This is a genomic window from Saccharomonospora amisosensis (genome assembly GCF_011761185.1).
GTDB lineage: Bacteria > Actinomycetota > Actinomycetes > Mycobacteriales > Pseudonocardiaceae > Saccharomonospora_A > Saccharomonospora_A amisosensis.
On sequence record NZ_JAAOYM010000001.1, the window covers coordinates 3229415 to 3286266 of the forward strand.

Consider the following 56852-nt stretch of genomic DNA (forward strand, 5'->3'; position numbering starts at 1 on the left):
ACCGCGCCGGTGGCTCGCAGCGTGTCCACGGTGGCGGCCAGGCTGGCTCGCGACTCGGCTGTCAGCTTGGCCAGGTCCGGCTCGCCAGGCACGGCCACCGAAGGGTGCTCCCCCGCCGCCAGCCGCACCGACGCGGGCCAATCCCTGCCTTCGGGGTCGGAGGCATCAGGCCCGGTGAGGGCGGCGGCCACGCGCTGGGCGACGTCGATGTCCCTGGCGAGCACCGTCATCGCCGACATCAACGGCACCAGCCCGCGCGTCGGCATGAACGCCACGAGATCTCCACAGTACCGGGGCAGCGCCCCGGCGACCACGGCGTCGACGGTTTCCAGCGTCGGCACCCGGCCGGGCGGCTCGTTAGCGGTGGTACCGAGCACCACGGCACCCGCCCGCACCAAACGTTGACAGAACAGCGGGATGTCGGGCGCGGCAACGGCCACGCCCGCCAGTGGCGGCTCCTCGCCGGTACGCACTCGCTCGTCGACCGCCTTGGCCTCGATCAGGGTGTCTTCCCGGGAACGGACCGTTAGCCACGGTTCCGGCCTGCCCGCGCGAGCGAGGCCGTCGTAGGCCGCGACGACGCGCTGGTACGAACTGACCGGCGGGATCGGGACGGTGTCTTCGTCGATGGGAAACGGATTCACGCGCCTGTCCTTTCCGCCTGTGACAGTGCTCGTCGGGGTACCCCTCGACCCGGTTCAACCAACCGGGATAACCCGTGTACCTCGATTCAAGGCTAGAAACCGCGTGTACCCGAAACGGTATCCGTGAGGTTACTTACGAGTCTCGCACTGTTACAGCACCACGACTCAGTGCAGCGGGAGGCTCAGGAGGACAGATCGCGCAGCGCCAGTGCCAGACCGGCCAGGCGGTCGGTGGCGTCGGTGAGACCCTCCTTGGCCTGCGACACGCCGCCACTGCTCGCCGCGACCGCCCTGCCTGCCGCGGCCACGAGTGTGCCGTAGCCGTCAAGGCCGTCGTCGAGTTGTGCACGTAGCGTGCTCACGGCCGAGTCGAGTTCGGCCCGCTCGGCGGCGGGCGCGGATTCTCGGGCACGTTCGATGGACTGCACCCGCGCGGCCAACGCACGTAGCGCCTTGGCGGCTTCGTCGGCCGTGGCGCGGGCGTCCTGCACCGACAGCTCCGGTACGGCCGCGGCCACGCCGTGCGGCGGCGTTGTGAGCTGCTTGAGCAGTTCTGCGAGCGAGGCCTCGCTCTCGGCGAGCCGCTCCATCGGCTCCCGTGCGGCGGAACCGAGCGGGGGCAGTTTCTGTGGCTGCGGGCTCTGCGGCAACTCCGTGCGGTTGAGCCGCACCAGCCGGGTGCCCGAGCGGACGGCGAGGGCTCCGAACAACACCATGGCTATGATGCCGCCGAAGGCACCTTCCAGGCCGGTCTGGCCACCCACGATTCCGGCGTAGCCACCGGCCGCGTAGAGCACGCTCAGCAGCACGAGCACGACCCACAGGGTCAGCGCGCGCGAGGTGCGCCGCTTGCGGCGCTGCAGCCTTGCCGCGGGCTCGTTCCAGCGGGTCCACTTGTCTCGGATCTCCGAGACCACCGCCAGTTCGGAGGAAAAGGGGGGCTGGCCGCCGGGCCTGCTCGCCTGTTCACCCTGCTGCCCTTGCCAGGCTGGTGGGACGTACTTCTGCAGTTTGTCCTGTGCTCGCTGCCGGACCGGGTCGGGCAGGCGCCGTAGTTGCCGTTCGAGCTTCGCGTTCAACTCGCTGAAGTCACGCTTGTTCGACGCCATGGTTGCCCACCCGACTCAGTCCGCCAGTCGTCTCATGCCTCGTTCTTCTGCCGCTCCGCCTCAACCCTTGCCTGGATCTCCCGCTGCACGTCCGAGCCGGACGAGGCCGCTCCCGCATCCGAGGCGGCCTTGGCCTCGGCACCGTCGGTGACCTGCGCCACCGGCTCGCCCTTCATCGAGGCCCTGATCTGCTCCAGCCGGTTGTGTCCAGCCAACTGCGTGGTGGAGTGCTGCACCTCCAGCATCCTGCCCTGCACGGAGTTCTGGGCGAGTTCGGCGGAACCGAGCGCGGTGGTGTAGCGCTTCTCGATCTTGTCACGGATCTCGTCCAACGAGGGGGTGTTGCCGGGGGCCGCGAGTTCGGTCATCTGTGTAAGCGACGCCGACACCTGCTCCTGCATCTTCGCCTGCTCCAGCTGCGAAAGCAGCTTGGTGCGCTCGGCCAGCTTCTGCTGCAGCATGCTCGCGTTGCGCTCGACGGCCTGCTTGGCCTGCGCCGCGGCCTGCAGAGCCTGGTCGTGCAGGGTCTTGAGGTCCTCGATGCTCTGCTCCGCCGTGACGAGCTGGGCGGCGAAACCCTCCGCCGCGGTCTCGTACTCCTGCGCCTTCTGCTCGTCGCCCTTCTGGCGGGCCTCGTCCGCCAGCACCAGCGCCTGCCGGGTGGACGACTGTAGCTTCTCCACCTCGCCGAGCTGGCGGTTCAGCTTCATCTCCAGCTGGCGCTGGTTACCGATCACCGACGCCGCCTGCTGCGACAGCGCCTGGTGGTTGCGCTGCGCCTCCTCGATGGCCTGCTGGATCTGCACCTTCGGGTCGGCATACTCATCGACCTTCGACGAGAACGCCGCCATGAGGTACTTCCAGAACTTCACGAAAGGGTTGGCCATCTCCTCCGCCTGCCTTCTCACGTCCCACGGGTCCTTGACCGGGTGATCACGGCCTCCCGCTGTCCTGGCAACGCGTGACCCCCGTGTGTGGGTTCCATCGTGTCAGGTAGATGCGCGCCGTACCAGGCGACCCCGAGGGAATTCAGGGATGGCCCTGACCTGGGCCCGATCCTTCGGGTGGGTGTCAGGCCGCGAGCACCGCCTTCGGCTTGGGTGCCTTGATGGTGGTGCGCAAACTCGGGGACAGCCGCAGGTCGGCGAGGTCGTTGCCGGTGGTGCCGGCGACGATCCGGCCGCCCTCGAAGGTACCCGCGGACTGGTCGGTCGCGCGGCCCTCACCGCGCTCGGCCGCACGCTGGTCGGCGGAACCGTCCACCTCCACCGCGGCGGTGTCGACCTTGTCGAGCGCGGAGACGTCGGCGGCGACGTTGTGCAGCAGTTCGCCGAGGGGCAGGTCGAGCGCCTCACAGATCGAGGCGAGCAGCTCGCTGGACGCCTCCTTCTGACCCCGCTCAACCTCGGAGAGGTACCCGAGGCTGACCTTGGCGGCGCGCGAGATGTCGCGCAGCGTCCGGCGCTTGGTGGTGCGGGCATGACGGAGCCGATCACCGATCGCCTCTCGCAACAGCACGGTCATCACGCGCCTCCCTTCAGCTACTGCCCACGTTACCGACAGCGGGCGACAGAGCGCAGGTGTTACCCCGTGCGTCCGCCCAGGGCGAACGTCACGACGCCGTCAGTTGTTCCCGGAGCAGGTCGACCGCCCCTGCGACGGCGGCCGCCCGCACGGCCTCACGAGCACCCGATACCCGCAGCGTACGCCCGGTGCGCACGGTTTCCCCCTCCACTTCCCCCGCCACGGCGAGGTGTACGGTCCCCGGCTCGACGCCGTCCTGCGGGTCGGGCCCCGCGACGCCGGTGAGCCCGAGTCCCCAATCGGCGCCGCAACGGAGCCTGGCACCCTCGGCGAGTTGCGCCGCGACCTCCGGGTGCACCGCACCGTGCTCGGCGAGCAAATCCGCGTCCACCCCGGCGAGGGTGTGTTTGAGTTCGGTGGCGTACACGATCAGCCCACCGCGCACGGCGGCGCTCGCACCGGGTACCTCGGTCAGCGTCGCGCACACCAGTCCCGCCGTCAGCGACTCCGCCGTGGCCACCGTCCGCCTCAGCCGGATCAGCTCGGCCACCAGCTCCGAGACGGCCGGGGAAACCCGCACCGTCGTCATGGCTTCGCGGTGTCCCGTCCGGCCGCGCGCAGCCGTATCGCCCTTACCAGGTAGTCAAGTCCGGTGACCACCGTCAGCACGAGCGCGAAGCCCATCAGTGCCCAGCGGACGGGGGCGACCTCGGCGGGCAACGGCAGCAGGTAGACACCGATCGCCAACACCTGGGCCAGTGTCTTCGCCTTCCCGCCCCGGCTCGCTGGGATGACGCCGTGCCGGATCACCCAGAACCGCAACAGCGTCACACCGAGCTCACGAACCGCGATCACGATCGTCACCCACCACGGCAACTCGCCGAGCAGGCTGAGCCCCACCAGCGCCGCTCCGATCAACGCCTTGTCGGCGATGGGGTCGGCGATCTTGCCGAAGTCGGTGATCAGGCTGTACCGGCGGGCAACCCAGCCGTCCACCCGGTCGGTCAGCGCCGCCACCGCGAACACCGCCGTGGCCGCGTAGCGCCACGCCGAATCGGTGCCGCCCTCGAAGAACAGGGCGAACACGAACAGCGGCACCAGCACCAGCCGGGAGATGGTCAGCAGGTTCGCGGCGTTCAGCGTCGGTACGGCCCGCACGGCCGATGTGCCGCCCGACTCCGTGCCGTGCGCCTCCGCGTTCACGTGCCGACTTCCCCGCCGGGTTCGACGGCGCGCACGATGAGGTCCACACCCTCACTGTCGACGACCTCGCAGCGCACCAGCTCGCCCACCTTGCAGCTACCGGCTTCCAGCACCACGCACTCGCCATCCACCTCCGGGCCCTGATGGCCCGCCCTGCCCGTGACCTCGCCCGAGTCGGGGTCGGCGCTTTCCACCAGCACCTCGACCACGGTGCCGACCCGCTCCTCGGCCCGCTGTGCGGTGAGTTGCTCAACCAGCGCCGACACCCGCCCGACGCGCTCGGCGACGGTGCCCGCATCGAACTTGCCGTCGAAGCTCTCCGCCTCGGTACCGTCCTCGTCGGAGTAGCCGAACACGCCTACCGCGTCCAGCCTCGCGGCGGTGAGGAACCGCTCCAGCTCGGCCACGTCGCCCTCGGTCTCGCCAGGGAACCCGACGATCACGTTGGTGCGCACACCCGCCTGAGGCGCGTACTCCCGGATCTGTTCGAGCAGGGCGAGGAACGACTCGGTGGAACCGAAGCGGCGCATCCTGCGCAGCACCGGCTCGCTGGCGTGTTGGAAGGACAGGTCGAAGTAGCCGGCGACCCCCGGCGTGGTCGCGATCACCCGCACCAGATCCGGGCGGGTCTCGGCGGGCTGCAGGTAGGAAACGCGAACCCGGTCGATCCCCTCCACGGCGGCCAGCCTCGGCAGCAACCGCTCAAGCGCGCGAGTGCCACCGAGCTCGCGGCCGAGGTCCTTGCCGTAGGAAGTGGAGTTCTCGCTGACGAGGAACAGCTCCCGCACGCCCTGGCCAGCCAACCATCGCGCCTCGGCCACGATCTCGTCAGGGTGGCGTGACACGAACGACCCGCGGAAGGCGGGAATCGCGCAGAACGAACAACGCCGGTCGCACCCGGAGGCGATCTTCAGTGCGGCCACCGGTGACTCGTCCAGCCGGGTGCGCAGCACGCGCGGCCCCCACCCGGAATGGCCGGGCACGGCGACGTCACTGGCCGCCGCCTGCCGCTCGACCGGGCTGATCGGCAGCAGCGTGCGCCGGTCGGTCGGGGTGTGGGACGCCACCGGCCGCCCCGCCGCGACGTCGTCGAGCCGCTGCGCCAGCGACGGGTAGTGGTCGAACCCGAGTACCGCGTCCGCCTCAGGCAGGTTCTCGGCCAGCTCACGGCCGTAGCGCTCCGCCATGCACCCCACCGCGACCACCTTGGCGCCGGTGTCGGCCGCGGCGAGCAGCGTGTCGACCGAGTCCTTCTTCGCCGATTCCACGAAACCGCACGTGTTGACCACCACGACCGCGCTGTCCTCCGGGTCGTCGGTGATCTCCCAGCCGCCGTCGGCGAGGCGGCCCGCGAGTTCCTCGGAGTCGACCTCGTTGCGGGCGCAGCCCAGGGTCAGCAACGAGACCCGGCGGCGGTTCTGCTGCGAGGATTCGGCGGCGGACACCTGACCAGAGTAACGGCAGGCACGGTGCCCGCGAGCACGCCCCGCGCGCCGCCCGCTAGCGTCTTCACCGTGGAGTCCCCGCTCATCCGTCGTGCCCGTGTCACCGACGTCCGCAAGATCAAGGCACTCGTCGACTCCGACGCGGGCAAGGTGCTGCTCGAGAAGGAGCTGGTGACCCTCTACGAAGACGTGCAGGAGTTCTGGGTGGCCGAGCTGGCAGGCGAGCTGGTGGGCTGCGGCGCGCTGCACGTGCTGTGGGAGGACCTGGCTGAGATCAGGACGGTCGCGGTCGAGCGCTCGATGCGGGGGCGCGGCATCGGGCACGCGCTGGTACGGCGGCTGCTTCGGCTGGCGGGCGAGCTGGGGGTGGCACGGATCTTCGTGCTGACGTTCGAGACCGAGTTCTTCTCCAAGCACGGTTTCGTGGAGATCGAAGGCACGCCGGTGCCGAGCGAGGTGTACGAGGAGATGCGCCGCTCCGCCGACCCCGGCGTGGCCGAGTTCCTCGATCTCCCCTTCGTCAAGCCGAACACGCTCGGCAACACCCGCATGCTGCTGCGGTTGCCGACCGAGCTGTGACCGGGTTCCCCAGCTAGGCCAGGTCGCCGCCGTCGCCACCGTCGCCGGCTTCGGTATCCGGCTCCGGGTCGCCGCCCCGGATCAGCGCGAGCACCCCCGGCAGGTCCTCCGGCTTGACGAGCACGTCGCGAGCCTTCGAACCCTCGGAGGGGCCCACCACGCCCCGGGTTTCCAGTAGATCCATCAGCCTGCCCGCCTTGGCGAAGCCGACCCGTAGCTTGCGCTGCAACATCGACGTGGACCCGAACTGGGAACTGACCACCAGTTCCGCCGCCTGGAGCAGCACGTCGAGGTCGTCGCCGATGTCGGGGTCGATCTCCTTGTGCTCGCCCGCCTTCGCGGCGGTGACACCGTCGGTGTAGTCGGGCTCTGCCTGCTCCTTGGTGGCGTTGACCACCGCGGTGATCTCCTCATCGCTGACGAAGGCACCCTGGATGCGTGCGGGCTTGCTTGCTCCCATCGGCAGGTAGAGCCCGTCGCCCATGCCGATCAGCTTCTCGGCGCCCGGCTGGTCGAGGATCACCCGCGAGTCGGTGAGTGATGACGTGGCGAAGGCCAGCCGGGACGGTACGTTCGTCTTGATCAGCCCGGTGACGACGTCCACGGACGGCCGCTGGGTGGCCAGCACGAGGTGGATACCCGCGGCACGGGCCTTCTGCGTGATCCGCACGATCGCGTCCTCCACGTCGCGCGGCGCGGTCATCATGAGATCGGCGAGCTCGTCGACGATCGCCATGATGTAGGGGTAGGGCCGGTACTCCCGCTCGCTGCCGGGCGGCGCCTGGATGTCACCGGATCTCACCTTCTTGTTGAAGTCGTCGATGTGACGCACCCGGTTGGCCTGCATGTCCTGGTAGCGCTGCTCCATCTCCTCCACCAGCCACGCCAGCGCGGCCGCGGCCTTCTTCGGCTGCGTGATGATCGGCGTGATCAGGTGCGGGATGCCCTCGTAGGGGGTGAGCTCCACCATCTTCGGGTCGATCAGGATCATCCTGCACTCCGCTGGCGTCGCCCGTGCCAGCAGCGACACCAGCATGGAGTTGACGAAGCTGGACTTACCGGAGCCGGTGGAGCCCGCGACCAGCAGGTGCGGCATCTTGGTCAGGTTCGCGGTGACGAAATGGCCCTCGATGTCCTTGCCAAGCCCGATGACCATCGGGTGGTCGTCCTCCGCCGCCTTGGGCGAGCGCAGCACGTCGCCCAGGCGCACCATCTCCCGGTCGGTGTTGGGTACCTCGATACCGACCGCGGATTTGCCGGGGATCGGTGCGAGCAGCCGCACATTGTCGGTGGCCACGGCGTAGGCGATGTTCTTGGTGAGCGCGGTGATCTTCTCGACCTTCACTCCCGGCCCGAGTTCCACCTCGTAGCGCGTCACCGTCGGGCCACGCGTGAAGCCAGTCACCTGTGCGTCCACATTGAACTGTTCGAGAACCCCGGTGATCGCCTCGATCATGGCGTCGTTCGCCTTGCTGCGAGCCTTCGGCGCGTCGCCGAGCGCCAGCAGGTCCGCCGACGGCAGTTGGTAGTCGCCCTCGACGGTTCGAGTGACCGCCAACGCGGGCTCGGTCTTGCGCTGCTTGCGCGCGGCAGAACGCGCGGTGGTCGCCGGACCGGTCGGTGCGGGCAGCGGCAGCTCCGGCTGGGTCGCGGGCACTGCGGGCTCCGCCGCGCTTTCCGTTTCGCCTTCCGCGCCCACCGCGGCGGCGCTGGCCTGCCTGCGCCTCGCGGGTTTGCGAAGCCGCACCGCCGAGGGGTCGGTGGCGGTGACGTTCTCACCCGGCGCGGGCTCGTCGTGCTCCTGCTCGCCGGGTTCGGCTCCCCATTCCCGCAGCCGTTGCGGCACCTGACGCACCGGGGTTCCGGTGAAGACCAGTAGCCCGTAGCCAAGCAGCAGGACCAGCAGTGGCACCGCGATCCAGACGGTGACTCCCCTGGACAGCAGGTCGCCGGACAGCCAACCCAGCCAACCGCCCGCGAACATCTGATCGTCGTGTCGCTGCGGCCTTCCGTTGAACACGTGCAGCAAGCCGAGTATCGACAGCGTGACCAGCGAGGTGCCGATCACCCTGCGGGGCCGGGTCTGCGGTCGCGGTTCCGACCGCATCAACGCGACGGCGGCGACCACCAGTGCGAGCGGTAGCGCGGCGGCCGCGGCGCCGAACACGCTGCGAGTTCCGATCGCGACCCACCGGCCGACCGGTCCGGCCGCCTCCCACATCACCCCCACGGCGGTGACCAGGCCCAGCGCGATCAGCCCGAGCGCGACGCCGTCCCTGCGGTGTTCCGGTTCCAGGTCCCGCGTGCGGCCGACCGTGCGGGCCAGCCCGCCGACGCCCTTCGCGAGCAGTGTCCAGCCGCCTCGCACGGCCTTGGCGAACGTCCCAGGGGAGGAACGGCCGGGGCGGCGCGCAGCCGGCCGCCTGGCAGCGGGCCGCGAGGTAGGTCGGGAGCGGGCCGAGTTCCTGGTGGGGCTCCTCGTGGCGCTCTTTGTCGGGCTCTTGCCTCTACCGCCACGCGCCGCGCTTCCGCCCTTGGTCACCGAACCGCTCGCCATGCCTTCCACGGTAGTCGTTTCGGCACTTCAGTCACACGTGCCACTCGGGTCACACACCCTGTGAACAGCGCTCGCCCCCACATGACATGCTTCGCGCCATGGTCGCGCTGTATCCGGAGGAAGACGTGCCGACACGCCGCGAGGACAGCACTCCGCTGATCTGGCGCACGATGCTCGCGGTCGACGAGGGGCTGGTACACCTCGCGGGCAGGCTGCGGGTGACCGGCGGCGTCCGGCGTGAGTTGCGGGGCAGGCCACTGCTCATGGCGGCGAACCACATCGGCGTGTTCGACGCGTTCGTGCTGATGGCGGCGTGCAGGCGGATCGGTCTGGCGCCGCGGTTCATGCTCGCGGGCGGGCTGCTGGACGCGCCGGTGCTTGGCACGGCGCTGCGGGCGAGCGGCCACCTGCGTGTCGACCGGGGCTCGACCTCCGCCGTCGAGCAGTTCGCCACGGCGGTCCAGGCGTTGAGCGACACGCGCGCGCCGATCATCGTCTATCCGGAAGGCCGAATCAGCCACGACCCCGGGCTGTGGCCGGAACGCGGCAAGACCGGGGCCGCGCGCCTCGCACTCGCCACCGGGGTGCCCGTGGTGCCGATCAGTCAGTGGGGCGCCCACGAGGCGGTGTACTGGGGCACCGAGCGCGTCGAAGGACTCGCCGACATCGTGCCGCTCGCGCGGTCGGGCCTCACTTCTCCGTTGCGCAGGCCGACGTTTCGGGTGCACTTCGGCGAACCGGTGGACCTGTCGGCGTACCAGCCCGACCGGGCAGGCGACGCGGTGAGGGCACACGCGGAAATCATGCGGGCGATCACTCGGGGGCTTGTTCCGTTGCGGACCGAGGAACCCGACCGACCGAGGTTCCACGATCCGACGCGGCCCACGGACAGCACCAGCCCATGGCGGCCCTGACGGCCCAAAATCGGCGGCGGACTGTCACAGGGTCGCAATAGGGTCGCGGTGTGGTCGTCAGTACGTCTCCCACCGCTAAGCCCGCGCCCGTCAGCCGCGGCCGTGGGTTGGCGCTGATCCTGCTCGCCTCGCTGTCCTTCGGCAGTTCCGGCCCGCTCGGCAAGCCCGCGATGCTCGCGGGGCTCTCGCCGCAGCAGGTCGCCTCGGTGCGGATCGGGCTTTCCGCGGTTGTGCTCCTGGTCGGCGTCGCGCTGGTGCGGCCCGCGCTGCTGAAGGTGCGGCGCGAGCAGTGGCGGCTGCTGGTGGGGTATGGCCTGCTCGCGGTCGCGGGCGTGCAGTTGTTCTACTTCCTCGCCGCCACGCGCATCCCCGTCGGCATCGCGATCCTGCTGGAATTCACCTCGCCGGTGCTGGTCGCGCTGTGGGTGCGGATCGTGCGAAAGGTGCGCCTGCCGTGGCAGCTGTGGGCGGGGATCGCGTTGGCCCTGCTCGGCCTCGCGCTGGTGGCCCGGGTACACGAGGGGCTGCGCATCGACGCGGTGGGCCTGCTCGCGGGTCTTGGCGCGGCGTTGTGCTCGGCGGCCTACTTCCTGCTCGGCGAACACGGCGTCTCCAGCCAGCACCCGTTGAGCATGGTGACCTGGGGCATGGTCGTCGGCGCCGTCGCCGTGTCCGTCGTGGCGCCGCCGTGGGACCTGCCGGTGTCGGTGCTGCTTCGCACCGCCGACTTCGGTCCCTGGCAGCCGCCGGTGTGGCTGCTGCTCGCCGCGGTGGCGCTGGTCTCGACCGTGCTGGCATACCTCGCCGGGATCACGGCACTGCGCCACCTGCCCGTCTCCACGGCGAGCGTGCTGGCGCTGCTGGAGCCGCTGGTCGCCACCACGGCAGCGTGGCTGCTGCTCGGCGAGGAGCTGGCCTGGCCGCAGCTGGTCGGTGCGGTGGTGTTGCTCTGCGGGGCGCTCGTCGTCCAACTGTGGGCGCCGGGTAAGCGGACCGGTCCGGAGCTCGCGGGCGAGCCACTCCCCCGCGAGGGGTAGCTGGAATCAGGCTCGGGCGGGAGGACGGAACCCGACGGCCGCCTCAGACTTCCAAAGGGACACCACAGGCAGGCACCAGCGAGCGAACCAGGGGTATTGAACATGAGTCGACCGAGCCCGCAGGAACAGCGCAAGGCCCGCCGCGCACTGCTCACGCAGGCGGCGGTGGCGTTGCTGGCCCTGCTCGTGGCCGCGGCTACACGGGGATGACCGTGGGCACGATCATCGGCCGCCGCCGGTAGGTCTCGGCCACCCAGCGGCCCACCACCCGGCGGACCGACTGCGCGATGCGGTGGGTGTCGGTGATGCCCTCCGCCTCGGTACGCGACAGCTCCATCTCCACGAGCGACACCGCCTCGTCCAGCGCCTTGGGGTCGTCGGAGAATCCGCGCCCGGACACCGTGGGGGGGCTGACCGCACGGCCGCTGGTCGAGTCCACCGCGACGGTGATCGCGATGAACCCGCCCTCTCCGAGGACAAGCCGGTCGGAAAGCGTCGAGTCCCCGACGTCGCCGACCGAAAGCCCGTCGACGTAGACCATGCCGACCTCGACGCGCCCCGTGGTCGATGCCCTCCCGTCGACCAGGTCCACCACGACGCCGTCCTCGGCGAGCACCACCCGGTCCGCGGCAACACCGGTGCGCACGGCGAGTTCACCGTTGGCCCGCAGGTGCCGCCATTCGCCGTGCACGGGCATCACGTTGCTCGGCCGGACGGCGTTGTACAGGAAGAGCAACTCCCCCGCGGAGGCGTGGCCGGACACGTGCACCTTGGCGTTGCCCTGGTGCACCACATTCGCACCGAGCCGCATCAGCCCGTTGATGACGCCGAACACCGCGGTCTCGTTGCCGGGGATGAGCGAGCTCGCCAGCACCACGGTGTCGCCTGCCCTGATCGAGATCTGGCGGTGTTCCCCTCTGGCCATCCGGGACAGAGCCGACAGCGGCTCGCCCTGCGAGCCGGTGGAGACGAACAGCACCTTGCTTTCCGGCAGGTTCACCGCCTCGTCCAGATCGACGAGCAGCCCCTGCGGGATGTTCAGCAGGCCCAACTCGGCGGCGATCGTCATGTTGCGCACCATCGACCTGCCGACGAACGCAACCCGCCGACCGTGCCGCTCCGCGGCGTCGAGCACCTGCTGCACGCGGTGCACGTGGCTGGCGAAGCAGGCCACGATCACGCGCTGACGCACGGCGGCGATCACCTCGTCGAGCACGGGACCGATGTCGCGCTCAGGTGTGACGAAGCCCGGCACCTCGGCGTTGGTCGAGTCGATGCACAGCAGGTCCACACCCTCGTCGCCGAGCCGGGAGAAGCCCGCGAGGTCGGTGAGCCGGTTGTCCAGCGGCAACTGGTCCAGCTTGATGTCGCCGGTGTGCAGCACCAGCCCCGCGGGCGTACGGATGGCCACCGCCAGCGCGTCGGGAATGGAGTGGTTGACGGCGAAGAACTCCAGGTCGAATTCACCGACGGTGCGGCGCTCGCGTTCGGCCACCTCGAACAGGGTCGGCCGCTGCCTGTGCTCCTTGCACTTGGCGGCCAGCAACGCGAGCGTGAACCGCGAACCGTACACCGGCAGGTCGGGCCGCATCCGCAGCAGGAACGGCACGGCTCCGATGTGGTCCTCGTGCCCATGGGTCAGCACGATGGCCTCGATGTCGTCGAGCCGGTCCTCGATCGCGCGGAAGTCCGGCAGGATCAGGTCGACGCCGGGCTGGGAGTCCTCGGGGAACAGCACCCCGCAGTCCACGACGAGCAGCCGGCCCGCGTACTCGAAGACGGTCATGTTGCGGCCGACCTCGCCGATACCGCCGAGTGCGACGACGCGCAGCCCGCCTTCGGGCAGTGGGGGTGGAGCTTGGGTAGGTCCTGGTCCGGTCGGTAGTTCGGTCACCTATGAATGGTCCCAACACTCGTGTGTGTGGTGGGTGCCACGTATGCCGCAGCGGAGTCGGCCTGCGCGACGCGGGAGCCCGCCCAGTCACTGGTAGGCGACTCCTCCAGCGGCACCCCGGCCTGCGTCAGATCCGCCGCGATGGCCTCGATCTGTTCCTGCGCGGCGGGCACGATAGGCAGCCGGGGCTCGCCGACGTCGTAGCCGCGAAGCCGCAGCGCCGTCTTGGCGAACACCACGCCGCCGACACGGGAGAAGGCACGATAGACCGGCAGCATTCCTCGGTGGTTGGTGCGCGCGGTCGAGGTGTCACCGTCCTCGTAGGCCTCGATCATCGCGCGGATCCGGCCCGCCACGACGTGCCCGATGACGCTCACCACGCCTGCCGCGCCCACGGACAACCACGGCAGGTTCAGCGCGTCGTCGCCGGAGTAGTAGGCCAGGTGGGTGTTGGCGATGACCTCGCTGCCCGCGAGCAGGTCACCCTTGGCGTCCTTGACGGCCACGATGCGCGGGTGCTCCGCGAGCCTGCGCAGCGTGTCCACCTCGATGGGCACGATCGAGCGTGGCGGGATGTCGTACAGCATCACGGGCAGTTCCGTGGCGTCGGCGACGGTGGTGAAGTGCGCGTACAGGCCGGCCTGTGTCGGCCTCGAGTAGTACGGGGTCACCAGCAGCACGCCGTGAGCACCGGCCTTCTCCGCCTGGCGCACGAGTTCCACGCTGTGCGCGGTGTCGTAGGTACCCGCGCCCGCGACGACGGTGGCCCTGTCCCCTACGGCCTCGACGACGGCACTGACGAGCGCGGCCTTCTCTTCGTCGCTGGTGGTGGGGCTCTCCCCCGTCGTGCCGTTGATGACGAGCCCGTCGTTGCCCAGTTCCAGCAGGTGCACGGCGAGCTCCTGAGCCCGCTTGAGGTCAACCGCTCCTTCGGCGTCGAAGGGCGTGATCATGGCGGTGAGCACCCGGCCGAAGGGTCTGCCCGGCGCTGCGGTGGGCGGGGTGGACGGTGCGATCGACATGCTGCTGACGGTACCGCGTTCACCGCCGGGTTACCGCGTCGGCCGAGCCGAACGAGGTGATCGGTTCTCTTCGCGCGCCGAACCGGGAGAAATCCCTGCCTGGCGGGGGGTGGACCGAAACGTTTGCGGCTACTCGATTTCCCGCGTGGCCTCGCCGGTGAGTTGGCCGCCAGCCGCGTCGACGGCGAAGCAGTAGACGGTGCGGGCAGCGTCATCGGTGCCGCTCTCGGGCCGCTGCTCCCACTCCCGCTGGCTGGGCACCAGCACCTGATAGCGCAGCCGGGGCCGAAACTCGTCGCTGATCCGGTTGGAGTGGAAGCTCAGGCCGCAGGCACGCTCCCCGAACTCGGCAAGCGGCTCCACCCCGGGGTAGCTCGCCTGCCTGCTGTCCTCCTCGTCCGAGCCGCCGAGGCTCCAGTGGTAGTCGTACAGCTCGGCATCGTGTGCCTCTTCACAGTCCACCCAGTTGTTCTGCGAGATCGACCTGCCCTTGACGATGGGGGTGTTCACGCAGTGGTAGCTCTGGCCGTCGATGTAGGGGTCGGCGATGTCCCCGCCCTCGCCGTAGGTCAACGTCGACTGCAGCGCGTCGTCGACAGAGGGCGACCACACCGGCTTGCCGAGGAAGAAACCGGCCACCAGCATCGCCACCGCGGCGACCGCGCCGCCGATGACGAGCGCCTTCCGGTTGCCGCGTGGGGCAGGCCCGCCCGCACCGAACGCGGTGTGACCCGCGAGCATCGTGGGTGGCTGGCCTGCCTGGTGCGGCAAGGTGGGCTGACCGCCAGGCGGGGTTGACGGCAACGGCTGCTGCGTGACCGCCATACTGAGCAGCCCACGCGCCTGCTCGGCATTGATCCTGGCCTCGGGGTTGGCGATCAGGAGACCCATGATGGCCGAGGCGAGTGGCCCCTGTGCGTGGGTGAGGTAGGGAACCTCGTTCATGATCGCGTGCAGCGTCGCGGCTGTGGTCGATCGTTCGAAGGGCACGATGCCCTCCACGGCGAAGAACAGCGTCGCTCCCAGCGACCACAGGTCCGAGGCGGGCAAGGTCTCCCTGCCCGCGACCCGTTCCGGCGCCATGAACGCGGGTGAGCCGACGAGCATGCCGCTGGTCGTCAGCCGAGGGTCGTCGATGGCTTGTGCGATCCCGAAATCGGTGAGCTTCACGCGCCCGTTCGGGCCGACCATGATGTTGCCCGGCTTGACGTCGCGGTGCACGATGCCTGCTTCGTGAGCGGCGCGCAACGCCGAAAGCACCTGCTCGCCGATCGAGGCGACGTGGTGCGGCTGCAGTGGTCCGCTGCGCCGCACCACCTCCGACAGGGTCGGTGCCTCCAAGAGTTCCATCACGATGAACGTGGTGTCGCCCTCGGCGATCACGTCGAACACCGTGACCACGGCCGGGTCGTTGAGGCGGCCACCGCTGCGCACCTCGCGAAGCACACGTTCCTGGAAGACACCCGCGTCCTCGGCGCCCTCCGGCAGTGTCAGCTCCTTGATCGCCACCTGCCGTCCGATGACGATGTCCTGAGCACGCCACACCACCCCCATGCCACCTCGGCCGAGCTCACCCAGCAGTGTGTAGCGGTTCGCGATCGTGCGATGGCCGGGCGACCCCTGGTTGACGTGGGGTGGCCGGGTCTGCTCGTCGGTCACGTTGGCAGGTCCCCTCCTCGTGTGCGCCCAGATGTTAGCGACGACACGGCGAGTGGGATCAAACCCCGTGGACTTCGTGGCCTGCCAGCCGCAACGCGGTAACCGCACGGTCCAGATCGGTGTGCTTGACCAGGACATGATCGGTGTCGAACGTGGAGAGGCTGAACAGCGCGACGCCGGCCGCGGCCAGCTCGCTGGACAGTGCCGCGATGATCCCGGTGAGGGTGAAGGCCAGTGGGCCGCGCACGGTCAGCGCCCGCCAGCCCCGTTCCGAGCGGGCCTTGGCGGGCACGAGTGCCGCCGGGCAGACAACGGACAACTCGGCGTCTGTCCGAGTGACCGACACCAGCGCGCCATCGGCGGGCTCCAGCAACGGCTCGGGCACGACCGCGCTCGCGTCGAGGCGGGCGACCGCGTACTCCTCCGGGCGGACGTCGATGGCGAGTCGCCGCATCGTTCCCCTTCGCTTTCGTCGCGGCCTGTTGTCCGTCAGCCCTCGATGACCCTGGGACTGGAGGCCACCTCGGTGCCGTCGGGCAGTGTGGAGATCGTGAAGTCGGCGAACACGTTCTCCGCGACCTTCTGCAGTTGCCGCAGGCATTCCACGGCAAGGCCGCGGATCTCCACGTCGGCGTGTTCGGTGGCGCGCATCGCGATGAAGTGCCGCCAGGCCCGGTAGTTCCCGGTGACCACGATGCGGGTCTCGGTGGCGTTGGGCAGCACCGAGCGGGCAGCCTGCCGGGCCTGCTTGCGGCGCAGGGTGGCGCTCGGCGCGTCGGCGAACTTCTGCTCCAACCCGGCGAGCAGTTCCGTGTAGGCATCGACGCTGGCCTGTGCGGCGGCGAGGAACTTCTCGTGCAACTCGGGATCGTTGGCGATCACCTCGGGCTCCACGAAGGCGGCGTCGCGTTCGGGCACGTACCGCTGCGACAACTGCGAGTAGGAGAAGTGCCGGTGCCGGATCAGCTCGTGGGTGAGCGAGCGGGAGATGCCGGTGATGTAGAAGGTCGCCGAACCGTGCTCCAGCACCGAAAGGTGACCGACCTCGATGATGTGGTCGAGGTAGCCCGCGTTGGTCGCTGTCTTGGGGTTGGGCTTCTTCCACGACTGGTAGCAGGCCCTGCCCGCGAACTCGGCGAGCGCCTGGCCACCGTCGGCGTCGGTGGACCACGGCACGTCCTCCGGCGGGAAGAACTCCGTCTTCGCGATCAACCGCACCTTGGGCGACACCGTCTCGGCCACGTTCGACTCCCTCCGCCTTGCTGACACCGGCAGCGTATCTCCCGACTCCGACAGCCCCGGGCGACATCACCCAGACACCACAGTCGCCTTGCGTGATGTCACACTTGATGTCACATTGGTGGCATGGACCTGACTCCGTACCTCTCGGCTCTGCGGGAGGACCTGAGCACCACGGCATCCGCTGGCGACGAGCAACTGCGGCGCGCGGCCGCTGTGCTTTCGGCGGCGCTGGAGCCTTCGGCACGGCTGATGCTGCTGAACGCGCTGTCCGATCTCGCAGCCGAGGTCACCGCCCAGTTGCCCGAGCACGTCGTCGAGGTACGGCTCGACGGCAGGGACGTGCGCGTGGTCGTCACGGGGACCGGCCGGCAGCGGCCGGACGAACCGCCCTCGCCACCACCACCTACTCCGCCCCCGCCGCCATCGGCCGACTCCGGGGACATCAGCCGCATGACGCTTCGGCTGTTCGAGCAGCTCAAGTCGCAGGCGGAGCAGGCGGCCGCGGCGCAGGGCGTCTCACTGAACACCTTCGTGTCCCAGGCGGTGCATGCGGCGCTGCGCGGGACGCAACACCGTCACGACCACGGCGGGTCGGACCGGCCCCGGTCCCAGCCCGGTCGGGGCGGTCAACTACGCGGCTGGGTGGAGGGATGAGCATGGACGACACGGCAGCGGAGCAACCGAGGGGCGATGTGGTGCGCACGCGTACCTTCGATGCCGAGGGGCCGATCGAGGTCGACATCGATGTCACGGTGGGCCGGGTGCAGGTCCACTTCGGAGACGGCGACACGGTGGTCGAGGTCCGCGACGACCCGGCGGCACAGCCGCCGTGGGCCGAAGGCGCGGCGAACCTCATCGGGTGGGTCGGCGAGTTCCTCGGCGGCCAGTTCGGCGCCCAGTTCGCGGGAAACACGGCGGACTCGGGCAGCGCCGCGGAGCAGACCCGCATAGAGAAGCTGGGCAACCGGCTGCTCGTGCGTGCACCGAAGGTGCCGGTGCCGAAGGCCACGGCCGTCGCGGTGAAGGTACACGCGCCCACCGGCTCGCAACTCGACGTGCGCACCAGGCTGGCGCCGGTGACGGTGACCGGCACGGCGGGGCGGGTCGACGTCAGCACCGCAACCGGGGACGTGTCACTGCAACGCGCCGAGGGCGCGACCAGCGTGCGCACCGGCAGTGGTGAGGTCAACGTGGAAGCGTTGCGGGCCTCGGCCACGCTGGCCACCGGAACCGGTGATGTGTGGATCGGCCAGGCCGACGGCGCGGTGATGGTCCGAACCAGCAGCGGGGACCTGACCGTCACCGACGCCGGATCGGGCTCGGTGGAGGTCATCACCGGTTCCGGCGACATCAGGGTCGGCATCCGTTCCGAGGTGGTTGCCGAGGTGGAGCTGTCCTCCGGCGGCGGGTACGTCTCAAGTGAACTGGACGTCGCCGACACCGAGCCGGGCAAGCAGGCGGCGCTGCGAGTGCGCGCGAGGAGCGGCTCCGGCGACGCCTCGCTCACCAGGGCGGGCTGACCTCCGGCCGCGGCGGTTTGGGCTGCTCAGCCGCGGTGGCCGGTGCCGCGTGCCGTGGTGCGGCCCACGGGCACCGTGGCCGAGTGGGCGGGCACACGCCTGCCCGCCAGGACCAGTTGGGCGACGGCGAAACTCGCAGGCACCGCCGAAAGCGAGGCGACGAGGGGGGCGATGCGGTGGGTGACCTGGAACCAGTCGACGAACAGGTACAGCACCACGGTGCTCACCGCGAAGTTGGTCAGCTGCGACAGCGGGAACAGCAGGAACGTCCTCAGGCTCGGCCGGGTCCGGAAGGTGAACCGGCAGTTCAGGAAGTAGGACACGACGATCGTCACCGCGATGGCCAGTACGTGCGCGAGCAGATAGGGCATGCCCGGCCGAAGAACCTGGTAGAGCCCGTAGTACACGGCGGTGTTGACGGCGCCCACCATCCCGTAGCGAGCCAGCCTGCGCAGCAGCGTCCGACTGCCCGGACTCACCGTTGCCCACCCACGTAACGGACTCCCATGCCGATGTCCCTCGCCCCGCTCGGTCGACGGAGTTGCCGCCGCCGAGGGCCATCGTGGCACCGCACCCGCCGAATACCGGAACGAGTGTCGCCCGAAACGGTGGGGTTGGACCGAGCCCCCCGTTTCGGCGGGGCGCATCACCAACCCTGACCTAGCCTGCTTCTCGGTTTGCGAAATGTCAGCAGGGCAAGGGCGGGAAGAGTGCTATCCGCGCGATCCGATGGGGACGGTCCGGCCGAGGAAGTGACGCGAGGACGCGTGGGCACGCAGGTGGCCGCGATCGTTCCCTGCCACAACGAGGCCATGTCGGTCTCGGCTGTGGTGCGGGGACTACAGGACGCGGTACCCGGCATCACGGTGTACGTCTACGACAACAACAGCACCGACGACACCGCCGAGGTCGCCAAGCAGGCGGGCGCGATCGTGCGCACCGAACGAGCACGGGGCAAGGGCAACGTGGTGCGCCGCGCCTTCGCCGATATCGAAGCCGACATCTACGTACTCATCGACGGTGACGACACCTACGACGCGGGCCGCGCGGGCGAGTTGATCGACCTGCTCAGGCAAGGACCCTACGACCACGTCACCGGCGTGCGCAGGCAGTTGAGCGAGACGGCGTACCGGCCGGGACACACGATCGGGAATCGAGTCTTCAACGCGCTCGTCGGAATGATCTTCCGGACCCGGGTGAGCGACATGCTCAGCGGCTACCGGGTGTTCTCCCGGCGCTTCGTGAAGTCGTTCCCCGCGCTGTCGCGCGGCTTCGAGATCGAAACCGAACTGACCGTGCACGCGCTGAACCTCCGGGTGCCGCAGGCGGAGGCCGATGTCGGGTTCACCGACCGCGCCGACGGAAGCCAGAGCAAGCTGCGCACCTACCACGACGGCTGGCGCATCCTGTGGCTCATCCTGGGGCTCACTCGCCACGAACGCCCGTTGCTGTACCACGGTCTGATCGCGTTCGCCCTGGTGGCCGCCAGCTTGGCTCTGGGCCTGCCTGTGGTGGCCGAGTTCGCCGCGACCGGCACCGTTCCCAGGCTGCCGACGGCGATCCTGGCCTCCTCGCTGATGATCCTCGCGTTGCTGCTGCTGACGACCGGCTTCATTCTCGACGGGCTACGCCGTACCAGGCGGGAATCCACCCGCCTTTCGTATCTCGCGCTGCCCTGCCATGCTCATTCGCCCACCTGGCGTTCGGCAGCCGGGAACAACCCGTGAACGCCGACATCACCCACGAGACCGGCCGCGACCACGAGGCGGCGAAAGAGGAACAACCGCGTTCCCGGCTTCGCGGGATCGACCACTGCGGACTGCTCTTCGTGCTGTTGAGCCTGACGTTCGGCGGGTTCTTCGCCGCGATCACGCCGTCGTTTTGGGGGTTCGACGAGTTCGAGCACTTCGGCCGGGCATATGCCATCGACCACGGTCAGATCCTGCCCCAGCACGACCCCGTCCGTGACATCTACGGAGTCGGAGGCGTCCCTTCCTCGGCATACGACCTGCGCGAGCTCGCGGTGCACAACTTCATCAACCCCGGCGAGGCTCCCGATCCCTCGGTCACCGACCGGGATGCCTTCCACCGGCTGGAGCAGCGACCGCTTGAAACACCGTTGCGAACCGCGCTGGTGGCCAACACCTCGGCCTACTCGCCCGTCGCCTACGGGCCGAGCCTGCTCGGGCTGCGAATCGCGGAACTGAGCGATGCCTCGGTGGGAACGGCGATCACCCTGATGCGGCTCGCCGACGTGGTGGCCTACACCGGACTTGTCTGGCTGGGCATGTACGCGCTGCGGGGTCACCGGCTCAAGTGGCTGGTTTTCGTGGTGGCGCTGCTGCCGATGGCGGTCTACGAAGCTGCGACGATCACCGCGGACGCGGTGACCAACGCGACGGCGATCCTGTTCGGCGCTCTGTTCGTGAAGGCCACCTTCCTCCGGCAGCCACTGCCCGGTTGGGAGTCGGCCCTGCTGGTCGGCTCCGCCGTGCTACTTCCCGTCACCAAGCCAAGCTACGTGCTGCTGTCATTGCTGTTGCTGCTCGTCCCGGGTGCCAGGCTGGCACTGTGGCGGGGGACGAAGTACGTCGCCACCCTCGTCGGGATGGGCATGTTCGGCGCGTGGACCGCGCTCACCGCGAAGGTCGGGCCTGGGCAGGCCGTACAACTGCGCCCCGGCGACGTGGTCGACGCGGGCAGCCAACTCGACTACGCGCTGAGCCACCCGCTTGAACTGGGACGCGTTCTCATCAGGACATTCGTGTACCAGGAGAACATCTACTTCGGCCAGTTCTTCGGCGTCTTCGGACATACCTGGGTACCCGCCCCCGCACTGGCCCAGCTCAGCTGGATCCTGGCCGCGGTGCTCGCGTTCGGCATCGCGGGCTGGATGTACGCCTCGCGCGTCCAACTGACGGCCACGGCGGTTATCGCCGCACTCAACGTAGCGGCCGTCTTCGCGCTGCTTTACCTGCAGTTCACACCCGTGGGATTCCACCTGATCGAAGGGGTGCAGGGACGCTACTTCATCCCGCTGGTGATCCTGGGTGCGGCCGTGGCGCTGCAACTGGTGCCGCTGAGGCTTCGCCTGGCGAGCCCGCGCCACGTGCAGGGTTCGAAGGCCGCCATCGTGATTCTTGTCCTGATCGCGCTCGCCAGCAGTGCCGCCAAGTACGAGTACGTGACCTGGCACGGATAGCCCTACACCGATGACCGGAGGAAGCGACAGATGACAGACATCGCCGGTGACAGCGCACTGATGTCGGACGCGCTGGAGGACCTGGAATCGGCGCGCAACTACCGCGACTGGCTGTGCTCACTGGGCCTGCCGTACTTCGGTGATGACGTGCTGGAGATCGGTTCCGGCCTCGGCCACTACGCCGCGGACTGGGCCGACATGGGCGTCAACATCACCGCCAGCGAGGCCGATCCCACTCGGCTCGCGGCGCTGCGCGAGCGCTTCGCCGACGATCACCGGGTTGGGGTTCGCGAACTGAGCGTGCCGATCGCCGAGACCGGCGACTACTCCACCGTGGTGGCCTACAACGTCTTGGAGCACATACCCGACCATGTCGGCGCGCTGCGGTCGTTCGCGGGTCTGCTTCGTCCCGGTGGTGCCGTCGTGCTCATCGTGCCCGCGTTCCAGTTCGCCATGAGCGAGTTCGACCGGGCCATCGGTCACCAACGCCGATACCGCACCGCGGGGCTGGCCTCGGTGTTACGGCGAGCGGGTCTGAAGGTCGAACGCTGCCACTACATCAACGGCCCCGGGCTGCTCGCCTGGTACGTCACGTGCAGGCTGCTGCGGGGCCGACCGAAACAGGGGCCACTGCTGACGGCCTACGACCGGCTGTACGTGCCCGCGCAGCGCTGGATCGAGTCGAAGGTGACCGTGCCGTTCGGCCAGTCGGTGTTCGCCGTCGCGCGCAAGCGGTGAACTCAGCCCGCGCCGGCGCGGCGCAACTCCCCGGCGAGGTCTCCGCGTTGCTCCACCTCCACGCCGTCGAGCCCAAGCCAGTCCGCCATGTGTGCCAGCTCCGCCATCAGCTCCACCGCCACGCGAGCACGGTCGGCGCAGGGCTCGGCGAAAGCACCGCGAACCCGTAGCACGCTCGAGGCCCGGTCGGCCTTCAGGTCCACGCGCCCCACCAGCTCACCGTCGAGCAGGAACGGGAAGACGTAGTAGCCGTATTTGCGCTGCGGCTGCGGCACGTAGATCTCGATGCGGTAGTGAAAGCCGAACAGCCGCTCGGTGCGGGCGCGCTCCCAGATCAGCGGGTCGAACGGGCACAGCAGCGCGCGCCCGGTGACCGCTCTCGGCGTGCGCGCCTCCACGTGCCGGTACGCCTGCTGGTGCCAACCGTCCACCATGACCGGCTCCAGCCTGCCCGCCTCGACCAACTCGGCGACGGCCTGCCTGCTTGAGCTCGGCCGCAGCCGGTAGTAGTCGCGCAGGTCCGGTTCGGTGGCCACACCCAGTGCGCCCGCAGCTCGCTCGATCAGCTCCCGCGCGCCCTCACGCTCATCGACCGTACGGCTCAGCACCTCCGGCGGCAGGACTCGCTCGGTGAGGTCGTAGAGCCGCTCGAAACCCCGCCGCGCCCCCGTGGTGAGTTCGCCGGTGCCGAACAGCCACTCGCAGATCTTCTTCACCTCCGAGCGGTTCCACCAGGAGCCGGGCGCGCGTTTCGACTCGCCCACCACCTCCCTCTCGATGGTGCCCGCGCCAACCGGCCCCAGTTCCTTCACCACGGCGAGCACGTCTTCGACCAGCGTCGGGGAGCTCTCCACCAACCTGCCGTACGACCGCCACCAGCCGGGCCGCTTGGCATCGGAACGCAACAACGGCCAGTCCGACACCGGCACCAGGCTCGCCTCGTGCGCCCATTGCTCCACCAGCAGTCGTGGCTTGCGGGAACTGTGCGACCACGCGGCGTCGTCGAGCAACGCGGGGTCGTAGGCACCGAGCCGCGCGAACAGCGGTGCGTAGTGGGCGCGCACGGCGACGTTCACCGAGTCGAGCTGGATCAACCTGATCCGGGACAACACTCGCCGCAGATGCTGCCTTGTTGGCTCGCCGCGCGGTCGCGGGTCTGCGAATCCCTGCGCTGCCAGCGCCGTCCGGCGTGCTGCCGCCAAGCTCACGGTTCTCACCCGCACCATGCTGCCAGCGCCCACCGACGAATTGGCACCGGACTAGGCTGGTCGCATGAGCACCGCCGACGTTCGCACGGCAGGCCCAGCAGACGTCACCGAGATCGCCAGAATCCAGCTACAGATCTGGCGCGTGGCCTACGCCGAGATACTGGGGCAACAGGTGGTCGACGGGCTCGACGCGGGCGATCTCGCGAAGCGCTGGTCCGGCGCGGTGGAACACCCCAACACCAACGTCTACATCGCCTCCGAGGGCTCCTTTACGGTCGGCTTCTGCGTCGCGGGGCCCGCCCCCGAGGAGGAGATCACCTCAGCCGACGGAACTGTGCCGCCGGACGCCGACCGCACCGGTTTCATCGCCACCCTGCTTGTGGAGCCACGCTGGGGCAGGCGGGGGCACGGCGGCAGGCTGCTCGCCACGGCGGCCTCCGCGCTGCGCGAGCACGGCGCCGAACGCGGCATCACCTGGGTGGCCCAGTCGGACTCGGCGTCGCTGAGCTTCTTCCGTGGTGCGGGCTGGAACCCCGACGGCACCGTGCGCACCCTCGACACCGGCGAACGCACCGTGCGGGAGTTGCGCCTGACCGGCCCGTTGGACCTGCGACTGTGCTGAGCCGCCCCGTACGAGCGGGGGGCGGCCCGAACCAAGCGGGCATGTTGCGCTAGGTTGCGGGCCTGCCGAAGCGGGCGGCGGTGGCGCGAGAACCTTCGCCGGGAAGCGAATTCCTCGCCGCCACACCGGCGATCCGCGTTACGGTGGCAGTGGTCTGGCATGACTCGGAGGCTTCGGTGCTCGCATGGCTGTGCGTCACGCTCGGTGTCGCGTTCGGCTCGGCGATCGTTCCCGTACTCAGCATCGAGGTCTTCGTCATCGGCCTCGCCACCAGCGAGGAGCGGATCCCGTGGCTGGTCATCGGCGCGGTCGTCGCCGTGGGGCAGGTCGCGGGCAAACTGCTGTACTACCTCGCGGCCCGCGGCTCCATCCGGCTGCCGTCCGTGCTGCACGACCGGCTGCACCGGCCCCGCGCGGCCTCACAGCGGCGGGAGCGGTGGAGGCGGCGCACCAAGCGCGTGCGGGTATGGCTGGAGGCGCTGCGAGAGCGCTGCCACCGCCACCCGCACTGGATGGCCTGCACCTACGGAGTCAGCTCGGTGCTGGGGCTGCCACCGTTCATGGCAACCACCGTTCTCGCGGGTCTTGTGCGCATGCGGATGTCGATGTTCGTCGCGGCCGGGCTGGTTGGCCGCTTCGTGCGGTTCAGCGTGCTCGCCGCGGCACCCGCTGTGTTCGCGGGCATGCTGCGGCTGTGAGTCGCTTCAGCGCTCGGCGGCCTCCAGTTCGACAGCCTTGCGCATGGTCGCGCGCGCACGACGCCGGTCGCCCGCGATGTCGTAGGCGTAGGCCAGCCGGTACCAGTGCCGCCAGTTGGCGGGTTCGGCCTCCAACTCGGCCCTTCGCTGCTCGAACCACTCGTCCGCGGCGGAGGTGTCCACGCGCCCGGACGGTCTGCGCGGCAGGTCGGAGACGTCCGGCAAACCCCCCTCGGCCTCCAGCTTGCGCGACAGCCGCTGGATTCTCGCGCCGGAGCGCCAGGTGCTCACCAGCAGCCACACCCCGAGCAACGGCAGCAACAGCACCCCGACACCGAGCAGTGTGGGAACGAGGCCACCCGCGCGGATGAGTTCCACGCCGCGGCCGGCGAGCAGCACCAGGTACACCGCCACCGCGACGGTGAGCACCACGGCCAGATTGCGCGCCCTCACCCCGGTCACAGGTCCAGCACGTGTTCCAGCCCCACGGTGAGGCCGGGCCGGTTCAGCATCGCGCGCACGCCGAGCAGCACACCGGGCACGAACGAGGCACGGTCGAGCGAGTCGTGCCGGATCGTGAGCAGTTCTCCCTGGCCACCGAACAGGATCTCCTCGTGCGCGACGAGGCCGGGTAGCCGCACGGAGTGAACCCGGACTCCCTCGACGTCGGCGCCGCGCGCCCCGTCCAGCTCCGAGGTGGTGGCGTCCGAACCGGGTGCCAACCCCGCTTCCGCGCGGGCCTGTGCGATCACCCGCGCCGTGTGTGCCGCCGTGCCGGACGGTGCGTCGGCCTTGCGGTTGTGGTGGAGTTCCACGACCTCGGCCGAGTCGTAGAAGCGCGCGGCCTGCCGCGCGAAGCGCATCGCGAGCACGGCGCCGAGCGCGAAGTTCGGGGCGATCAACACACCCAGCCCCGGCTTGTCCCCCAGCCAACCCGCGACGGTGTCCAGCCGCTGCTGCGTGAACCCGGTGGTGCCCACGACCGCGTGGATACCGTTGTCGATGGCGAAACGAAGGTTGTCCAGCACCGCGTCCGGATGGGTGAAGTCGACGACGACCTCCGCGCCCGCCTCGGTGAGGTCGGACGCGCTGTCACCCACGTCCACGGTCGCCACGAGCTTCATGTCCGGCGCCGCCTCGACACCGGCCACGACCTGCGTACCGACCCGGCCGCGGGCACCGAACACACCGACGCGGATCGGGTCGTGCTCGCCGCGGCGGGACTTCTCGGTCATGCGATCACCTCGTGCAGATCCTCGGGTAGGTCGTCAGCGTGAGCGTACGGTCCGACCACCGCGGCGGCGGTGGGGCCACCGCCCCGCAGCAGGTTGCCCGCGAGCGTGGCGACTTCTCCGGGAGTCACCGCGTCGATGCGGGCGACGGTCTCGCCCACGCTGAGGTACTCGCCGTAGTTCAGCTCGTTCTTACCAAGGCGCGACATCCGCGACGCGGTGTCCTCCAGCCCGAGCACCAACCCGCCGCGCAGTTGTCCTTTCGCCCGCGCCACCTCGGCGTCGGTGAGGCCGTCACGAGCGACCGCGCCGAGCACCTCGCGCACCACCGAGGTCACCTCGCCGAGCCGGTCCGGCTGGCAGCCCGCGTAGACGGCGAGGTGACCTGCGTCGGCGTAGCTGGAGACCGACGAGTAGACCTGGTAGGCAAGCCCCCTGCGTTCCCTGATCTCCTGGAACAGCCGTGAGCTCATGCCACCGCCAAGCGCGGCGTTGAGCACGGTCAGCGCGAATCGGCGTTGGTCGTGTCTGCCGGGTGTGCGCACTCCCAGCATGAGGTGTGCCTGCTCGGTGTCGTCGGTGCGCAGCGCGAGTCCACGGGCGCGCGGCAGCCGGGCCCTGCCCGAACGCGGCGGGCGTGGCGCGTCCGAACCGGCCAACCGGTCGCGCAGTGCCCTGCGGGCCAGCCGAAGCACCGCCCCGTGCTCGACGTTGCCCGCGACGGCCAGCACCATCCTGGGCAACTGGTATCGCCGCTTGTAGAAGCCGCGCAGCGCGACCGGTGACATCCCGGTGACGGACGACTCCGTCCCCAGGACCGAGCGGCCCAACGGGTGCCGGGCGAGGATCGTCTCAACGAACGTGTCGTGCAACAGGTCCTCGGGGTCGTCGTCGCGCATCGCGATTTCCTCGAGCACCACACTGCGTTCGGTGTCCACGTCGGAGTCCGCGCAGCGGGCCCTGAACACGACATCGGTGACGAGATCCATGGCCAGCCGCAGGTCCTCGTCGAGCACTTGCGCGTAGTAGCAGGTGTGTTCCTTCGCCGTGAAGGCGTTAAGTTCACCGCCCACCGCGTCGATTTCTTCGGCGATCTGGGTGGCGTCGCGACCGGATGTGCCCTTGAACAACAGGTGTTCCAGGTAGTGCGCGGCGCCTACCACGTTGGGCTGTTCGTCGCGCGACCCGATGCCGACCCACAGGCCCACAGTGGCCGAACGCACGCCAGGGACCTGCTCGGTCACCACCCGCAGTCCCCCCGGCAGCACGGTTCGCTTCACGATCGAACCGTCCGAGCCGGAATCGAGCGTGCGGGTGCTGCCGACGGGCTGCTCGTGCCCGGAAAGCTTTCGCGCCATGACTCCTTGACCGATTGCGAGCGCGGCAGCGGCCCGATGGACCGCTGCCGCGAATGGTGGGTTCGCGTTACTCGGCGTCGGCGCTCTGCTCGGAGGCCTCTGCCTGGTCCTGCTGCCCGGCGGTCTCGTCCTCGTCCTTGACGACGATCAGGCTGATCTTGCCGCGGCTGTCGATGTCGGCAATCTCCACCCGCAGCTTGTCGCCGACGTTCACCACGTCCTCGACCTTGCCGATCCGCTTGCCGTTGCCCAGCTTGGAAATGTGCACCAGGCCGTCCTTGCCCGGCAGCAGCGAGACGAACGCACCGAAGGCAGCGGTCTTGACGACCGTGCCGAGGAAGCGCTCGCCGACCTTGGGCAACTGCGGGTTCGCGATCGCGTTGATCTTGTCGATGGCGGCTTCCGCGGAAGGGCCGTCCGCGGCCCCCACGTAGATCGTGCCGTCGTCCTCGATGGAGATGTCGGCGCCGGTCTCCTCGGTGATCGCGTTGATCATCTTGCCCTTCGGGCCGATGACCTCGCCGATCTTGTCGACCGGGATCTTCACGCTGGTGACGCGCGGAGCGTACGGGCTCATCTCGTCCGGCCCGGCGATGGCCTCCGCCATCACGTCCAGGATCGTCAGCCTGGCGTCCCGCGCCTGGTTCAGCGCACCGGCCAACACGTCCGACGGGATACCGTCGAGCTTGGTGTCCAGTTGCAGCGCGGTGATGAAGTCCTTGGTGCCCGCGACCTTGAAGTCCATGTCACCGAAGGCGTCCTCCGCGCCGAGGATGTCGGTCAGCGCCACGTACTCGTTCTTGCGCCCCTCCGCCGTGTCGATCACGTCGGACACCAGGCCCATCGCGATGCCCGCCACCGGCGCCTTCAGTGGCACCCCTGCGTTGAACAGGCTCATCGTGGAGGCACACACCGAGCCCATCGACGTGGAACCGTTGGAGCCGAGCGCCTCGGAGACCTGCCGGATGGCGTAGGGGAACTCGTCGCGCTTGGGCAGCACCGGCACCAGCGCCCGCTCCGCTAGCATCCCGTGGCCGATCTCGCGCCGCTTCGGCGTGCCGACCCGGCCGGTCTCACCCGTGGAGAACGGCGGGAAGTTGTAGTGGTGCAGGTAGCGCTTCGTCGTCTCCGGCGACAGCGTGTCCAACTGCTGCTCCATGCGCAGCATGTTCAGTGTGGTCACGCCCAGGATCTGGGTCTCCCCGCGCTCGAACAGGGCCGAGCCGTGTGCCCTCGGCACCACCGCGACCTCGGCGGCCAACTGCCGGATGTCGGTGAGACCCCTACCGTCGATACGCACCTTCTCCTTGAGAATGCGCTGCCGGATGAGCTTCTTCGTCAGTGCCCGGAACGCGGCGCCGACCTCCTTGTCCCTGCCTTCGAACGCCTCACCGTCGCCGAGGCCGACGCGCTCCAGCACGGTGGCCTTGACCTCGTCGGTGGCGTTCTCGCGCTCCTGCTTGCCCGCGATCGCCAGCGCGGCGGCCAGATCGTCCGTGGCGATCTTCGCGACGGCGTCGTAGGCGTCGTCCTCGTACGCCGGGAACACCGGGAAGTCGCCCACCGGCTTGGCCGCGGCGCTGGCCAGCCGCTGCTGTGCCTCACACAGCAGGCGGATGAACGGCTTGGCCGCGTCCAGTCCCTCCGCGACGGTCTTCTCGGTGGGGGCGGTGGCACCGCCCGCGATGAGGTCGAGGGTGTTCTCGGTGCCCTCGGCCTCGACCATCATGATCGCGACGTCCTCCGGCTTGTCACCGACGATGCGGCCCGCCACCACCATGTCGAAGGTGGCCCGCTCCAGCTGCGACCAGGTCGGGAACGCCACCCAGGTGTCCTCGATGAGCGCCATCCTGACGCCGCCGATCGGGCCGGAGAACGGCAGTCCGCCGATCTGGGTGGAAGCCGACGCGGCGTTGATCGCCAGCACGTCGTAGGGGTCCTCCGGGTGCAGGCTCTGCACCGTGATGACGATCTGGATCTCGTTGCGCAGCCCGTCGGCGAACGAGGGCCGCAGTGGCCGGTCGATCAGCCTGCACGTGAGGATCGCGTCGGTGGAGGGCCTGCCCTCCCTGCGGAAGAACGCACCGGGGATGCGGCCCGCGGCGTACATGCGTTCCTCGACGTCCACCGTCAGCGGGAAGAAGTCGAAGTGCTCCTTGGGCTGCTTCGAGGCGGTGGTCGCGGACAGCAGCATGGTTTCGTCGTCCAGGTAGGCCACGACGGCACCCGCCGCCTGCTTCGCCAGCCTGCCCGTCTCGAAGCGGACCGTGCGCTTTCCGAACCTGCCGTTGTCGAGCACGGCTTCCGATTCGTGCACGGTGTTGCCGCTTGAGTCAGTCATAGAACAGTTTCTCCTCGTACTTCTCGGGCCGCGCATCCCCCGCCCTCGGGGGCACGCTCGAGGTACGAGGCCGGTCATCGATCGAAGCTCTCGGGCACCATCCCGGGAGCCACTACCGAGGACCGGCTTGGGCGTCCTCGCGCGCTGGTTGCGCCGGCCCTGTGTGTGCTTTCTTGTGCCGAGGGGGAGTGACCCGTGCGGGTCACTCCCCCTCGGAGCCTGTCATCGGCGGAGGCCGAGTCGCTGAATCAGCGAACGGTACCGCTCGACGTCCACCTGCATCACGTAGTTGAGCAGTCGGCGACGTCGGCCGACCAGCAGCAACAGACCGCGACGGGAGTGGTGGTCATGCTTGTGCACCTTGAGGTGCTCGGTGAGGCCGATGATCCGCTTGGTCAGCAGAGCCACCTGAGCCTCGGGCGACCCGGTGTCGGAGTCGTGGAGTCCGTACTCGGACAGGATCGACTTCTTCTCCTCGGTGGACAGCGCCACTCGCTCTTCTCCTTGTGTTGTGTGCCGTGTTGTGACATATGGTCTCGGCCGCCACGGACCGCAGCCGGACTCTGACATCCGAGGGTATCAGCAGGCCTTCGGACTCAGCCGCGTGAACCCAGCGGGAACCGCTCCACCACCGAGTAGCCCAACCCTCGCTCATTGAGGTCACTGCGCATCAGTACGACTTCGGTCGCGGTCCACTCCGGGCTCCGGTAGCCGGCGAACCACCTTCGCCACCGCTCCAGCGCAGGCTGTCGTTGGCCCCTCGCGAGCGTCAGGTGTGCCCGGAACTCCCGATCATCTTCTTCCGGTTTGACCGCCGTGGCCAGTTCGGCGAGACCGATGCCGTGTACCCGGGTCCAGAATACCCCACGGAAGGTGCCACTACCGTCGATGCGAAGGGTCGGCGGCGGGCTGCCCGCCAGCCTGTGCCGCAGCCATTCCGCCCGCGCCCTCGGGTCGTCGAGGCCGTAGAAGCCCAGCGTGATGTGCCATTCCTCCACCGGCATCCAGCGCAGACCCTGCTCGGCGCGCGGACCGCCGCGGTTGTCCAACTCCCGCCGCAGCGACGTGACCACCTCGTCGGGCAGCAGCAACGCGCTGAACAGCCGCGCGGTCACCTCGGGCACGACCTCAGGCGCCCTTGCCCGCCCTGCGCAGCAGGTCGGCGATCGCGGGGAACTCCGCGTCGAGCCGTTCGGCGGCCTGCACCAGGTTTTCCTCCTCCGCGATCTCGCGCAGCGCCGCGAGCACGGTGTGGTCGTCGGCGGTACCGACGGGAATGTTGTCGCTGCTCACGGTCGGCCGCGCCGTCCTGACGTCCTCCAGCGCGGCGCGGATCGCCTGCTTGCTGCCCGCGGCGACCTCCGGAGTGAGCACCTTGCGTTCGAGCATGATGAGCCGCGCCAGCACCACCGGGTTTCCGATCTTGGCTCGCCGCCCGCTCATCACCTGACTCAACATCGGTGCGCTGATACCCAGCACCTCTGCAAGGTATGCCTGCGACACGTCGAAGGCCACCACCAGGCGCCGCACCCGGTCGCCGAGTGGTTCCCCGTACCACTCCCGTTGTAGCGCTATGTTCCGCTGAACGATCTTGTGGTCCTCCACGGCAGAGCCCTGTTCCCCTCGGTGGCGACGGCGGCGCGCTGGGCACCGGCCCGGTGTCTGCATCTTGCCAGCCCGAAGTCGACGCGCGGGCCGAAACTACCCAGGCGTTCGCAATCGCACCCGTACCGCTCAGCCGAGGCCGAGCGCCTGCCTGGTCCGCGTCACGTCTTCGGCGATCTGCTCCACCAATGCGTCAGGGGTGTCGAAGCGGACCTGCCCACGCAACCGTGCGACGAAGTCGAGCGCGACCTGCTGGCCGTAGAAGTCCTCGGCCACGTCGAGAACGAAGGCCTCGACCGTGCGCTCCTTGCCGGAGAACGTGGGGTTGGTGCCGACCGAGACGGCGGCGGGGAGTCTGCTGCCGTCGCGCAAGAACCAGCAGCTGTAGATCCCGTCCGCGGGCACTGCGGCGAATCGGGGCGTGGACAGATTCGCCGTGGGATAGCCCAGGTCGTGCCCGCGTCCGTCGCCGCGGACAACGATGCCCTCCAGCCGGTGCGGGCGGCCGAGTGCCTCCGCGGCGGCTGAGACATCGCCCGCGTCGATACAGGAGCGTACGTAGGTGGAGGAGAAGGTGATCTCACCGTTGTCCTTCTCACCGGGCAGGGTGCGGCCTTGCAGTTTCGAGGCGTGTGCGGTGAACCCGAAGCGCCTGCCGAGCGCACGCAGCGTCTCCACGTTGCCCTCGGCCTTGTGGCCGAAGGTGAAGTTCTCCCCCACGATCACGGTGGCGGCGTGCAGCCGGTCGACGAGGATCTGGTGCACGAACTCGTCCGGCGTCAGCCGGGACAACTCCGGCGTGAACGGCAGCACGGCGAACACGTCCACGCCCAACTGCTCGATCAGCTCAGCCTTGCGCCGCAGCGTGGTCAGTTGGGCGGGGTGGGTGCCTGGTCGCAGTACCTCGGAGGGATGCGGATCGAAAGTCAGCACAACGCTGGGCAACCCGCGATCGCGGGCGGTCTCCACCGTTTCGTTGATCAGAGCCTGGTGCCCGCGATGCACCCCGTCGAAGATACCGATCGTGACGACGCACCGGCCCCAGCCGCCCGGCAGATCCGCCAAACCACGCCAACGCTGCACACCTGGAGCCTAGCCGCAGACCGCGCGGTGTCAGGACGACAGGGTCACCTCAGGCAGGTGTGAGCACAACCACCGGGCGGGCCCCCTCGCGCGTGTCGGCGGCGAGAGCAAGCGCATGGCCCTCCGGGTCGAACACCCCATAGGTTCCCGGTATCCCGGCGGTGGGAAGCCACCTGCCGTGTCGCACCGCCACGGCCTCGCCCGCGTCCACGTCGCGGCGCGGGAAGGCGGCCGCGACCGCCTCGTCGAGGCTCAGCGACAACGCAGGCTCCCGTTCGACGTCGTCGAGGGTGCGTGCCGCGGCGAGTGTGAACGGCCCCACCGTGGTGCGGCGCAGCGCGACGAGATGACCCCCCACTCCGAGCGCGCCGCCCAGGTCCCTGGCCAGCGCCCTGACATAGGTTCCGGACGAACAGTCGATCACCACATCGAGGTCGACCGCGTCCTGCTGCCTGCGGGTGGCCAGCAGGTCGAACCGGTACACGGTCACCGGGCGGGGCGGCAGTTCCACCTCCTCGCCCGCCCGCACGCGGGCGTAGGCCCGCCTGCCCTCCACCTTCACGGCGCTGACCGCGCTGGGAACCTGCTGGATGTCACCGGTCAGCGCGGCGATGCCGGCCTCGATGTCCGCATCGGCCACCGCCGATGGGTCGGCGCGCGCGACCACCTCACCCTCGGCGTCGTCGGTGGTTGTCGACGCACCGAGCCGGATCGTCGCCAGGTAGGTCTTGCGATCCAGCGCAAGGTGCCCGAGCAGTTTGGTTGCCCGCTCGATGCCCAGCACGAGCACCCCGGTGGCCATCGGGTCCAGTGTTCCGGCATGACCGACCTTGCGGGTACCCATCGCACGCCTGGCCCTGGCCACCACGTCGTGCGACGTCATACCGCTCGGTTTGTCGACGATGAGGAGGCCGGGCGGCGGCGCGGGCCGCGAGGCTCGTCGGTGGGAAGGGGTGGGGCGTGGCACGGCCGCAGCGTAGCGGTGCGCGATCACGCCACGGCGGGCACCCGCTCGCGCTCCTCATGGCGGCGGTCCCAGCTGTGCCTGCGCAGCCGCACCGGCACCGATTCGCCGCGTGCGGCGGCCGCGAACACCTCGGCCCTGGCCCGCAGCCACCACACCGCCATCCGCCAGGAACCGAACACCAGCACGACGACCACGGACAGCAGCGCGACCCGGAAGTCGCCGCCGGACAGTTGCAGCAGCACCCCGATGAGCAGCGCGACCACGGTGGTGGCGACGAAGCCACCGACGTTGACAACACCGGTCGCGGTGCCGACCCGCCGCAGCGGGTTGTAGTCCCTGGCCAGTGCGAACCCGATCGTGGAGACCGGGCCACCCAGTGACAGCACGGCGAACGCGGCGACCAGCACGGCCACCGGCACCTGGCCCGGCCAGCTCAGCACCACCGCCCAGGTGGCCGCGGTCGCGGCCAGGTAGCTGACCGCCAGCGGCATCCGCGCCTCTGGCCTTCGCCCGACAAAGCCGCCGATCAACGGAGCACCCACCATGGCGCCGACCACGAAGACCATGAGCAGCGAGCTGGCGGTGGTCGGGGCGTACCCCTGGCCCTCGACCAGGAACGGCACTCCCCACAGCAACACCATCACGTTCTGGCTGAACGGCGCCGAGAAGTGCGTCCAGAACGCGAGCCTGGTGCCGGGCACCCGCATCGCCGCGCGCACCTGCCTACCCACCTCTCGCAGCGAGGCGGCCCGCGACTCCACCGTCCTCGCCGACGGCGTGTCGCTCACCCGCCAGCGGACCACGCTCGCGAACAGGACTGTCACCAGCCCCGCCCCCAGGAACGTCGGGAGCCAACCAGGTCCGGCCAGCAGCAGTGTCAACGGCAGCGTCGCGGCGAGATTGCCCGCGAATCCGAGCGCCCCGGTCAGGGCGGTCACCAGCATGTACTGCCTGCCGGGAAAGTGATTGGCCGCCAGTCGCAGCACGGAGACGAAGGTCAGCGCGTCGCCCAGTCCCAGCACCCCGCGGGCGACCAGCCCCAGCGAGTAGGTGTGCGCGACGGCGAGCAGGAGTTGCCCAAGCCCGAGGAACAGCAACGCGGCCGTGAGCACGTTGCGGGGCCCGAACCGGTCGACGAGCACCCCGGTGGGGATCTGCATGGCGGCGTACACGCCGACCTGCAGCACGGTGAACATGCTCAGTGCGGCGGCGCCGACACCGAAGCGCTCGGCGGCGTCGAGGCCCGCCACGCCGAGCGAGGTGCGGTGAAAGACAGCGAGAACGTAGACGAAGGCGGCGGTCAACCAGATCAGCCACGACCGCGCACTGGCTCGCGCGGCTTGCGAGGGCCGGGTCGGCAAGGGTCTCCCTTCACTGACGGATGTGGACGGCATACTGCGGGGGACGCCCGCGCTGCCGACCCCCAATGGATGTATCGACAGAGCGCCTCACGGCCATACCGAACGGCGCCGTGTCATTGCCCACATCCGCAACGCCTTCGTGCTTGTCACGCACGGACGGCGCCGACGACGGCCCAGTGGCCGGAGCGCCACCGCGCAACGACGAACGCCAGACGCAGCACCATGAACAGCGCCAACCCGGTCCAGATGCCCGCGAGCCCCCAGCCGAAGACCAGCGACGCCCAGACCAGCGGCAGGAACCCGAGCACGGCGCTGCCCACCGTCGCGTTGCGCAGGAAGCTCGCGTCCGCGGCTCCGAGCAGCACGCCGTCGAGCGCGAACACCACCCCGGCGACCGGCTGCAAGCCAACGAAGAACCACCAGGCGTTCGGGATTTCGGCGAGCACGCCCGCGTCGGAGGTGAAGGCGTGCGGCAACGTCTGCGAAAGCGCGGCGAACACCACGGCAAGCGCGATTCCCAGTGCCAGCCCGTACCGGGTGATCTGGGAAGCGATCCCGCGCGCCTGCCTGCGCGAACCGGCGCCGAGCGCCGCCCCGACCAGCGACTGCGCGGCGATCGCCACCGAGTCCAGCACAAGCGAAAGGAACGTCCACAACTGCAGCACCACCTGGTGTGCGGCCACCGCCTCGGTGGAGGTGCGGGCGGCCACGGCTGCCGCCGAGACGAAGCACGCCTGAAATGCCAGACTTCGCAGCACCAGATCCCGGCCGAGGCGAAGCTGGGCCCACATGACGCGAGGCCGGGGCGCAAGGCCCGCCCGCTGCTTGGCCAGCGCCCGCAGGAACAGTCCGCCCGCCACCGCCTGCGCCGCCACGTTGGCGACCGCGGAGCCCTCGAGGCCCAGCCCCGCCGGATAGACCAGCACCGGGCTGAGCACCGCCGACAAAGCGTTTCCCGCGAGCACGTACCGCAACGGCCGCACGGCGTCCTGCACGCCACGCATCCAGCCGTTGCCCGCCATCGTGACGAGAATGAGCGGCGCGCCGAACAGGGCGATTCGCAGCCACGACACCGCCTGCTCGGTGATCGCGGCGTCGCCGGACATGGCGCGCGCCACCGGTTCTGCGAGCAACTGTCCCGCGACGAGCACGATGAGTCCGACCGCGAAGGCCAGCCAGGTGGCCTGCACTCCCTCGCCGATCGCGTCGGCGCGCCTGCCAGCGCCGTGCAACCGTGCCGTTCGCGCGGTGGTTCCGTAGGACAGGAACGTCAACTGGGTGGAAACCAGCGACAGCAGCGTGCCGCCGAGTGCGAGCCCCGCCAGTGGCAACGCGCCGAGGTGACCGACGACGGCCGTGTCGACGAGCACGTACAGCGGCTCGGCCGCCAGCACACCGAGCGCGGGTATCGCCAGCCGCAGCACCCGGCGGGCGGGAACCCGCTCGTGCTCAACCGTGTCGCTCACGCGCCGAGCGTAGCCGGGGCGTCCGACGACTCGGCTACGCTCGGCTTCGATGCCCGAGTACGCCATCCTCATCCTGCCGTCGGCCAACCGTGTCTACACCGACACCTCACGTCGCCTGCTGCGTGCCGAACTGGCCGTGTTCGGCGACACCGTGCTTTCCACGAAGGTCGGTGAGTCGGCGACCACGACCATCGGTGGGGTCGACTACGTCACCTTCGGCACCGCCGCCCCATTGACCGACAACGACGTGGCGTACCTGTCGAATCTCTCCTCCGCCTACGCACTGTTCGAGGTCAGCGGGGAGCTGTTGCGACCGCTGACCATGACGCCGGTGGCGGAGTTCGACTCCGATCTGCTCACCATCCAGAAGTACCCCGGCAAGACCAACGAGCTGTTCACCAAGCTCGTGGTCAACCTCGCCGTGCTGGCCACCGACCGGCCCGCCGCGTTGCTGGGGCGCGGGTTGCACGTGCTCGACCCGTTGTGCGGCAGGGGCACCACGCTCAACCAGGCGATGATGTACGGCTTCGACGCCACCGGGCTGGAGCTGGACGGCAAGGACTTCGACGCCTACCAACACTTCATCAAGACCTGGTTGCGCACCAAGCGAATCAAGCACTCCGCGCAGGCAGGGCTGTTGCGCCGCAACCGGGTCCGGTTGGGGCAGCGGCTCGACATCGAGTACGGAGCCAGCAAGGAGCGCTACAAGGCGGGCGACACACGCACGGTCAGCTACTTCAACTGCGACACGCTGCACACCGACGAGCTGGTCAAGAAGGGCTCGGTGGACGTGATCGTCACCGACGCGCCCTACGGCGTGCAGCACGGCAGCCGCACGCAGGATTCGGCACTGTCCCGCAGTCCCCGTGACCTGCTGGCGGCCGCGGTGCCCACGTGGGCCAGGGTGCTGCGCAAGGGTGGGGCGCTGGCCGTCTCGTGGAACACCTACGTCGTCAAGCGGGCCGAACTGGCCGAGATCCTCACCGGTGCGGGCCTGACGCCGCGCGAGGAGGGGCCGTACACCGAACTCGCGCATCGGGTGGATCAGGCCATCGTCCGTGACGTGCTGGTCGCGACCAAGTGACGGTGCGTGTCGGCTAGCCATTGCCTAGGCGAGCCGCGCTCCACACCGAGCACGGGTAGCCGGTCGACGGCTCGGTCGGGCGACCCGGGCTCGCTAGCTTTCGGGATCCTCTTCCCTAGGCGGCCGGTAGGGGTCGGCCTCGCCAGCGGGTTTGGCACCGGTGGCCTGTCGAGCGATCTCCGCGTCGGCCTCACGTGCCTTCGCGAGCAGTTCGTCGATATGCCTGGCGTCGCTGGGAACGTTGTCCGCGACGAACGTCAGCGTCGGTGTGTAGCGCACCCCCGTGCCCTGACCGACCTTTGTGCGCAGCACGCCGCGAGCCGACTCCAGCGCCGCCGCGGCACCCGCGAAGTCCGGCGCGGCGTCCAGTGTCTGGCCCAGCACCGTGTAGTACACGGTCGCGTCCCGCAGGTCGCCGGTGATCTTCGCGTCGGTGATCGTGACGTTACCCAGCCGAGGGTCCTTCACCTCGTGCTCCAAGGCGGACGCCACGATCTGGGCGATCCGCTTGGCCAGCCTCCGTGCGCGAGCCTGATCAGCCACGACGCACCCCCTTATCCCGTATCAACCAGCCAACTACTCGTCGTCCGGACCAACAAGCCGCCGACGCGCCGACAACAACTCGAGGTCCGGACGTGCCGCCACGAACCGCTCGCAGGCATCGAGCACATCCCTCACCTGCTTGCCGTCCGCCGCCACCGCCGCCACACCGATCAGCGAACGGCGGTACAGGTCCAGATGGCCGGCCTCGGCCACCGCGACCTCGAACCGCTTGCGCAACTCCGCGATCACCGGCCGGACCGCCGAACGCTTCTGCTTCAGCGACCGCACGTCACCCAGCAGCAGCTCGAGTTCCAGGGCACCCACGAACATGGCATTCCCCTGCGCTCGTAGGCGGCTGGGCGGAAGTCAACCCGCCCAGCCGCCGAGACGACAACTACGCGCGCGGCTTCTCGCGCTGCTCGTAGGTCTCGATCACATCGCCGATCTTGATGTCGCTGTACTTGCCGAGGGTGAGACCGCACTCGAAGCCCTCGCGCACCTCGACGACATCGTCCTTGAACCGCCGCAACGAGCTGACCGGCAGGTTCTGCGCGACCACCACGTTGTCACGCAGCAGCCTCGCCTTCGCGTTGCGCCGGATCTCGCCCGCGGTGACCAGGCAACCCGCGATCGTGCCGAACTTGGAGGACTTGAACACCTCGCGGACCTCGGCCTTACCGAGCTCAACCTCTTCGTACTCCGGCTTCAGCATGCCCTTGAGGGCCTGCTCGATCTCCTCGATCGCCTGGTAGATCACCGTGTAGTACCGGACGTCGACGCCCTCGCGGGTCGCCCGCTCGGTCGCCTTGCCCTGCGCCCGCACGTTGAACCCGAGCACGATGGCGTCAGACGCCGTGGCCAGGTCGATGTCGCTCTCCGTCACGCCACCGACTCCGCGGTGGACGATGTTGAGTTCCACCTCGTCGCCCACGTCGATCTGCATCAGCGACGCCTCAAGCGCCTCGACGGTACCCGAGTTGTCGCCCTTGACGATCAGGTTGAGGGTGTTGGTCTCCTTCAGCGCGGAGTCCAGGTCCTCAAGGCTGACCCGCTTGCGCCTCGCCGCGTTCTCGGCGTTGCGGATTCGGGCCTGCCTGCGCTCGGCGATCTGCCGGGCAACCCGGTCCTCCTCCACGACGAGGAACGTGTCGCCCGCCCTCGGCACCGAGGTGAACCCGATAACCTGCACCGGCCGCGACGGCAACGCCTGTGTGACGTCGTGGTTGTACTCGTCGACCATCCGGCGCACGCGGCCGTACGCATCGCCCGCGACGACCGAGTCGCCGATGCGCAACGTTCCGCGCTGCACCAGCACCGTCGCCACCGGACCGCGACCGCGGTCGAGGTGCGCCTCGATAGCGACACCCTGCGCTTCCATGTCCGGGTTGGCCCGCAGGTCCAGCGCCGCGTCCGCGGTCAGCAGGATCGCCTCGAGCAGCCCGTCGATGTTGATGTTCTCGCGCGCGGAGATGTCGACGAACATCGTGTCGCCGCCGTACTCCTCCGCCACGAGGCCGTACTCGGTGAGCTGCTGGCGGATCTTCTGCGGATTCGCGCCTTCCTTGTCGATCTTGTTGACCGCGACCACGATCGGTGCCTTGGCGGCCTGAGCGTGGTTGATGGCCTCCACCGTCTGCGGCATCACACCGTCGTCGGCGGCCACCACGATCACCGCGATGTCGGTGGCCTGCGCACCACGGGCACGCATGGCGGTGAACGCCTCGTGGCCAGGGGTGTCGATGAAGGTGATGAGCCGCTCCTGGCCCTCCAGCTCGGTCTCGATCTGGTAGGCACCGATGTGCTGGGTGATGCCACCGGCCTCACCCTCGTGCACCTTCGTCTTACGGATAGTGTCCAGCAAGCGGGTCTTACCGTGGTCGACGTGACCCATCACGGTCACCACCGGCGGCCGCACCTGCAAGTCCTCCTCGTCACCGGCGTCCTCGCCGTAGGTGATGTCGAAGGCCTCCAGCAGTTCGCGGTCCTCCTCCTCGGGGCTGACCACCTGCACGTTGTAGTTCATCTCCGTGCCGAGCAGTTCCAGCACGTCCTCGGAGACGGACTGTGTCGCGGTGACCATCTCGCCGAGATGGAACAACACCTGTACCAGCGAGGCCGGGTTGGCGTCGATCTTCTCCGCGAAATCGGTCAGCGAAGCACCACGCGGCAGCCGGATCGTCTCGCCGCTGCCCTTGGGCAGGCGAACGCCACCGACCGAAGGCGCCTGCATGTTCTCCATGTACTCCTGGCGCTTCTGCCGCTTCGACTTGCGGCCCTTCCGGGAGGGACCGCCAGGGCGACCGAAGGCACCGGCGGCACCGCCGCGGCCGCCAGGACCGCCACGGCCACCGCCACCTCGGAAGCCGCCACCGCCACCGCCACCGGCAGGAGCACCGCCGCCCGGTCCACCGCGGAAGCCGCCGCCCCCGCCGCCGCCACCGGGACCGCCGGGGCCGCCACGGAAGCCGCCGCCCCCACCGCGGGGACCGCCGCCGCCTCGACCCGCACCGGTGCCCGCACCACCTCGGCCGCCACCGGGACCGCCACGGCCACCGCCGGGACCGCCCGCGGGACGCGCGGGCCGGGTGGGCATCATGCCCGGGTTGGGGCGTGGTGGCATGCTGCCGGGGCTCGGCCTGTTGCCGCCGGGCGCGCCACCGCGCGGGCCGCCCGAGGGACGGTCGCCACCGGGGCGGGTGCCGCGGTCACCCTGCTGCTGGCCGCCGCCTGGACGCGGCGGTGCCGGGCGCGGTGGGGGCGAGCCCGCACCGACGCCGAAGGGGTTGTTGCCGACCCGCGGCGGCCTGGGGCCGGGCTTCGGCCCGGGCTTGGGGCCCTGCGGCTTCGGCGGAACTACCGAGCCACCGGGCTCCTGCTTCTGCTCCTGCTTCGGCTGCTGCGGTTCGGCCTTCGCCGCGGGCGCCTGCTCGGCAGGCTTGGGTGCGGGGCCGGGCCTCGGCCCCGGCCTCGGACCGGGCTTGGGGGCCTTCGCCTGCGGCTGCGCGGGCTTCGCCTCCTGCTGCGGCTGCGCGGGCGTGCTCGCCTGCTTGGCCGAAGGGGCGGAGCCATTGCCACCTGACGGTGCGGCCGGCTTCGCGGCCTGCCTACCGCCGGATTTGCGCTCGGACTGCTTGGAGTCCTTGCTCGAGAACGCGTCTCGCAACCGTCGGGCGACTGGCGCCTCCACGGTCGACGACGCGGATTTCACGAACTCGCCCTGCTCCTTCAGCTTGGCGAGTACTTCCTTGCTCGTTACACCGAGCTCTTTTGCGAGCTCATGTACGCGGGCCTTGCCTGCCACTGCTCTCCTCAACTGATGAGGTCGGCGGCTGGACCCGCAGACCTCGTCCTATCGTCGCGCGTTCATGGCTTCAGCTTCACGGCTGACTCATGACGGGTCGACCTGCTTCCTTGTTTCCGACTGGACCCGGGAACTCCCCGAATCCGTACAGCTCTCGGCGAGCCGCTTCACATCATGCCGCATGCCGCTGGCGTCGAGTGCCCCCAGGACCCGTAATGCCCGGGGAAACGCTCGCCGCCGCTCGGCTTTGGACAGGCACTCCAGGTCTGGGTGCAACCAGGCACCTCGACCCGGAAGCCGCCGTCGAGTGTCGACGACAAGCCGCCCGTCCTCCGCGACGATGCGCAGCAACTCTCCGACCGACGCCCGCCGCCGGCACCCGACACAGGTACGAATGGGTGTAACTCCGTACCCCCCGTGTTCACGGTGTGTCGATTCCGACTGCGGGCGTCGCACCGTTACCCAGTTTAGCCCTTGGTCAATCACTCAGCCGAACCGGTCGCCGCGGCGTGCGGTGACTCGTCCGGATCGACCTGCCGCTGCCCCGACTCCGGCGCGGCATCGCTGCGGATGTCGATGCGCCAACCGGTCAACCTGGCGGCGAGGCGAGCGTTCTGCCCTTCCTTGCCGATGGCGAGTGAAAGCTGGAAGTCGGGGACGACGACCCGCGCCGTCTTGGCCCGCTCGTCCACGACCTTTACAGATACAACCTTCGCGGGCGAGAGCGCATTCCCGACGAACCTGGCGGGGTCCTCCGAGTAGTCGATGATGTCGATCTTCTCACCGCCGAGTTCACTCATGACGTTGCGCACGCGCGCACCGACAGGGCCGATGCAGGCACCCTTGGCGTTGACGCCCGGAACGGTCGACCGCACCGCGATCTTCGAACGGTGCCCCGCCTCGCGGGCCACGGCGGCGATCTCCACCGTGCCGTCGGCGATCTCTGGCACCTCCAGCGCGAACAGCCTGCGCACCAGGTTCGGGTGGGTACGCGACAGCGTGATCTGCGGTCCTCTGCCGGAGCGGGCCACGACCACGACGTAGGCCTTGATCCTGGCGCCGTGCTCGTAGGTCTCCCCCGGCACCTGCTCGGCGGCGGGAAGCACCCCCTCGGTCTCGCCGACCTGCACGATCACCATGCCCCTGGCGTTGGCCCGCGCGTCGCGCTGGATCACACCCGCGACGATCTCGCCTTCCTTCGCGGAGAACTCGCCGAAGGTCTTCTCGTGCTCGGCGTCGCGCAGCCGCTGCAGGATCACCTGGCGGGCGGTTGCGGCGGCGATTCGGCCGAACCCCTCGGGGGTGTCGTCCCACTCCTGCGCGATCTCGCCGTTCTCGTCGAGGGTGTGTGCCAGTACCCGCACGTAGCCCGTCTTGCGATCGATGTCGATTTTGGCGTGTGGCTGATGGCCTTCGGTGTGCTTGTACGCGGTCAGCAGAGCACTCTCGATTGCCTCCAGCACCGTCTCGAAGGGGATGTCCTTGTCCCGTTCGATCGCGCGCAACGCCGCGATATCGACGTTCACCTCGACTCCTCCTTCGGTCCGGCGCCTTCCCCGATCTTGCCGTAGGCGTCGTTGTCCAGCAGCTTGAGCTCACCTGTCGGCGGCTGCTTGAACTCGATCTCGATCACTGCCTTCGCCACGTCGGCGTAGGCCAGCTCGCGCAGGTTGCCGTCCACGAGCATCCGCACGCTGTTGTCCCCCGCGTTCCCGACACGGCCGACGAACTCGGCACCTTCCCGTGGTGTCACCCGAACGAGCCGGTACTTGGCCCGGCGCCAGTGTCGTGGCTTGGTCAGTGGCCGGTCGACCCCCGGTGAGGTCACCTCGAGCGTGTATGCCCCCGCGATCAGGTGTTCGTGATCGTCGAGCACCGCGGACACCGCCCTGCTGATCTCGGCCACCTGGTCCAGTTCGACGCCTTCCTCTCCGTCGACGACGACCTTGACCAGCTTGCGCCGTCCGGCCTGTTGCACGTCCAGCGCGTCGAGATCGAAACCCGCGGCCGTGACGGCGTCGGCCACGAGTGGCTCCAGCCGACTGGCGAGTTCGTTGGGCACCGTGATGCTCCCTGTTGTCCTTGTCAAGTAGTGGTCCAGCTTATCTTGCCGGGACCGCCTCGCGCCGTCCGTCGCACCCCGCTGGCAGGATGGCGTCCTGTGAGATCCCCTGGTCCGCTGACGCGTCGTGACCTCCTTCGCGCGACCGCGCTCGCCGCGCTCACCGCCCCGGTTGCCGCGGCGTGTTCCGGCGGCTACGACGACAGCCCCGACCCGCTGCTGCCACTGCTGCTGCGCGCCACGTCCGACGCCGAGGCGGCGGGCGCGCTGGCGGCGCCAGAACAGGCCGACCTCGCCAACCAGGTGGCACAGGCGCGCTCGGCACAGGCGCGGGCATTGCGCGCCGAGGTCGACCGGCTGAACCGGCCGGTTCCGGAGTCAGCGCCGTCCGCGCCGCCACGCACGGTGGACAGCATCGAAGCGCTCGGCCGTCGGCTCGCCGACGCGCGGCGGCAGGCGGCCGAACTGGTCCCGAAACTGCCGCGCTACCGGGCGGGGCTGGTCGGTTCGGTCGCAGCCGGGTGTGCCGGGTTGCAGCAGCTCGCGCCCGCTCTCGGTGCGGAGCAGCCCGGCGAGGTGAGCCACGTGGTCACGGGTGGGCTCGCCCAGGAATCTGTGGCCGCGTTACAGGAGGCACTCGCCGCCGAACACGCCGCGGTGTGGGTGTACGGCCTGGTGAGTGCTTTCCTGCCTGACGATTTCGGTAAGGGCATCGAAGCTGGCGCCGACGCGCACCGGGACCGCAGAGATGCCTGCGAACGGGTGCTTACCGCGGCGGGCGCGACGCCCCGCCCCGCCGAGCCTGCCTACCTGCCCCCGCAACCGGTCACCGGAACCGAATCCGCGCAGGCCGTGGTGATCACAGCGGAGACGGACGCGGCCAGAGCCTGGCACGGCGTGCTGGAGCACAGCGACGACGCGCGCCTGCGGGTGCTGGCCACACAGGCACTGGTCGGCTCGGCCACCAGGTGCACGAGTTGGCGAATGGAAGCGGGGGTAAGTCCCGCCGCGGTCGCGCTGCCCGGCCGAGGCGAGCAACGGCCGTAGCAGGCTCAGCCCCGCAACGCCGCCGACAGTCGCAACGCGTCGGAGCCGATCCGGGGCAGCAACGCGTCGTCGGTGTGCTCGCCGTAGAACTCCGACTCCACGATCGTCACTTCCTTGCCCTCGGACTTGGAGTGGTACTCACCTCCGGCCACCGAAGGTGCTCCCGGTAACGAAGCCGTGCCGTCCCGGACGAGGTCGTTGACGTTACCCGTGCCGTCGGTGTCGGTGATGAGCTTGAGCTGCTGGGCCTCCGTCGCGGTCGGCATCGTCACGACCACCACCGACACGAGGGCTCTGGCCTCGCCGGAGCGAGTCGTGTAGAGCGCCCGCACCACCCGCTCGCAGGGGTGCTGGGTGAACCAGCTCGCGACGTCACCGTAGGCGTTGCCCGCGCAGTCGGTCGACGTCTGCGGGCCCGCGACCACGGTGTAGCTGAACTCTCCACTGGTCAACGGGTTCTCCTCGGTTGGCGCGGCAACCTGCCCCGATACCCCGCCGCCGGAGCGGATGAGCCACCACACCAGGCCTGACACCACCGCCACGGCGACGAGGCCAACGGCGTAGAGCACGAGCCGGGGCCCCCGCTGTGGTGGGGCGGCTGGCGGGGACCCGGTGATCACGGGCATCGGCGAGGTGTCACTCACTCGGTGGTTGTACTGCTGTCCGGCCACAGGCGGTGACGGTAGTACGCGGCTCAACCAAGCGCCTCCACGACCCGCTCCACGTCGGCCTCCGTGTTGTAAATGTGAAAGCCCACCCTCGCCCTGCCCGCCCGCACGCTGGCCCGAACGCCCGCGGCGGCCAGTCGCGGCGCCGCGCCCTCGGTGTCCAGTGCCACGATGGCCGTACCACGCGGGGGCAGGCCCAGCCGGGACAGCAGCAGATCGGCCAGGCCCGTGCAGTGCCGGTAAACCGCCTTCCGGTCAAGCGAGACAAGGTAGGGCAGTGCCACCGCGGCGCCCGCGAACGGTAGCCAGGCGGGCGAGAGATCGAACCTCCGCGCGCCGCCCGCGAGTCGAAGCGGCAGCCCGTAAACGGTCTGCCACGGGTCCTCGCCCGCGTACCAGTTCGCCGCGACGGGCACGGTGCGCTCGGCCGCCTTCGGGTGCACGGCGAGCCAGGCGGCACCACGCGGGGCGAGCAGCCACTTGTACGACGCGCCCGCGACCCAGTCGGCCCATTCCAGCTCAAGCGGCAGCCAGCCCGCGGCTTGCGTGGCGTCGAGCAGTACCGGCACGGCCGCAGCCTCGCAGGCGGCGCGCAGCGCGGCCAGATCGACCAGCGCGCCGTCGGCCGACTGCGCCACGCTCACCGCCACGAGATCATGCCCCTCGACGTGTGCGGGCAGGTCGGCAAGCGGCACCTCGCTCACCCGAACGCCACGTCGTTGCTGCGCGGCGAAGGGAAAGGTGACGCTGGTGAACTCGCCTTCGGCCGTCAGCACCGTGGCGCCGTCCGGTAGCCCTGCCGCGACCATGGAGATCACCTGCGACACGCTCGCGCCGACGGCGACCCACTCCCCCGGCACGCCCACCAGCGCGCCGAACGCCGCTCGGGTCACATGTACGGCGGCGTCGTAGTCCGGCGGAGCCGCCGCCGCGGTGCGCCATCGCCACAGTTCGTGCTCGACGGCATCGGCCACAGGTACCGGTGGCACACCGATGCTGGGGGTGTTCAGGTAACCGTCGCAGCCGTCGAACTCGGCGCCGAACGCGTTTCGCACGGCCCCAGCCTACGGCGGGTCGCGGCGCAGGTCGCCGCATTACCTGCCGCGCGCCCGGGGTTGGATCACACGCGTTCGAGGAAAGGGCCGAACAGTTCGCCGACGGCGGCCTCGGCGAACTCCAAACCTTCTGCCTGCCCGATGTCGTAGATCGAGTAGGCCCCCGCGCCCGCCGCCGTTGTCGCGGTGAGTGTGAGCAACCCCTTGCGCCGCTGGAAGATCGACTGCGTCGCGGTCCACCCGATGATGCCGCGCCGTCGCAGCGCGACCGTGCTGCGCCGTAGGGCGCCGCTTCGGGTGACCAGGTAGTCGCCTGCGAGTCCGTGACCGAGGTTGCGGTAGGCGTCGAAAGCGACGGCCAGCGCGACGGGCACCAGCACGGCCGCGCAGATTCCCGCCAGCGGCACCAGCACGGGCACCGCGGTGAGACCAACCACCAGCAGCGGCACCACCACGGCGGCGACCGCGAGCAGTGCCCACCGCACCCGGCGTCCCCTTGCCGCGATGGGGTGAGCCAGCAGCCGTACGGACTCGGTCGGCGAGGCGGACTCGCGGAGCACGACGGCAGCCACCCGGTCGGCCTCCCTGCGCGGTGCGGGTGGCAGCAGCGTCTTGTGGTCGGTGCGCTCCTTGGAGTTCTGCCGCACGAGTCCGGTGGCCACCGCGTCCACCCTCGCCGCCCCGACCAGCCGGTTGCCCAGCGGTTCGACGAGTTCGACACCACGGAGTCGCCGCTCCTCCAGTGAGATGGACCGCCTGGTGAGCAGCCCGCGCCGCACCCGCAACGTGCCGTTGGGCTCACGTTCGAGCCGGAACCGCCCCCACATCTCCAGGAACAATGCCATCGAGCCCACGGCGAGGCCGGTGAGCAGCAGGGCGAGTACGGCGAGCGGTAGTGAAAGGTCGCGCAGCAGGTCCAGTGCCCAGGAGACCACACCGGACCGGAGCCCGAACCACTCGGCCACCTGCAGGATCACCCCGAAGAAGGCCAGTCCGAGCGTCGGCGTCAGAAACGACATCGGCGCGAACCGCACCCAGGAGGGTTGGAAGGTGGCGAGCCGACCGTCGGTGGGCGCGGGGGTACTGGCGGCGCGCGTGTCCCGGTGCAGCAAGACCGTGCGCAGGTCGTCGGCCTCGGTCCTGGTCACCGGGTGCAGTACCAGCGAGCTCTCCCCCGCCGAGGTCTGTTCCCCGGTGCCGAGCTTGACGTTCACCAGGCCGAAGGCACGCAGCAACGGTGGCGCGGTGATGTCGACGGCCCTGATGCGATGCCTGCTGAGCGTGCGCCTGCTGCGCACGACGATCCCCTTGCGCAGTTCGACGCGATCCGGCAGGACGCGGTAGCTGGTCCTACGCCATCGCACGTCGTCGAAGAGCCCGGCCGCGGCGATCAGCACCACCGCCACCGGCACGACGACAGCCGTGGCGACCAGCGGTGAGGCGCTGCCCGCGATCGCCGCCCCGGTGGGGAATCCGGCGGCAACGGCCACTCCGGCCGCGCGCAGGACCGTGACCGCTACCGTGCGTCTGTCCAGTTTGCGCCACACGGCAGGCCCAGCCTCCTCCACCCCGGGCGACTGACGCGAGGTGGTCACGTGGCGTCCCCCGGAGTTGCCTGGGTGGTGCTGGTTAGCTGCTCTGCGACCTGTGCTGCGAGCCGGTGGTCCAGGCCGGGGATCGTCACGGCCCCCTTGGCCGACGCGGTGGTGACCGTGACGGTCGCAAGTCCGAACAGTTGTTCCAGCGGCCCGCGCTGGGTGTCCACGGTCTGGATGCGCGACATCGGCGCGACTCGCCATTCCTGCCAGAAGAAGCCGGTGCGGGTGTACACCGCGTCGTCGGTGATCTCCCAGCGATGCACCCGGTACCACCACAGTGGAAGCAGGACCGCCACCGGCAGCCCCACCACGGCGACGGCGCCCGCGGCCACGAGCAGCCAGGCCGCTGCCGTGGAGATGACGGCGGCGAGCGACACCAGCGCCACGACCGGGATGCCCACCCACAACAGCAGGTTGGTCCGCCACCAGCGCAGCGCCCTGCGGTCGACCTGGTTTCTCGGCGGACGCAGCCGCAGGGAGGCGGTATCCCCCATCTGCGACTCCCTCCCCGACCCTACGGCTGGCTGGAGGCCAACACCTCGGCCAGTACGCCGAGGGCGATGTTGCGGCCGGAAACGACGGCCACCGTGTGGTCCGCCTCGCCCCCCGGCTCGACCTTGCCCGCCAAGAGGGCCGCCACCGCCGCGGCTCCCGCGCCTTCGGTGACCACACCATGCGTGGCCGCCAGGTGCCGCACCGCGGTCCGCAGTTCGGCTTCGGTGACGGAAACGATTCGGTCGACGTGCTTGGCGACCAGGTCGATCGTCACCGAACCCGGTTCCAGGTTCGCCGCGATACCGTCGGCGAGCGTGGGGCGCACCTCGATGGGGACCTGGTGGCCTGCCTTCACCGCCTCGGCCACGGAGGGTGCGGCGTCCACCTCCACCCCGACGATGCGCACGTCCGGTTGGGTCGAAGCCCACAACCCGAGCCCGGAGGCCAGCCCACCGCCGCCGACAGCGCACACCACGGTGAGCCGTCGCCCAGTGAGTTGCCCGGCGAGCTCGTGGCCGATGGTGCCCTGCCCCGCGATGACGTGCGGGTCGTTGTAGGGGGAAAGGAAGTACGCCCCGCGCTGCGCCAGCCGCAGCGCGTGTGCCTCCGCCTCGGCGTAGGAGCGCCCCTCGCGAACGAGCTCGATGTCGAACCGACCCAGCGCGGCGACCTTGGCGGACGAGGCGTTCTCCGGAACGACGACGGTGGCAGGGCGGCCCAGCCTGGTCGCGGCGAAGGCGACTCCGAGCCCGTGGTTGCCCGCCGAGGCCGTGACCACGCGCTCGCCCTGCCCGATCGCCGCGAGCGCGTTGAGGGCGCCACGTACCTTGAACGACCCGGTCGGTTGCAGCGACTCCAGCTTCAGCAGCGGCCCCTCACCCACGACCGGGGTGGGTGCCAGCGCTCCCCGCAGTACCGACCAGGCATGTTCCACGTCTTCGGCCGAGGGTGTGCGTACTTCTCGATTGCCCATACCGCCAGCCTGCTCCTTCCACTACCGCGCGGCCACGTGATTTTCCCGGCCGAACCGGGTTCGGGCAGGCGCTACCACCGAACGGGTTCGGCAGGCGTGTCAGCGGCCGGGGCGGCTCAGTCCGTGCTCGGCGCCACCACGGCTGAGCACGATCTGGTCGGTGCGTCGCAGCGCCTCGGTGCGGCGCGGCGTCGGCTCCGCAGTCGTAAGGTCGATCAGCCGGATCGGGGGGCCGAGCTCCACCAGCGTCGGTATGTACTCGATGCCGTCGACCACCCAGTCGCCGTGCACCCGGGTGAAGCGCAACCGCACCGCGATTCCCTCCTCGGAGACCCCGCGGGGCTCCGCGTGTCGCGCCACCGAGTTGCCGAGGCCGTACGCGACCCACTTGTCGCCGATGCGTTCGATGGGCTGGACCACGTGGGCGTGGTGACCAACGAGCACGTCGATGGCTTCCTCGTCGAGCAGCCGTCGCGCGAGCGCGCGCTGTTCCTCGGTCGGCTCGTGCACGTACTCCTGCCCCCAGTGCACGCTGACGATCACCACCTCGGCCCCCGCCTCGCGGGCGGCCCGAGCCTCGGCGACGATCGCGTCGGCGTCCAGCTCGTTCGACAGCCACGGCTTGTCCGGCGGTGTTGCAATGCCGTTGAAGCCGAAGGTGTAGGAAACGTGTCCCAACCGCACCCCGCCGACGTCCACCACCAGCGGCGTCACCGACTCCTGCTCGGTGCGCGCGGAGCCGGTGTGTTCCAGGCCCGCCCCGTCGAGTGCGTCGAGTGTGCTGACCACGCCTTCCTCGCCCTGGTCGAGCACGTGGTTGGAGGCGGTGGAACAGCCGTCGTAGCCGACCCTTGCCAGCGCGTCGGCCAGTTCGGGCGGCGCGCTGAATTGCGGGTAGCCACTGTAGGGTCCGCCCTCCCGCGCGAGTGGGACCTCCAGGTGGCACAGCGCGAGGTCGGCCTTGGACACCAGCGGCCGCACCCCCTCAAGCAGCGGGCCGTAGTCGAAGTCGTCGGGGCCCGCGTTCTCGCCCGCTTCGCGCGCGGCCTGCTCGGTGAGCGCGGGGTGGATCAGCACATCCCCCGTGGCCACGACGGTGAGGGTATCGACGGGGGTGGCAGTCGCGGATACACCCGAGCTCGCCGGGCCCTGCGGCAGTACCGGTTGTTCGGCGGGCGCGGTACCGCACGCGCCGGCCAGGAGTGTGGCACTGAGCACCGCCGCCACGGCACGACGATTCATGGATCAGCCTTTCGGGTGGGTGGCGCTATCCTGCCTTGTCACCCGCAGTGATCCAAACCACCCTCTCAGGTAAGGGTCTGCCACCAACCATCGACAGGTGGGGGCGCCGCGACCGCGATGCGTTGCCCCGGCTTCGGCACGGCGAGCGAGACGTCGAGCGCCTTCGCTTCCTTCCACACGCGGTCCACCGGATCGGTCCACGAGTGGGGTGCGAGGTTGAACGTGGCCCAGTGGACCGGAACGAGGAGCTGGCCACGCACGTCGAGATGGGTGGCCACGCCTTCCTCTGGCGTCATGTGGATGTCGGGCCAACTGCTGGCGTAGGCACCCACCTGTACGAGGGTCACATCGAACGGTCCGTGCCGCTCGCCGATGTCGTTGAAAGCCTCGCAGTATCCCGTGTCGCCGCTGTAGAACACCCGGTGTGCCGGGGTGGCGATCACCCACGACGCCCACAGCGTGTTGTTACGGGAGAACGCCCTTCCGGAGAAGTGCTGCGCCGGGGTGGCGACGATGCGAAGGTCGTCGATCGTGGTTTCGTCACCCCAGTCGAGTTCGATGATGCGGGAGTCCGGCACGCCCCACGCCCGCAGGTGCGCACCCACGCCGAGCGGGACGACGAACGGTGCCCGCTGTGTGCGCGCGAGTGTGCGCACCGTGGACATGTCTAGGTGGTCGTAGTGATCGTGGGACACCACGACCGCGTCGAGCGCGGGCAGGTCCGCAAGCCGGTGCGGCACCGGATGCAGCCGTTTCGGCCCGACCAGCCGGGACGGCGACGCGCGCTCGCCCCAGACGGGATCGAGCAGCACTCGCGCCCCGTCCAACTCGACCAGTGAGGACGCGTGCCCGTACCACGTCAGGTGGAGGCCGTCGGTGGGTGCGTACGCGTCCGGCTCCACGAGCGGCACACTTCCCGTCGGGCGGCGCGACCCTCGCCCGGACAGCAACTCACGAACGACTTCGCGACCACTGCCGTCCGGCAGCCACTGCGGCTGAACCAGGTTGCGGAAGGCGCCGTCACGAAACTGCGGCGAACCCAGCAGCGCGGCTTGATCGGGTGTTCCGCCGATCGCCGCGCGCACGCCCGATGCCGCCGCCGCGACACCGGCCGCCGTCACCGCGCCCATTCCCGCCGTCAACGTGCCCAGCAACCTCGCCATGTCCGCTCCCTCCTCCTCCTCGATCGATCTACCCCGCGCTCGAGCAGGGAAACGTGCATTGCGGTCATGGTGTTCCACGCGTTATCCGGTCGTGGGCGGCTAATCTCCTCGCCATGGACGCGCTGAGCAGCCTGCTCGACGGGCCGCGAGCCAGGGGCGCATTCCTGCTGCGGGTCGTGCTCGACCGGCCGTGGTCACTTCTGGTGCGCGACCGCTCACCGTTGACGCTCATCGCGCTGGCGCGGGGCAGCGCCTGGCTCGTGCCCGACGGTGCCGACGCCGTGCGGTTGTGCACCGGCGACGTCGCGCTCGTGCGTGGCGACAACCCCTACACCGTCGCCGACGATCCGGCCACGGCACCGACCGCGGTCATCGAGCACGGTCAGCGCGGCACGACACCGCAAGGCGAGCCGGTGTGCCAGGAGTTCTCGCTGGGGCCGAGGACGTGGGGCACCGCAGTGGCGGCGAGCACCACCATGCTCGTCGGCGCGTACCCGGTAGGCGGCGAGATCAGCTCACGGCTGCTGTCGGCGCTGCCCGAGGTCGCCGTCGTCGGTCGAGCCGAGCTGGAATCGCCGCTGGTCGAGTTGCTGGACGCCGAGATCGACAGGGAGCAGCCCGGCCAGGAAGTCGTGCTGGACCGGCTGCTCGACCTGCTGCTGGTGACGACCGTGCGCGCGTGGTCGGCGCACTCGGCGGCCGTGGGTTCCTGGTACCGCGCGCACACCGATCCCGTGGTGGGTGAGGCGCTCAGACTGTTGCACGACGATCCCGCGTACCCGTGGACGGTGAAGGAGTTGGCATCGAGGACCGGGGTGTCCCGCGCCGCTCTCGCCAGGCGGTTCAGCGAACTCGTTGGCGAGTCACCGATGGCCTACCTGACCGAGTGGCGCCTGGCTCTGGCCGCCGACCTGCTTCGCGAGCCGGAATCCACGGTCGAGTCGGTGGCGAGGAAGGTGGGCTACGGCAGCCCGTTCGCGCTCAGCGCGGCGTTCAAGCGGGTGCGTGGCATGAGCCCACGGCAGTACCGCGAGGCGAGCGGCTGAATCCGCGGGTATTGGCGGTGTCGAGCATTGGCGCGCTGCCATACTCACCGGGTGGACATCACCGCATGGGCGAATGCGATCGAAGAGGCCGGGAACCGGCTCGCCGAGGCGGCCCAGACGGCCGGTCCGCTGGCCGAGGTACCGACGTGTCCGGGCTGGCGGGTGCGTGAGCTGTTGCTGCACACCGGCGGAGTGCATCGGTGGGCGACCGAGTTCGTTCGGGGCAGGACGGTGCCGCTCGAACTCGCCGAGGCCCACGACATCGCCGACGACGTACCCACCGATTCCGAACTACCCGAGTGGTTCCGGGTCGGCTGCGCCACTCTGGTCGCCTCAGTGCGATCGGCTCCGCACGATCTGCGGTGCTGGACATTCCTGCGCGCCACCTCGCCACTGGCTCACTGGGCCCGCAGGCAGGCACACGAGACCACTGTGCACCGGGTCGACGCCGAGTCCGCGGGCGACAAGGTCGGCCCTGTCGAGCCCGCACTAGCCACCGACGGCATCGACGAGCTGCTCGGCTGCTTCGCCGTACGCTCGCGGCGGATGCGGCTGGAAGCACCGCACACGTTGCACGTGTCCGCCGCCGACACCGGCTCCGACTGGACGGTGTTGATCAGCGACGAGCGGCCGGTCGTTCGCCGAGGCATGCCGGACGGCACCGCGGACACCACGCTGCGGGGTACCGCGCAGGAGCTGTACCTCGCGCTGTGGAACCGCGCGCCGCTGAGGCCGCTGCACGTCGCCGGTGATGCCACCGTGGTCGAGGCCTGGCCGAGGCTGCTGCACGTGCGCTGGAACTAGCGGTCCCGAACGCAGAACTCGCGGGCAGGAACGGGGGACTCGCGGGCCTCAGGCCTGCTGCTGCTTGAGCACCCTGCGCAGGATCTTGCCCGTCGGTGATTTCGGGATCGCGTCGACGAACTCCAGTTGCCTGACCTTCTTGTATGGGGCGACCCGTTGCGCCACCCAGGTGAGCAACTCCTCGGCCTCGACGGTGGCGGCCGCCTTGGGCACCACGAACGCCTTCGGCGCCTCACCGCCCTCGGCGTGCGGCACGCCGATCACCGCCGCGTCGGCGACGGCGGGATGGCTCAGCAACACCGACTCCAGCTCCGCGGGCGCCACCTGGTAACCCTTGTACTTGATCAGTTCCTTGAGCCGGTCGACGATCCAGAACACGCCGTCGTCATCGACGCGCACCAGGTCACCCGTGTGCAGCCAGCCGTCGGTGATCGTCTCCTCGGTGGCCTCCGGATTGTCGAGGTAGCCGAGCATCACCTGCGGGCCGCGCACCAGCAACTCGCCGGTCTCGCCCGGTTCGACGTCGATATTGGTGCCGGGCCGTACCAGCCGCGCCTCGGTGTTTGGCGACAGCCTGCCCACGCTGCCCGGCGGGGTGGTGGGAAAGTCGCTGTCGAACACCTGATGGGTGCCGGGGCTGGCCTCTGTCATGCCGTAGCCCTGGCGGATCAGGCAGCCGAGCCGCTCCTCGGCGCGCTCGGTGACCGCCACGTCTAGCGGTGCGGCGCCGCACAGCGCGTACCGCAACGGCGAGAGGTCGTAGTTCTCCACGCCGGGTGCGTCGGCCAGCGCCAGCACCATCGGCGGGGCGAAGTAGGCGCGGGTCACCCTCTGCTCGGCCAGCGCCGCCAGGTAGCCGTCCAACTCGAAGCGCGGCAGCGTCACCACAGTCGCCCCGCCGAGCAGGCCGGAGTTCAGGATGATCGTGAAGCCGTAGATGTGAAAGAACGGCAGCACGGCTGCCTGCACGTCGTCGCTGGTGATGCGCCAGCCGACCCGGGTCTGCGCCAGGTTGGCCACGAGGTTGCGGTGCGACAGCCGCACCCCCTTCGCGGTTCCTGTGGTGCCGCTGGAGAACGGCAGCGCGGCCACGGTCGTGGCCGGATCGATATCCAGCCACGGCCTGGGCTCGCCGCTGTTGCGCAACTCGTCGAAGCCGCGAAGGCCGGAGCCCGCGGCTGGTTCCCCGAGCACGAAGACGTGCGCGATACCGGTCTGCCGCGCCACCTCTGCCGCCTTCTCTGCGACCTGCTCGGAGGTGATGATTACCTTGGCCCTCGACGCGGTCACCTGCTTGGCGATCTCGGCGGGGGTGAACACCGGGTTGATCGGCGTGACAGCGGCACCCGCGGCGATCGCGCCGTGCAGCGCGAGGGCGTAGCGCGGCTGGTTGTGGCTCAGCAACGCCACGACGTCGCCCGGCCGCACCCCGAGCGCGGCCAGCGCACCCGCGCAGGCCGAAACACCAGTGGCCAGTTCAGCGTAGGTGATGCGCTCGCCGGTGACACCGTCGAGCAATGCCACCTTGTCACCGAACCCGGCCGCCGCGCCGAGGACGTACTCGGTGAGCGTGACCTCGGGAATCTCGATGTCCGGCAGCGGACTGCGGTAGATCATGCTGCTCCTCGCTGAGCCTGGACCGGTCGCTTCAGGCGTAGAACCGGAAGACGGGCTGCGCCACGCAGGCGGGCTTGTCCTGCCCCTCGATCTCCACGACGAGGTCGGCGGTCAACTGCAGACCGCCACCGCCCACCTCCTCGACCCGCGCCAACCTGCCGGTCAGCCGCACCCGCGAGCCCGCACGAACCGGCGAGGGGAAGCGGACCTTGTTCAGCCCGTAGTTCACCTTGGTGGACACGTCGCCGACGTCGAGCAGGTCCGTCCACAACGGAATGAGCAGGGAGAGGGTGAGGTAGCCGTGGGAGATCGTGCCGCCGAACGGCCCTTCCTTGGCCTTCTCCTCGTCGACGTGGATCCACTGGTGGTCACCGGTGGCATCGGCGAAGGTGTTGATCCGCTCCTGGGTCACCTCGATCCAGTCGCTGTGTCCGAGGTCCTTGCCCACCAGTGTGTTGACCTCGTCGAAGGCCACCCTGGTCGTCGCTGCCGTCACCTTCGGTTCTCCCCCTCCAGCCGCAGCACGCGAACGGCGTTGTCCTTCAGGATCTTCTGCCGCACCGCCGGCTTCATCTCGAGCTTGTCGAAGTCGCTGCGCCACCGGTCCGGGGTGATGAGGGGGTAGTCGGAACCGAAGAGCACCTTGTCCTGCAGCAGGCTGTTGGCATAGCGCACCAGCTGCGGCGGGAAGTACTTCGGCGACCAGCCGGACAGGTCGATGTAGACGTTCGGCTTGTGAGTAGCCACGGCGAGCGCCTCGTCCTGCCACGGGAACGAGGGATGCGCCAGGATGATCGTCAGTTCCGGGAACGTCACCGCCACCTCGTCGAGCAGCATGGGGTTGGACAGCCCGAGCTTGATCCCGCCGCCGCCCGGCATACCCGCGCCGATACCGGTCTGTCCGGTGTGGAACAGCGCGGGGACACCCAACTCCTGCGCTACCTCCAGCAGCGGATACGCGGTGCCGTCGTTGGGCGCGAAGTCCTGGATGCTGGGGTGGAACTTGATCCCGCGGACTCCGTGTTCGGTGACCAGCCTTCGTAGCCTGGCCGCACCCGCCTTACCCTTGGCCGGGTCGATGCTGGCGAACGGCAGCAACACGTCGGAGTGCTCGGCCGCGACCTGCGCGACGTACTCGTTGGACAGCGCGGGATGGCCGGTGGCGCCCTCGATGTCGACGGTGAACACCACCGCGCCGATCCGTCGCTGCCGGTAGTAGTCGGCGATCTCGGGAAGCGTCGGCGCGCGATGGTCGGCACCGAAGTACTTGGCCGAGGCCTCGAGGAACTCCTCCGGTAGCGACATGTGCCCGCTGCCGTCGGTCTCGACGTGCACGTGGACATCGATGGCGTCGAGCTGCGTGTGGTCCATGCTCTCCAGTTTCCTCGGCGGGGCCGGTATGTACGGGCTCAGTTCGCGGGAGGTTCGGGCAGCTTCTCCCCGACGCTCTGCGGCTCGGCCCCCACCGTGGTGGACCACGCCTGCGCGATCGCGTCGGCGCTCCAGCCACCGTCGGCGTATGCGGCCGCGACCTGCTGCGGGTGCGACCACAGCGAGAGCCGGTCGCCGCCGATGCCGATGCACTGGCCGGTAACATCGACGGCGGCGTCGGAAGCGAGGAAGGCCACCAACCCGGCGGCGTCCTCCGGGCTGCCGAACGCCAGTGCCCTGCGGGCGAAGGTCGGCATCGGCTCCCCTGCCCGCATCGCCTCGACGTAGCCCTTGAGCGCCGGGATTGTCTCGGTCATCGCCGTAGCCGCCACCGGGATGATCGCGTTGACGGTGATGCCCGCACGAGCCAGTTCCATCGACCAGGTGCGGGCGAAGGCGGCGATGCCTGCCTTGGCGGCGGAGTAGTTGGTCTGACCGAAGTTGCCTCGCTGGCCCGCGGGGGAACCGACGAGCACGAGCCTGCCGCCGTCTC

Annotated in this window: 57 protein-coding genes (2 of these 57 running past the window's edge); 14 read left to right on the forward strand and 43 right to left on the reverse strand. The window is 69.7% G+C overall.

Annotated elements, in window-relative coordinates:
* The 7 genes from FHU38_RS15650 to rimO all read right to left on the reverse strand — a co-directional run.
* Positions 1-644, reverse strand: partial view of an allophanate hydrolase-related protein gene (locus FHU38_RS15650; protein WP_167172100.1) — the 5' end (the start) only. Its footprint begins 679 nt before the window's first position; the window shows 644 of its 1323 coding nt (coding positions 1-644); the start codon lies at positions 642-644; its stop codon lies off the left edge, out of view.
* A gap of 182 nt (positions 645-826) precedes the next feature.
* On the reverse strand, positions 827-1753 hold the full coding sequence (pspM, locus tag FHU38_RS15655) for a phage shock envelope stress response protein PspM (RefSeq protein ID WP_167172103.1): 927 nt from the start codon (positions 1751-1753) through the stop codon (positions 827-829).
* A gap of 32 nt (positions 1754-1785) precedes the next feature.
* Positions 1786-2640, reverse strand: a complete 855-nt coding sequence (locus FHU38_RS15660; protein ID WP_167176131.1) for a PspA/IM30 family protein — start codon at positions 2638-2640, stop codon at positions 1786-1788.
* Positions 2641-2824: 184 nt separating this feature from the next.
* Complete coding sequence (locus FHU38_RS15665; RefSeq protein ID WP_167172107.1) at positions 2825-3277, reverse strand: helix-turn-helix domain-containing protein; 453 nt, start codon at positions 3275-3277, stop codon at positions 2825-2827.
* A gap of 88 nt (positions 3278-3365) precedes the next feature.
* Positions 3366-3866, reverse strand: coding sequence for a CinA family protein (locus FHU38_RS15670; protein ID WP_167172110.1), 501 nt, complete (start codon positions 3864-3866; stop codon positions 3366-3368).
* Positions 3863-4480: a CDP-diacylglycerol--glycerol-3-phosphate 3-phosphatidyltransferase gene (gene pgsA / locus FHU38_RS15675; protein WP_167172113.1), complete on the reverse strand. Its 618-nt coding sequence runs from the start codon at positions 4478-4480 to the stop codon at positions 3863-3865. The genes FHU38_RS15670 and pgsA overlap by 4 nt, the downstream gene beginning before the upstream one ends.
* On the reverse strand, positions 4477-5925 hold the full coding sequence (gene rimO, locus FHU38_RS15680; RefSeq protein WP_167172115.1) for a 30S ribosomal protein S12 methylthiotransferase RimO: 1449 nt from the start codon (positions 5923-5925) through the stop codon (positions 4477-4479). The genes pgsA and rimO overlap by 4 nt, the downstream gene beginning before the upstream one ends.
* A gap of 69 nt (positions 5926-5994) precedes the next feature.
* Between rimO and FHU38_RS15685 the strand changes: the two genes are divergently transcribed.
* Entirely contained in the window at positions 5995-6504 is a 510-nt protein-coding gene (locus FHU38_RS15685; RefSeq protein WP_313886793.1) for an amino-acid N-acetyltransferase, read from the forward strand.
* A 13-nt stretch (positions 6505-6517) separates the two neighbouring features.
* Here the strand turns inward: FHU38_RS15685 and FHU38_RS15690 are convergent, their stop codons facing one another.
* Complete coding sequence (locus tag FHU38_RS15690) at positions 6518-9061, reverse strand: DNA translocase FtsK (protein WP_208415692.1); 2544 nt, start codon at positions 9059-9061, stop codon at positions 6518-6520.
* An 86-nt stretch (positions 9062-9147) separates the two neighbouring features.
* Between FHU38_RS15690 and FHU38_RS15695 the strand changes: the two genes are divergently transcribed.
* On the forward strand, positions 9148-9975 hold the full coding sequence (locus FHU38_RS15695; RefSeq protein WP_390623291.1) for a lysophospholipid acyltransferase family protein: 828 nt from the start codon (positions 9148-9150) through the stop codon (positions 9973-9975).
* A gap of 50 nt (positions 9976-10025) precedes the next feature.
* The gene (locus tag FHU38_RS15700; RefSeq protein WP_167172124.1) at positions 10026-11012 is read left to right on the forward strand and encodes an EamA family transporter; all 987 of its coding nucleotides are present in this window, start codon (positions 10026-10028) and stop codon (positions 11010-11012) included.
* A 196-nt stretch (positions 11013-11208) separates the two neighbouring features.
* On the opposite strand, the gene FHU38_RS15705 is transcribed toward FHU38_RS15700, so the two are convergent.
* The 5 genes from FHU38_RS15705 to thyX form a co-directional block, all read right to left on the reverse strand.
* Positions 11209-12906: a ribonuclease J gene (locus tag FHU38_RS15705; protein WP_167172127.1), complete on the reverse strand. Its 1698-nt coding sequence runs from the start codon at positions 12904-12906 to the stop codon at positions 11209-11211.
* On the reverse strand, positions 12903-13928 hold the full coding sequence (gene dapA, locus FHU38_RS15710; protein WP_167172129.1) for a 4-hydroxy-tetrahydrodipicolinate synthase: 1026 nt from the start codon (positions 13926-13928) through the stop codon (positions 12903-12905). The genes FHU38_RS15705 and dapA overlap by 4 nt, the downstream gene beginning before the upstream one ends.
* 129 nt (positions 13929-14057) lie before the next feature.
* Complete coding sequence (locus tag FHU38_RS15715) at positions 14058-15587, reverse strand: serine/threonine-protein kinase (protein WP_167172132.1); 1530 nt, start codon at positions 15585-15587, stop codon at positions 14058-14060.
* Positions 15588-15645: 58 nt separating this feature from the next.
* Complete coding sequence (locus FHU38_RS15720; RefSeq protein WP_167172135.1) at positions 15646-16041, reverse strand: ACT domain-containing protein; 396 nt, start codon at positions 16039-16041, stop codon at positions 15646-15648.
* Positions 16042-16076: 35 nt separating this feature from the next.
* Positions 16077-16829, reverse strand: a complete 753-nt coding sequence (thyX, locus tag FHU38_RS15725; protein WP_167172137.1) for an FAD-dependent thymidylate synthase — start codon at positions 16827-16829, stop codon at positions 16077-16079.
* A 123-nt stretch (positions 16830-16952) separates the two neighbouring features.
* Here thyX and FHU38_RS15730 point away from each other — a divergent pair, with 123 nt between their 5' ends.
* Positions 16953-17483, forward strand: coding sequence for a toxin-antitoxin system HicB family antitoxin (locus FHU38_RS15730; protein WP_167172140.1), 531 nt, complete (start codon positions 16953-16955; stop codon positions 17481-17483).
* 2 nt (positions 17484-17485) lie between these two features.
* Positions 17486-18349: a DUF4097 family beta strand repeat-containing protein gene (locus FHU38_RS15735; protein WP_390623293.1), complete on the forward strand. Its 864-nt coding sequence runs from the start codon at positions 17486-17488 to the stop codon at positions 18347-18349.
* 26 nt (positions 18350-18375) lie between these two features.
* On the opposite strand, the gene FHU38_RS15740 is transcribed toward FHU38_RS15735, so the two are convergent.
* On the reverse strand, positions 18376-18828 hold the full coding sequence (locus FHU38_RS15740) for a GtrA family protein (protein ID WP_313886794.1): 453 nt from the start codon (positions 18826-18828) through the stop codon (positions 18376-18378).
* Between the two features lie 288 nt (positions 18829-19116).
* Between FHU38_RS15740 and FHU38_RS15745 the strand changes: the two genes are divergently transcribed.
* From FHU38_RS15745 to FHU38_RS15755, 3 genes are read left to right on the forward strand one after another with little or no spacing between them, the layout of a single operon-like run.
* Entirely contained in the window at positions 19117-20076 is a 960-nt protein-coding gene (locus FHU38_RS15745) for a glycosyltransferase (protein ID WP_167172146.1), read from the forward strand.
* A complete protein-coding gene (locus FHU38_RS15750; RefSeq protein WP_167172149.1) occupies positions 20073-21551 on the forward strand; it encodes a DUF2142 domain-containing protein in 1479 nt (492 codons plus the stop codon). The genes FHU38_RS15745 and FHU38_RS15750 overlap by 4 nt, the downstream gene beginning before the upstream one ends.
* Before the next feature lie 30 nt (positions 21552-21581).
* Positions 21582-22289 (forward strand): class I SAM-dependent methyltransferase, encoded by a 708-nt coding sequence (locus FHU38_RS15755; protein WP_167172152.1) that lies wholly within the window; start codon positions 21582-21584, stop codon positions 22287-22289.
* Between the two features lie 2 nt (positions 22290-22291).
* On the opposite strand, the gene FHU38_RS15760 is transcribed toward FHU38_RS15755, so the two are convergent.
* Complete coding sequence (locus FHU38_RS15760) at positions 22292-23515, reverse strand: winged helix-turn-helix domain-containing protein (protein WP_208415693.1); 1224 nt, start codon at positions 23513-23515, stop codon at positions 22292-22294.
* A 46-nt stretch (positions 23516-23561) separates the two neighbouring features.
* Here FHU38_RS15760 and FHU38_RS15765 point away from each other — a divergent pair, with 46 nt between their 5' ends.
* Both FHU38_RS15765 and FHU38_RS15770 read left to right on the forward strand, forming a co-directional pair.
* Positions 23562-24119: a GNAT family N-acetyltransferase gene (locus tag FHU38_RS15765; protein ID WP_167172157.1), complete on the forward strand. Its 558-nt coding sequence runs from the start codon at positions 23562-23564 to the stop codon at positions 24117-24119.
* Between the two features lie 176 nt (positions 24120-24295).
* Positions 24296-24817 (forward strand): hypothetical protein, encoded by a 522-nt coding sequence (locus FHU38_RS15770; RefSeq protein WP_167176137.1) that lies wholly within the window; start codon positions 24296-24298, stop codon positions 24815-24817.
* A 6-nt stretch (positions 24818-24823) separates the two neighbouring features.
* Here FHU38_RS15770 and FHU38_RS15775 read toward each other — a convergent pair whose 3' ends face one another.
* The 11 genes from FHU38_RS15775 to FHU38_RS15825 form a co-directional block, all read right to left on the reverse strand.
* Positions 24824-25270 carry a hypothetical protein gene (locus FHU38_RS15775; protein WP_167176139.1) on the reverse strand — a complete coding sequence of 149 codons (447 nt, stop codon included), beginning with the start codon at positions 25268-25270 and terminating at the stop codon, positions 24824-24826.
* Between the two features lie 5 nt (positions 25271-25275).
* On the reverse strand, positions 25276-26052 hold the full coding sequence (dapB, locus tag FHU38_RS15780; RefSeq protein WP_167172160.1) for a 4-hydroxy-tetrahydrodipicolinate reductase: 777 nt from the start codon (positions 26050-26052) through the stop codon (positions 25276-25278).
* Positions 26049-27407: a M16 family metallopeptidase gene (locus FHU38_RS15785; protein ID WP_167172164.1), complete on the reverse strand. Its 1359-nt coding sequence runs from the start codon at positions 27405-27407 to the stop codon at positions 26049-26051. The genes dapB and FHU38_RS15785 overlap by 4 nt, the downstream gene beginning before the upstream one ends.
* Positions 27408-27474: 67 nt before the next feature.
* On the reverse strand, positions 27475-29748 hold the full coding sequence (locus FHU38_RS15790; protein ID WP_167172167.1) for a polyribonucleotide nucleotidyltransferase: 2274 nt from the start codon (positions 29746-29748) through the stop codon (positions 27475-27477).
* Positions 29749-29970: 222 nt separating this feature from the next.
* Positions 29971-30240 (reverse strand): 30S ribosomal protein S15, encoded by a 270-nt coding sequence (gene rpsO, locus FHU38_RS15795; RefSeq protein ID WP_167172170.1) that lies wholly within the window; start codon positions 30238-30240, stop codon positions 29971-29973.
* A gap of 104 nt (positions 30241-30344) precedes the next feature.
* Positions 30345-30872, reverse strand: a complete 528-nt coding sequence (gene thpR, locus FHU38_RS15800; protein WP_167172173.1) for an RNA 2',3'-cyclic phosphodiesterase — start codon at positions 30870-30872, stop codon at positions 30345-30347.
* A 4-nt stretch (positions 30873-30876) separates the two neighbouring features.
* Positions 30877-31353, reverse strand: coding sequence for a helix-turn-helix domain-containing protein (locus tag FHU38_RS15805; RefSeq protein WP_167172177.1), 477 nt, complete (start codon positions 31351-31353; stop codon positions 30877-30879).
* Between the two features lie 129 nt (positions 31354-31482).
* Positions 31483-32436 carry a bifunctional riboflavin kinase/FAD synthetase gene (locus FHU38_RS15810; RefSeq protein WP_167172180.1) on the reverse strand — a complete coding sequence of 318 codons (954 nt, stop codon included), beginning with the start codon at positions 32434-32436 and terminating at the stop codon, positions 31483-31485.
* 49 nt (positions 32437-32485) lie between these two features.
* Complete coding sequence (truB, locus tag FHU38_RS15815) at positions 32486-33403, reverse strand: tRNA pseudouridine(55) synthase TruB (protein ID WP_167172182.1); 918 nt, start codon at positions 33401-33403, stop codon at positions 32486-32488.
* 23 nt (positions 33404-33426) lie between these two features.
* The gene (locus FHU38_RS15820; protein WP_167172185.1) at positions 33427-34764 is read right to left on the reverse strand and encodes an MFS transporter; all 1338 of its coding nucleotides are present in this window, start codon (positions 34762-34764) and stop codon (positions 33427-33429) included.
* Between the two features lie 146 nt (positions 34765-34910).
* Complete coding sequence (locus tag FHU38_RS15825) at positions 34911-36230, reverse strand: MATE family efflux transporter (RefSeq protein WP_167172188.1); 1320 nt, start codon at positions 36228-36230, stop codon at positions 34911-34913.
* A 49-nt stretch (positions 36231-36279) separates the two neighbouring features.
* On the opposite strand from FHU38_RS15825, the gene FHU38_RS15830 reads away from it, so the two are divergent.
* The gene (locus FHU38_RS15830; RefSeq protein WP_167172191.1) at positions 36280-37314 is read left to right on the forward strand and encodes a TRM11 family SAM-dependent methyltransferase; all 1035 of its coding nucleotides are present in this window, start codon (positions 36280-36282) and stop codon (positions 37312-37314) included.
* Positions 37315-37407: 93 nt separating this feature from the next.
* Here FHU38_RS15830 and rbfA read toward each other — a convergent pair whose 3' ends face one another.
* The 6 genes from rbfA to rimP form a co-directional block, all read right to left on the reverse strand.
* Positions 37408-37857, reverse strand: a complete 450-nt coding sequence (gene rbfA, locus FHU38_RS15835) for a 30S ribosome-binding factor RbfA (protein ID WP_167172194.1) — start codon at positions 37855-37857, stop codon at positions 37408-37410.
* A 33-nt stretch (positions 37858-37890) separates the two neighbouring features.
* Positions 37891-38187 (reverse strand): DUF503 domain-containing protein, encoded by a 297-nt coding sequence (locus FHU38_RS15840; RefSeq protein ID WP_167172197.1) that lies wholly within the window; start codon positions 38185-38187, stop codon positions 37891-37893.
* Positions 38188-38251: 64 nt separating this feature from the next.
* Positions 38252-41158: a translation initiation factor IF-2 gene (gene infB, locus FHU38_RS27765; RefSeq protein WP_167172199.1), complete on the reverse strand. Its 2907-nt coding sequence runs from the start codon at positions 41156-41158 to the stop codon at positions 38252-38254.
* Positions 41159-41245: 87 nt separating this feature from the next.
* Positions 41246-41644, reverse strand: a complete 399-nt coding sequence (locus tag FHU38_RS15850) for a YlxR family protein (RefSeq protein ID WP_390623294.1) — start codon at positions 41642-41644, stop codon at positions 41246-41248.
* On the reverse strand, positions 41641-42684 hold the full coding sequence (gene nusA, locus FHU38_RS15855) for a transcription termination factor NusA (protein ID WP_167172205.1): 1044 nt from the start codon (positions 42682-42684) through the stop codon (positions 41641-41643). Before nusA ends, FHU38_RS15850 begins: the two co-directional genes overlap by 4 nt.
* Positions 42681-43220: a ribosome maturation factor RimP gene (gene rimP / locus FHU38_RS15860; protein ID WP_167172206.1), complete on the reverse strand. Its 540-nt coding sequence runs from the start codon at positions 43218-43220 to the stop codon at positions 42681-42683. The genes nusA and rimP overlap by 4 nt, the downstream gene beginning before the upstream one ends.
* A gap of 99 nt (positions 43221-43319) precedes the next feature.
* On the opposite strand from rimP, the gene FHU38_RS15865 reads away from it, so the two are divergent.
* A complete protein-coding gene (locus tag FHU38_RS15865) occupies positions 43320-44267 on the forward strand; it encodes a ferritin-like domain-containing protein (RefSeq protein ID WP_167172209.1) in 948 nt (315 codons plus the stop codon).
* A gap of 5 nt (positions 44268-44272) precedes the next feature.
* On the opposite strand, the gene FHU38_RS15870 is transcribed toward FHU38_RS15865, so the two are convergent.
* From FHU38_RS15870 to FHU38_RS15900, 7 genes are all read right to left on the reverse strand, one after another.
* Positions 44273-44911 carry a hypothetical protein gene (locus FHU38_RS15870; protein WP_390623295.1) on the reverse strand — a complete coding sequence of 213 codons (639 nt, stop codon included), beginning with the start codon at positions 44909-44911 and terminating at the stop codon, positions 44273-44275.
* A 50-nt stretch (positions 44912-44961) separates the two neighbouring features.
* Positions 44962-45990 carry an aminotransferase class V-fold PLP-dependent enzyme gene (locus FHU38_RS15875; protein ID WP_167172212.1) on the reverse strand — a complete coding sequence of 343 codons (1029 nt, stop codon included), beginning with the start codon at positions 45988-45990 and terminating at the stop codon, positions 44962-44964.
* Positions 45991-46055: 65 nt separating this feature from the next.
* Positions 46056-47585, reverse strand: a complete 1530-nt coding sequence (locus tag FHU38_RS15880; RefSeq protein WP_167172215.1) for a PH domain-containing protein — start codon at positions 47583-47585, stop codon at positions 46056-46058.
* Complete coding sequence (locus FHU38_RS15885) at positions 47582-48082, reverse strand: PH domain-containing protein (protein ID WP_167172217.1); 501 nt, start codon at positions 48080-48082, stop codon at positions 47582-47584. Before FHU38_RS15885 ends, FHU38_RS15880 begins: the two co-directional genes overlap by 4 nt.
* Before the next feature lie 20 nt (positions 48083-48102).
* Entirely contained in the window at positions 48103-49056 is a 954-nt protein-coding gene (locus FHU38_RS15890) for a threonine ammonia-lyase (RefSeq protein ID WP_167172219.1), read from the reverse strand.
* Positions 49057-49155: 99 nt separating this feature from the next.
* Positions 49156-50298, reverse strand: coding sequence for a CapA family protein (locus tag FHU38_RS15895; protein ID WP_167172221.1), 1143 nt, complete (start codon positions 50296-50298; stop codon positions 49156-49158).
* 65 nt (positions 50299-50363) lie between these two features.
* Complete coding sequence (locus FHU38_RS15900; RefSeq protein ID WP_167172223.1) at positions 50364-51461, reverse strand: MBL fold metallo-hydrolase; 1098 nt, start codon at positions 51459-51461, stop codon at positions 50364-50366.
* A gap of 113 nt (positions 51462-51574) precedes the next feature.
* Here FHU38_RS15900 and FHU38_RS15905 point away from each other — a divergent pair, with 113 nt between their 5' ends.
* Together FHU38_RS15905 and FHU38_RS15910 are read left to right on the forward strand one after the other, a co-directional pair.
* A complete protein-coding gene (locus FHU38_RS15905) occupies positions 51575-52507 on the forward strand; it encodes an AraC family transcriptional regulator (RefSeq protein ID WP_167172225.1) in 933 nt (310 codons plus the stop codon).
* Positions 52508-52558: 51 nt separating this feature from the next.
* On the forward strand, positions 52559-53311 hold the full coding sequence (locus FHU38_RS15910; protein WP_167172227.1) for a maleylpyruvate isomerase family mycothiol-dependent enzyme: 753 nt from the start codon (positions 52559-52561) through the stop codon (positions 53309-53311).
* A 48-nt stretch (positions 53312-53359) separates the two neighbouring features.
* On the opposite strand, the gene FHU38_RS15915 is transcribed toward FHU38_RS15910, so the two are convergent.
* The 4 genes in view from FHU38_RS15915 to FHU38_RS15930 are tightly spaced (at most 38 nt apart) and all read right to left on the reverse strand, a layout consistent with a single transcriptional unit that may run on beyond the window.
* Positions 53360-54928: an AMP-binding protein gene (locus FHU38_RS15915; protein ID WP_167172229.1), complete on the reverse strand. Its 1569-nt coding sequence runs from the start codon at positions 54926-54928 to the stop codon at positions 53360-53362.
* A 31-nt stretch (positions 54929-54959) separates the two neighbouring features.
* Complete coding sequence (locus tag FHU38_RS15920; RefSeq protein WP_313886795.1) at positions 54960-55424, reverse strand: MaoC family dehydratase; 465 nt, start codon at positions 55422-55424, stop codon at positions 54960-54962.
* The gene (locus FHU38_RS15925; RefSeq protein WP_167172231.1) at positions 55421-56299 is read right to left on the reverse strand and encodes an amidohydrolase family protein; all 879 of its coding nucleotides are present in this window, start codon (positions 56297-56299) and stop codon (positions 55421-55423) included. The genes FHU38_RS15920 and FHU38_RS15925 overlap by 4 nt, the downstream gene beginning before the upstream one ends.
* Before the next feature lie 38 nt (positions 56300-56337).
* On the reverse strand, positions 56338-56852 hold the 3' portion of the coding sequence (locus FHU38_RS15930) for an SDR family NAD(P)-dependent oxidoreductase (RefSeq protein WP_208416597.1). Its footprint extends 394 nt past the window's final position; 515 of the gene's 909 nt are visible here — the last part of the coding sequence; its start codon lies off the right edge, out of view — the gene reads right to left on this strand; the stop codon is at positions 56338-56340.

What these genes read in the sequence shown, in the direction of transcription:
- pspM (WP_167172103.1), bottom strand. Translation starts at nt 1,753, where the DNA reads ATGGCGTCGAACAAGCGTGACTTCAGCGAGTTGAACGCGAAGCTCGAA.
- FHU38_RS15660 (WP_167176131.1), bottom strand. Translation starts at nt 2,640, where the DNA reads ATGGCCAACCCTTTCGTGAAGTTCTGGAAGTACCTCATGGCGGCGTTC.
- FHU38_RS15665 (WP_167172107.1), bottom strand. Translation starts at nt 3,277, where the DNA reads ATGACCGTGCTGTTGCGAGAGGCGATCGGTGATCGGCTCCGTCATGCC.
- FHU38_RS15670 (WP_167172110.1), bottom strand. Translation starts at nt 3,866, where the DNA reads ATGACGACGGTGCGGGTTTCCCCGGCCGTCTCGGAGCTGGTGGCCGAG.
- FHU38_RS15690 (WP_208415692.1), bottom strand. Translation starts at nt 9,061, where the DNA reads ATGGCGAGCGGTTCGGTGACCAAGGGCGGAAGCGCGGCGCGTGGCGGT.
- FHU38_RS15695 (WP_390623291.1), top strand. Translation starts at nt 9,148, where the DNA reads ATGCTTCGCGCCATGGTCGCGCTGTATCCGGAGGAAGACGTGCCGACA.
- dapA (WP_167172129.1), bottom strand. Translation starts at nt 13,928, where the DNA reads ATGTCGATCGCACCGTCCACCCCGCCCACCGCAGCGCCGGGCAGACCC.
- FHU38_RS15720 (WP_167172135.1), bottom strand. Translation starts at nt 16,041, where the DNA reads ATGCGGCGACTCGCCATCGACGTCCGCCCGGAGGAGTACGCGGTCGCC.
- FHU38_RS15730 (WP_167172140.1), top strand. Translation starts at nt 16,953, where the DNA reads ATGGACCTGACTCCGTACCTCTCGGCTCTGCGGGAGGACCTGAGCACC.
- FHU38_RS15735 (WP_390623293.1), top strand. Translation starts at nt 17,486, where the DNA reads ATGGACGACACGGCAGCGGAGCAACCGAGGGGCGATGTGGTGCGCACG.
- FHU38_RS15755 (WP_167172152.1), top strand. Translation starts at nt 21,582, where the DNA reads ATGACAGACATCGCCGGTGACAGCGCACTGATGTCGGACGCGCTGGAG.
- FHU38_RS15760 (WP_208415693.1), bottom strand. Translation starts at nt 23,515, where the DNA reads ATGGTGCGGGTGAGAACCGTGAGCTTGGCGGCAGCACGCCGGACGGCG.
- FHU38_RS15765 (WP_167172157.1), top strand. Translation starts at nt 23,562, where the DNA reads ATGAGCACCGCCGACGTTCGCACGGCAGGCCCAGCAGACGTCACCGAG.
- dapB (WP_167172160.1), bottom strand. Translation starts at nt 26,052, where the DNA reads ATGACCGAGAAGTCCCGCCGCGGCGAGCACGACCCGATCCGCGTCGGT.
- FHU38_RS15785 (WP_167172164.1), bottom strand. Translation starts at nt 27,407, where the DNA reads ATGGCGCGAAAGCTTTCCGGGCACGAGCAGCCCGTCGGCAGCACCCGC.
- FHU38_RS15790 (WP_167172167.1), bottom strand. Translation starts at nt 29,748, where the DNA reads ATGACTGACTCAAGCGGCAACACCGTGCACGAATCGGAAGCCGTGCTC.
- FHU38_RS15830 (WP_167172191.1), top strand. Translation starts at nt 36,280, where the DNA reads ATGCCCGAGTACGCCATCCTCATCCTGCCGTCGGCCAACCGTGTCTAC.
- FHU38_RS15840 (WP_167172197.1), bottom strand. Translation starts at nt 38,187, where the DNA reads ATGTTCGTGGGTGCCCTGGAACTCGAGCTGCTGCTGGGTGACGTGCGG.
- FHU38_RS15885 (WP_167172217.1), bottom strand. Translation starts at nt 48,082, where the DNA reads ATGGGGGATACCGCCTCCCTGCGGCTGCGTCCGCCGAGAAACCAGGTC.
- FHU38_RS15890 (WP_167172219.1), bottom strand. Translation starts at nt 49,056, where the DNA reads ATGGGCAATCGAGAAGTACGCACACCCTCGGCCGAAGACGTGGAACAT.
- FHU38_RS15895 (WP_167172221.1), bottom strand. Translation starts at nt 50,298, where the DNA reads ATGAATCGTCGTGCCGTGGCGGCGGTGCTCAGTGCCACACTCCTGGCC.
- FHU38_RS15900 (WP_167172223.1), bottom strand. Translation starts at nt 51,461, where the DNA reads ATGGCGAGGTTGCTGGGCACGTTGACGGCGGGAATGGGCGCGGTGACG.
- FHU38_RS15905 (WP_167172225.1), top strand. Translation starts at nt 51,575, where the DNA reads ATGGACGCGCTGAGCAGCCTGCTCGACGGGCCGCGAGCCAGGGGCGCA.
- FHU38_RS15915 (WP_167172229.1), bottom strand. Translation starts at nt 54,928, where the DNA reads ATGATCTACCGCAGTCCGCTGCCGGACATCGAGATTCCCGAGGTCACG.
- FHU38_RS15925 (WP_167172231.1), bottom strand. Translation starts at nt 56,299, where the DNA reads ATGGACCACACGCAGCTCGACGCCATCGATGTCCACGTGCACGTCGAG.